This window comes from Pseudomonas sp. ACN8, from assembly GCF_002303925.1.
Taxonomy (GTDB): Bacteria; Pseudomonadota; Gammaproteobacteria; order Pseudomonadales; family Pseudomonadaceae; genus Aquipseudomonas.
In genome coordinates, this window is record NZ_MRCS01000025.1 from 1 (window position 1) to 55,458 (window position 55,458).

Consider the following 55,458-nt stretch of genomic DNA (forward strand, 5'->3'; position numbering starts at 1 on the left):
CCATCGCGAGCAAGCTCGCTCCTACAAGGGGTTAGGTGATCGTACAACCGCGTTGCGCTATGATGCGCTTTCAGCCGCCGACTTTTTCGAGACAGATGTTCACCATGGAAAACCTGAACGACACACCACGCCTCCCACGCAAGCGCCGCAGCCTCGCTCAGGAACTGGTGACGGTGCTGTCCGAGCAGATCCGTGATGGCCATCTCAAGCGTGGCGACAAGTTGCCCACCGAGTCGGCCATCATGGATGCCCATGGCGTCAGCCGCACGGTGGTGCGCGAGGCGATATCCCGTTTGCAGGCGGCAGGGCAGGTGGAAACCCGCCACGGTATCGGCACTTTCGTGCTCGACACGCCGAGCCCGAGCGGTTTCCGTATCGACCCGGCGACCGTGGTGACCTTGCGCGATGTGCTGGCGATCCTGGAACTGCGCATCAGCCTGGAAGTGGAGTCTGCCGGGCTGGCGGCGCAACGTCGCAGTCCGGAACAGTTGGCCAACATGCGCGCTGCCCTCGATGCGTTGAATGAAAGCGCCGCTCACGCCAGTGACGCCGTGGCTTCGGACTTCGCCTTCCACCTCGAAATCGCGCTGTCCACCGGCAACCGTTATTTCACCGACATCATGACCCACCTGGGCACCAGCATCATTCCGCGCACAAGGCTGAATTCCGCGCGCCTGGCCCATGACGACCAGCAGCACTACATGGGTCGCCTGAGCCGTGAGCACGAAGAAATCTACGACGCGATTGCCCGCCAGGATTCCGATGCGGCGCGTGCCGCCATGCGTTTGCACCTGACCAACAGCCGTGAGCGGTTGCGTCATGCCCATGAAGAGGCTGAGGCGCAGCGGGGGTAAGTTTTATCTTCGAGCGACTCCTTGTCTGACAGACCGCTATCGCGAGCAGGCTCGCTCCCACATTTGAATTCGGCTGTTCACGAGATTTGTGTCCACAGGCGATCCAGTGTAGGAGCGAGCCTGCTCGCGATAGGGCCATCAGCCATTTCACAAATCCTCCCGTCTGTCTGCTCAGATTGGTCAATCTTCCGACAACGTATCTCTAATGAGCCCGTTGGCCGCCACATTCCTGTCCCGCTTTCCCTACGCCAGCGGCCGCTGAAAACCTGAGCTGGCGCGACTCCTTGTCCAACAATTTTCACCCTTCGCGATGAAATGCAGTTGACGGTTGTATTTTAAGTTGTACGATGACTTACAACTTCAGCGCAGGCTGAACGGTTTTCTCACACAACGTCGCTATCCAGGGTGTTCGAATAATGAATCCACAAGAACTGAAGTCCATCCTCTCTGCCGGTCTGCTGTCTTTCCCGGTCACCGATTTCAATGCTCAGGGCGACTTCAATCGCGCGGGTTACATCAAGCGTCTCGAATGGCTGGCCCCATACGGCGCCTCGGCGTTGTTCGCCGCGGGCGGCACCGGTGAGTTCTTCTCTCTGGCGGCCAGCGAATATTCGGAAATCATCAAGACTGCGGTCGACACCTGCGCCACCAGCGTGCCAATCCTGGCCGGTGTGGGCGGTTCGACCCGCCAGGCCATCGAATACGCAAAGGAAGCCGAGCGTCTGGGCGCCAAAGGCCTGTTGCTGCTGCCGCATTACCTGACCGAAGCCAGCCAGGACGGCGTTGCCGCCCACGTTGAGGCCGTGTGCAAATCGGTCAACATCGGCGTGGTGGTCTACAACCGTAACGTCTGCCGCCTGACCGCGCCGCTGCTGGAACGTCTGGCCGAGCGCTGCCCGAACCTGATCGGTTACAAGGATGGCCTGGGTGATATCGAGTTGATGGTGTCGATCCGTCGCCGCCTCGGTGATCGCTTCAGCTACCTGGGTGGCTTGCCGACCGCCGAAGTCTACGCCGCGGCCTACAAGGCGCTGGGCGTGCCGGTCTACTCCTCGGCGGTGTTCAACTTCATCCCGAAAACCGCGATGGACTTCTACCACGCCATCGCTCGTGATGATCACGCTACCGTCGGCAAGATCATCGACGACTTCTTCCTGCCGTACCTGGACATCCGTAACCGCAAGGCCGGTTATGCCGTGAGCATCGTCAAGGCCGGGGCAAAAATTGCCGGCTACGACGCAGGCCCGGTGCGTGCACCGCTGACCGATCTGACCGGCGAAGAGTACGAAATGCTCGCCGCGCTGATCGACAAGCAGGGCGCCCAGTAACACCCGATAAACCAGGGCCGCTGAGCAATCAGCGGCTTTTTGCGTGAGGAGATCTCAAAGTGGCAGATGCAACGCGTTTCGATAACTACATCAACGGCGAATGGGTTGCCGGTGGCGACTATTCGACCAACATCAACCCGTCCGAACTGAGCGACGCCATCGGCGACTACGCCAAGGCTGACCTGGCTCAGGTCCACGCCGCCATCGACGCCGCCCGTGCTGCGTTCCCGGCCTGGTCCACTTCCGGCATTCAGGCGCGTCACGATTCCCTGGACAAAGTCGGTACTGAAATACTCGCCCGTCGCGAAGAACTCGGCACCCTGCTGGCCCGGGAAGAGGGCAAGACCCTGCCTGAAGCCATCGGCGAAGTGACCCGCGCCGGTAATATCTTCAAGTTCTTTGCTGGCGAGTGCCTGCGCCTGTCCGGCGACTACCTGCCGTCGGTGCGTCCGGGCGTCAATGTTGAAGTCACTCGCGAAGCCTTGGGCGTGGTCGGTCTGATCACCCCGTGGAACTTCCCGATCGCCATTCCGGCGTGGAAAATCGCCCCGGCCCTGGCCTACGGCAACTGCGTCGTGCTGAAACCCGCAGACCTGGTTCCAGGTTGCGCCTGGGCACTGGCAGAAATCATCTCCCGCGCAGGCTTCCCTGCCGGTGTGTTCAACCTGGTGATGGGCAGCGGTCGCGTGGTGGGCGATGCACTGGTCCACAGCCCGAAAGTCGACGGCATCAGCTTCACCGGTTCCGTGGGCGTCGGTCGTCAGATCGCTGTCAGCTGCGTATCGCGCCAGGCCAAAGTCCAGCTGGAAATGGGCGGCAAGAACCCGCAGATCATTCTCGACGACGCCGACCTCAAGCAAGCGGTCGAATTGTCGGTGCAGAGCGCGTTCTACTCCACTGGCCAGCGTTGCACTGCTTCCAGCCGCTTCATCGTCACCGCTGGCATCCACGACCAGTTCGTTGAAGCCATGGCCGAACGCATGAAGTCGATCAAGGTCGGCCATGCATTGAAGGCCGGCACCGATATAGGTCCGGTGGTGTCCCAAGCCCAGCTTGAACAGGACATGAAGTACATCGACATCGGCCAGTCCGAAGGTGCGCGTCTGGTCAGCGGCGGTGGTCTGGTGACCTGCGACACCGAGGGCTACTTCCTCGCGCCAACGCTGTTTGCCGACAGCGAAGCTTCGATGCGCATCAGCCAGGAAGAGATCTTCGGCCCGGTGGCCAACATCGTCCGCGTTGCCGATTACGAAGCCGCGCTGGCCATGGCCAACGACACCGAGTTCGGTCTGTCGGCGGGCATCGCTACCACGTCGTTGAAGTACGCCAACCACTTCAAGCGCCACTCCCAGGCCGGGATGGTGATGGTCAACCTGCCGACCGCCGGTGTGGATTACCACGTTCCGTTCGGTGGGCGTAAAGGTTCATCCTATGGATCACGTGAGCAAGGTCGCTATGCGCAAGAGTTCTACACGGTCGTGAAGACCAGCTACATCGGTTCGTAAACGCAACACCCCTGTAGGAGCGAGCCTGCTCGCGATGGTCTCGAGGTCGTGGCGATAAACCTGATGCCCCGCGTCATCGTTGACCACCATCGCGAGCAGGCTCGCTCCTACAACCCGCGCATAAAAATAATTTGTGGGAGTACATCTACATGCAATCGACCCAAAAGCCGACTCACGTCCGCTATTTGATCCTGCTCATGCTGTTTCTGGTGACCACGATCAACTACGCCGACCGGGCTACCATCGCAATCGCCGGCTCCAGCCTGCAAAAAGACCTCGGCATCGACGCCGTTACCCTCGGCTACATCTTCTCCGCTTTCGGTTGGGCCTACGTGGCCGGGCAAATTCCCGGTGGCTGGCTGCTGGACCGTTTCGGCTCGAAAAAAATCTACGCACTGAGCATCTTCACCTGGTCGCTGTTCACCGTGCTGCAGGGTTATGTCGGCGAGTTCGGCATGTCCACCGCCGTGGTCGCGCTGTTCATGCTGCGCTTTTTGGTGGGCCTGGCTGAGGCGCCATCTTTCCCGGGTAACGCACGTATCGTGGCGGCCTGGTTCCCGACCGCTGAACGCGGCACTGCCTCGGCGATCTTCAACTCGGCGCAATACTTTGCCACCGTGTTGTTCGCACCGCTGATGGGCTGGATCGTCTACAGCTTCGGCTGGCAGCACGTGTTCATCGTCATGGGCGTGATCGGCATCGTCTTCTCGGGCATCTGGCTGAAAGTGATCTACAGCCCGCGCCAGCACCCGATGATCAACGACGCCGAGTTCAAGCACATCGCCGACAACGGCGGCATGGTCGACATGGACCAGGACAAGGGCAAAGGCAAGAAGACCGACGGTCCGAAGTGGGACTACATCCGTCAATTGCTGACCAACCGCATGATGCTCGGCGTGTACCTGGGCCAGTACTGCATCAACGGCATCACCTACTTCTTCCTGACCTGGTTCCCGGTGTATCTGGTGCAGGAACGCGGCATGACCATCCTCAAGGCCGGTTTCATCGCGTCCTTGCCGGCGATCTGCGGCTTTATTGGTGGCGTGCTCGGCGGGGTGATTTCCGATTACCTGCTGCGCAAAGGCCACTCCCTGACCTTTGCCCGCAAGGCACCGATCATCGCCGGCCTGCTGGTTTCCAGCAGCATCGTGGCCTGCAACTATGTGGACGTTGAATGGATGGTCGTCGGCTTCATGGCCCTGGCGTTCTTCGGCAAAGGCGTGGGCGCACTGGGCTGGGCGGTGGTGTCCGACACCTCGCCGAAACAGATCGCCGGCCTGAGCGGTGGCCTGTTCAACACCTTCGGTAACCTCGCGTCCATCACCACCCCGATCGTCATCGGCTACATCATCAGTTCCACTGGTTCGTTCAAGTGGGCACTGGTGTTTGTCGGTTGCAACGCCTTGGTCGCAGTGTTCAGTTATCTGGTCATCGTCGGCCCGATCAAGCGTGTGGTGCTCAAAGAGCCACCCGCGAACGGTACTGAAGCCCCTGGTAAATTGTCTCAAGCGCATTCCTGAGGAGCGGCGTCATGCAGTTGATTGAACATTCTGACTCGCCGCGCTACATCCGCCTGCACGAGCGGGATAACGTAGTGATCGTGGTCAATGATCAGGGTGTACCGGCCGGCACCGAGTTTGCGGACGGCCTGGTTACCGTGGACTTCGTGCCACAGAGCCACAAGGTCACCCTGGAGGATATTCCCGAAGGTGGCGAGGTGATTCGTTACGGTCAGGTCATTGGCTATGCCTTGCAGCCGATTCCCCGCGGCAGCTGGGTCAAGGAAGATCAACTGCGCATGCCGACCGCGCCACCGCTGGACAGCCTGCCGCTGTCCACCGATGTACCGGCCGCACAAGCACCGCTGGAAGGCTTCACCTTCGAGGGTTATCGCAATGCCGACGGCACCGTCGGCACGCGTAACATTCTTGGCATCACTACCACCGTGCAGTGCGTGACCGGGGTACTGGATCATGCGGTCAAGCGCATCAAGGATGAGTTGCTGCCCAAGTACCCGCACGTCGATGACGTGGTGGCGCTGACCCACAGCTACGGCTGCGGCGTGGCCATCACCGCCACCGACGCCTACATCCCGATCCGCACCGTGCGCAATCTGGCCCGCAACCCGAACCTGGGTGGCGAAGCCTTGGTGATCAGCCTGGGCTGCGAGAAATTGCAGGCCGGGCAGGTGATGCACGACAACGACAGCTCGGTGGATCTCAGCGAGCCTTGGTTGTACCGCTTGCAGGACTCCAGTCACGGCTTCACCGAAATGATCGAGCAGATCATGGAACTGGCCGAGACGCGCTTGAAGAAGCTCGATCAGCGTCGCCGGGAAACCGTGCCGGCGTCCGAGCTGATTCTGGGCATGCAATGCGGCGGCAGTGATGCGTTCTCCGGCATCACCGCCAACCCTGCGCTCGGTTATGCCTCGGACCTGCTGCTGCGGGCCGGTGCGACGGTGATGTTTTCCGAAGTCACCGAAGTGCGCGATGCCATTTACCTGCTGACCTCCCGCGCGGAAAACCAGGACGTCGCTCAGGAACTGGTGCGGGAAATGGACTGGTACGACCGTTACCTGGCCAAGGGCGAGGCGGATCGCAGTGCCAACACCACGCCGGGCAACAAGAAGGGCGGGTTGTCGAACATTGTCGAGAAATCCCTGGGATCGATCGTCAAGTCCGGCAGCAGCGCGATCAACGGCGTGCTTGGCCCTGGCGAGCGTTTCAAACGCAAAGGCCTGATCTTCTGCGCGACCCCGGCCAGCGACTTTGTCTGCGGGACCTTGCAGTTGGCGGCGGGGATGAATCTGCATGTGTTCACCACTGGTCGTGGCACGCCTTACGGGCTGGCAATGGCACCGGTGGTGAAGGTCTCGACCCGGACCGAACTGGCGCAACGCTGGCCGGACCTGATCGATATCGACGCCGGACGCATTGCCACCGGTCGCGCATCGATCGAGGAGCTGGGCTGGGAGCTGTTCCACTACTACCTGGACGTGGCCAGTGGCAAGAAACAGACCTGGGCCGAGCAGCACAAGCTGCATAACGACATTACCCTGTTCAACCCGGCGCCGATCACCTGAAACCGCGTTATCGTTCATCGCCAGCAGGCTGGCTCCCACAGGGATCTTCGGTGTTCACACAGTTTGTGCAACAAGGAAGATCCCCTGTGGGAGCCAGCCTGCTGGCGATGTCGATCTACCAGACGCCAACGTCCTCGGTGGCTTATCATTAGCTACCTAACGACGCACACCAAGGTTACCCCCGGCATGCTGGCAATTTTCCTCGAAACCCTGAACATCACCGCGCCGGTGTTTGCCATGCTGTTTCTGGGGGTGCTGCTCAAGCGCATCGACTGGATCAACGACAACTTCATCCACACCGCGTCGGCCCTGGTGTTCAACGTCACCATGCCGGCGTTGCTGTTTCTGGGCATCCTGCATGCCGACCTGCACGCGGCACTGCAACCAGCGCTGCTGATCTACTTCTCCCTCGCGACCCTGGCGTGTTTTGCCATCGCATGGGGCTGGGCGATATGGAAGTGCCCGCGGGAAGATCGGGGGATCTACACCCAGGGTGCATTTCGCGGCAACAACGGGGTCATCGGCCTGGCGCTGGCCGCAAGCATGTACGGCGACTACGGGATTTCCCTCGGGGCGATCCTCGCGGCGCTGGTGATCCTGTTCTACAACACGCTGTCGACCATCGTGCTGGCGGTGTACAGCCCGGTGATCAAGTCCGATCCGTGGAGCATCTGCAAAAGCGTGTTCAGCAATCCGCTGATCATCAGCGTGATCGCGGCTGCACCCTTCGCCTATTTCAAGATCGGCCTGCCGGGCTGGCTGGAAACCTCCGGCCAGTACTTGGCGCAAACCACGCTGCCGCTGGCGCTGATCTGCATCGGCGGCACGCTGTCGCTGGCCGCGCTGCGTAAAAGCGGCAACATGGCGCTGAGCTCAAGCCTGGTGAAGATGATCGGCTTGCCGGTGCTGGCGACGCTGGGGGCGTGGTTGTGGGGCTTTCGCGGGGCGGAACTGGGGATTCTGTTCCTGTACTTCGGCAGCCCGACCGCCGCTGCCAGTTTTGTCATGGCCCGGGCGGCGGATGGCAATCACGAACTGGCGGCGGCGATTATCGTGATCACTACGCTGATGGCGGCGATCACCACCAATGTCGGGATCTTCTTTTTGCAGTGGGGTGGGTGGATCTGACCTCTGGAGTTGCGGTGTTCCTGAGGGCCTCATCGCGAGCAAGCTCGCTCCCACAGTGTCCTTCAGTGTCAATGCCATTTATGCAACAAGGCAGATCCCTGTGGGAGCGAGCTTGCTCGCGATGGCGCCGGATCAGGCAGCCTTAATTTCAATGACTCACTCAGGCTTCTGGTAGCTATCAATCACTTCCTGCGCCGCCCGAAACGCATCGATCGCCGCCGGCACACCGGCATACACCGCGCAATGCAGCAGCGCCTCGCGAATCTCATCCACAGTGCAGCCATTGTTCAGCGCACCGCGCACATGACCTTTCAACTCCTGCGGGCACTTGAGTGCAGTCAGAGCGGCAAGGGTGATCAGGCTGCGGGTTTTCAGCGGCAGGCCTTCGCGATTCCACACGCCGCCCCAGGCGTGTTCATTGACGAAATCCTGAAGCGGCCGGGTGAACTCGGTGGCGTTGCCCAGTGCGCGGTCGACGAAGGCGTCGCCCATCACTTGGCGGCGGACTTCAACGCCGGGTTTTTTATTCTCGGTCATGGGACTTCCTTCTTATGGTGTTGGCGATGCCAGGCGCGTAGCGACGTGAACAGCAAGAACGCCACCAGCGTCGGCAGGACGAAAAACAGCATCAAGTGTTCCAGCTTGCCGGCCAGGGGCATGCCGGTGGTGAACGACACCACGTGCAGCCCATACGCCAGGTACAAACCCAAAAACAGCAGGCCTTCGGCGCGGGTTACGCGGTAGCCGGTGTAGAACAGCGGCAGGCACAGTACCGCGACGCCGAGCATCACCGGCAGGTCGAATTCCAGGGCGTTGGGCGATACCGATAGCGGCGACGGTGCCACCAGGGCGGTAAAACCGAGCACACCCAGGAGGTTGAACAGGTTGCTGCCAATCACGTTGCCCACGGCAATGTCGCGCTCGCCGCGCATAGCCGCGATCAACGAAGTGGCCAGTTCCGGCAGTGAGGTGCTGACGGCGACGATGGTCAGGCCGATGATCCGCTCCGACAACCCAAGATCGGTAGCGACCGCAACTGCCGCGCCCAGCAGCAAGTGCCCGGCGTACACCAGCATCGCCAGCCCGGCGACGATCATCAGCAGACTGCTGAGCCAAGGCGCTTGCGCATGATGGTCATGACTGGATACCGGCCGTCCCGAATGCCGTGACTGGCGCAGCAACAAGCCCAGGTAAATCGCCAGTGCTGTCAGCAACATCACGCCGTCGGTACGGGTCAGTTCTTCATTCCAGGCGAGTACGAACACCAGCAGGCTGGCGCCGATCATCAACGGAATATCCAGGCGCACCAGTTGCCGGGAAACCCGCAAAGGAATAATGAGTGCGGACAACCCGAGGGTGACGAGGATGTTGAAAATGCTGCTGCCGATCACACTGCCGACGGCGATGTCGGCATTGTGCGCCAGGGTCGCTTGCAGGCTGACCGCCATCTGCGGCGCGCTGCTGCCGAGGGCGACGATGGTCAGGCCGATGATCAGCGGTCGTACGTGCAATCGCGCGGCGATGCGTACGGCGGCGCGCACCATCAATTCGGCGCCGACAATCAGCAGGAACAATCCGCTGAACAATTCGATCACGCTGATCAGGGGTAAGTCGGCTAGTCCGAAAATGGTCGGGGCTCCATCGGTCAGTCGTCGAGGGCTTGCACGCGAACCCGCGCGGTGCCGCTGCGCAGCATGCCCAGGCGCTCGGCGGCTTCCTTGGACAGGTCGATCAGGCGGCCACGGGTGTGCGGCCCGCGATCATTGATGCGTACCACGCAGGATTTGTCGTTATTCAGATTGGTGACCTTCACCCGTGTACCGAAGGGTAGCTGGCGATGGGCGGCGGTCATGGAATTCATGTTGAAACGCTCGCCGTTGGCGGTGCGTTTGCCTTGGTGTTTGGCGCCGTAGTACGAAGCCACGCCGGTTTTGTCGTAGCCATGCGGATCGACGGTGTCGGTGCTGGCGCAACCGGCCAGGAGGGAGAGCAGGGCGCAGGCGCCGAATAGACGTTTCATTCAAGGTTTTCCCGAAACAATTGTGGGAGCGAGCCTGCTCGCGATAGCGTTCTGACAGTCAACTCATCGTTGAGTGCCGGACCGCTATCGCGAGCAGGCTCGCTCCCACAGGGAATGGAGCCAGATTTTAGAGCTGGCTCCATCCTCATCAGCCTTCGAGCTTGCTTTTGAGCAGTTCGTTGACCTGTTGCGGGTTGGCCTTGCCTTTGGAGGCTTTCATGGCCTGGCCGACGAAGAAGCCGAACATTTTACCGCGCTTGGCTTCGTCTGCCGCGCGGTATTGTTCGACCTGCTCGGCGTTGGCCGCGAGCATTTCGTCCAGTACCGCCGAGATGGCGCCGGTGTCGGTCACTTGCTTGAGACCACGCTTGTCGATGATCTCGTCCGCATTGCCTTCGCCGTTGGCCATCGCTTCAAACACCACCTTGGCGATCTTGCCGGAGATGGTGTTGTCTTTGATGCGCAGCAGCATGCCGCCCAGAAGCTCGGCGGAAACCGGCGACTCTTCGATGTCCAGGCCTTGTTTGTTGAGCAGGCTGCCCAACTCGACCATCACCCAGTTCGCCGCCAGTTTGGCGTCGCCGCCGATGCTCGCGACTTTCTCGAAGTAATCGGCTTGTTCGCGGCTGGTGGCCAGGACGCTGGCGTCGTAGACCGACAGACCGAATTGCTCCTGGAAACGCTCGCGCTTCTGCGGTGGCAATTCCGGCAGGGTGGCGCGCACTTCATCGAGGAACGAGTTCTCGATGACCACCGGCAGCAGGTCCGGATCGGGGAAGTAACGGTAGTCGTTGGCTTCCTCTTTACTGCGCATCGGACGGGTTTCGTCCTTGTTCGGGTCGTACAGGCGGGTCTGCTGGATCACTTTTCCGCCGTCTTCGATCAATTCGATCTGACGCTGGATTTCGCTGTTGATTGCCTTCTCGATGAAGCGGAACGAGTTGACGTTCTTGATCTCGCAGCGGGTGCCGAATTCGACCTGGCCTTTGGGACGGATCGACACGTTGCAGTCGCAACGCAGCGAACCTTCGGCCATGTTGCCGTCGCAGATCCCTAAGTAACGCACCAGCGCGTGGATCGCCTTGACGTAAGCCACGGCTTCCTTGGCGCTGCGCATGTCCGGTTCGGAGACGATTTCCAGCAGTGGCGTGCCGGCACGGTTCAGGTCGATGCCGCTGGCGCCGCTGAACTCTTCGTGCAGGCTCTTGCCGGCGTCTTCTTCCAGGTGCGCGCGGGTGATGCCGACACGTTTGACCGTGCCGTCTTCGAGGGCGATGTCCAGGTGGCCCTTGCCGACGATCGGCAACTCCATCTGGCTGATCTGGTAGCCCTTTGGCAGGTCCGGATAGAAGTAGTTTTTACGGGCGAACACATTGTGCTGGCCGATCTCGGCGTCAATCGCCAGACCGAACATCACCGCCATGCGCACCGCTTCCTGGTTCAGCACTGGCAGCACGCCGGGCATGCCCAGGTCTACGAGGCTGGCCTGGGTGTTCGGCTCGGAACCGAACGTGGTGGAACTACCGGAAAAGATTTTCGACCGGGTGGTGAGCTGGGTGTGAATCTCCAGCCCGATCACGACTTCCCATTGCATGTGTGTCTCCTCAGAAGCCGGTTGGGGTGCGGGTGTGCCAGTCAGTGTTCAACTGGTACTGGTGCGCAACGTTGAGCAAGCGGCCTTCCTGGAAATACGGAGCGAGCAGTTGCACGCCGACCGGCAGACCCTCGACAAAACCGGCCGGCATGGACAAGCCCGGCAGACCCGCGAGGTTGGCGGTGATGGTGTAGACGTCTTCCAGGTACGCAGCGACCGGGTCGCTGTTCTTGGCGCCAAGCTTCCAGGCCGGGTTCGGCGTGGTTGGGCCGAGGATGATGTCGACCTCATTGAAGGCCGCCATGAAGTCGTTCTTGATCAAGCGACGAATCTTCTGCGCCTTCAGGTAATAGGCGTCGTAGTAACCGGCCGACAGCGCATAGGCACCGACCATGATCCGGCGCTGCACTTCCGGTCCGAAACCTTCGCCACGGGAACGCTTGTACAGGTCTTCCAGGTTTTTCGGGTCTTCGCAGCGATAGCCGAAACGCACGCCGTCGAAACGCGACAGGTTGGACGAGGCTTCCGCCGGGGCGATCACGTAGTACGCCGGAATCGCGTGCTGCATGTTCGGCAGGCTGATTTCCTTGACCACGGCGCCGAGCTTTTTCAGCTCTTCAACGCTGGCCATGACCAGGTCGGCGATGCGCGGGTCGAGACCGGCGCTGAAATACTCTTTCGGCACGCCGATGCGCAGGCCTTGCAGCGAACCGCTGAGGCTGGCGCTGTAGTCCGGCACGGGTTCATCGATGCTGGTGGAGTCATTCGGATCGAAGCCGGCCATACCTTGCAACAAAATCGCGCAGTCTTCGGCGGTGCGTGCCAATGGACCGCCCTGATCGAGGCTGGACGCGTAGGCAATCATGCCCCAGCGCGAAACGCGACCGTAGGTCGGTTTCAGGCCGGTGAGGTTGGTCAGGGCCGCAGGCTGACGAATGGAGCCGCCAGTGTCGGTGCCGGTGGCCGCTGGCAGCAGACGAGCGGCAACCGCCGCTGCCGAACCGCCAGACGAACCGCCGGGCACGTAGTCCAGGTTCCAAGGGTTTTTCACCGCGCCGTAGTAGCTCGACTCGTTGGCCGAACCCATGGCGAATTCGTCCATGTTGGTCTTGCCCAGGGTCACGGCCCCGGCAGCGGCCAGCTTGGCGACGACGGTGGCGTCGTACGGCGCTTTAAAGTTGTCGAGCATCTTCGAGCCGCAGCTGGTCCGAATGCCCTGGGTGCAGAACAGGTCCTTGTGGGCGATCGGCGCGCCGAGCAGGGCGCCGCTCTCACCATTGGCCCGGCGGGCGTCAGCGGCTTTCGCCTGCGTCAGCGCCAGGTCTTCGGTGAGGCTGATGAAACTGTTGAGCTGCGGATCGAGCTGGGCGATGCGCGCCAGCAGGACCTTGGTCAGCTCTTCGGAGGAAAACTTTTTATCGGCGAGTCCGCGGGCGATCTCGGCCAGAGTCAATTGATGCATTGCAGGCTCTTTCCCTATTAGTCGATGACTTTCGGAACCAGGTACAGGCCGTTTTCGACCGCTGGTGCGATGGACTGGTAGGCCTCGCGGTGATTGGTCTCGGTCACGACGTCTGCGCGCAGGCGCTGGCTGGCTTCCAGTGGGTGGGCCAGCGGTTCGATACCGTCGGTATTGACCGCCTGCATTTCGTCGACCAGCCCGAGAATGCTGTTGAGGGCCGAAGTGATGTGTGGAAGATCGGCATCATTGAGGCCAAGGCAGGCCAGATGAGCGATTTTTTCCACGTCGGAGCGTTCAAGCGCCATTGGGATTCTCCAGTGGAAAACAAAACGGACGGCGTCCGTGTGTTAGATTGTCGGAACACTACCGCACTTCTACGGTCATAAGGCCGCGATTGTGGGGCTTGGTGCACAGAAAAGCGGCCAATTTAACATATTGGCGCCTTGCCCAAAATCCCTGTCGTTGTTAGAGTTTGCCGCACTTTTTTACCCACGCGTTGCCTAGGGTCCCTTTCCCATGTTCAAGAAACTGCGTGGCATGTTTTCCAGCGATCTTTCCATTGACCTGGGCACTGCCAACACCCTTATTTACGTGCGCGAGCGCGGTATCGTCCTGAATGAGCCATCGGTTGTGGCCATTCGGACACACGGTAACCAGAAAAGTGTCGTTGCTGTCGGCACCGAAGCCAAGCGCATGCTGGGCCGTACGCCGGGCAACATTGCTGCCATTCGTCCGATGAAGGACGGCGTGATCGCCGACTTCAGCGTTTGCGAAAAAATGCTGCAGTACTTCATCAACAAGGTTCACGAAAACAGCTTCCTGCAGCCTAGCCCTCGCGTGTTGATCTGCGTTCCATGCAAATCCACCCAGGTTGAGCGTCGTGCCATCCGTGAATCGGCCCTCGGTGCCGGTGCCCGTGAAGTGTTCCTGATCGAAGAGCCAATGGCCGCTGCGATCGGTGCCGGCCTGCCGGTAGAAGAAGCCCGCGGTTCGATGGTCGTGGATATCGGTGGCGGTACCACTGAAATCGCGCTGATCTCCCTCAATGGTGTGGTTTACGCCGAGTCCGTACGTGTGGGCGGCGACCGTTTCGACGAAGCGATCATCACCTACGTGCGCCGCAACTACGGCAGCCTGATCGGTGAATCCACCGCCGAGCGCATCAAGCAGGAAATCGGTACCGCCTACCCGGGCGGCGAAGTTCGCGAAGTCGACGTTCGCGGTCGCAACCTGGCCGAAGGCGTTCCACGGGCATTCACCCTGAACTCCAACGAAGTGCTGGAAGCTCTGCAAGAGTCCCTGGCAACCATCGTTCAGGCCGTGAAAAGCGCCCTGGAGCAATCGCCGCCGGAACTGGCTTCCGACATCGCCGAGCGTGGCCTGGTACTGACCGGTGGTGGCGCCTTGCTGCGTGACCTGGACAAATTGCTGGCCCAGGAGACCGGTCTGCCGGTGATCGTTGCCGAAGACCCGCTGACCTGCGTTGCTCGCGGCGGTGGCCGTGCATTGGAAATGATGGATAAACACACCATGGACCTGCTTTCCAGCGAATAAGTCGCCGGATTGCCTCTATGCTGTTGAGCGCGCAGGCGGCACTTTGCAGTGCTGCCTGTTCGCGTTTATCTTCTGTCAGTCTGCATCCAGGCCGGATTGCCGCCGTATGAATAAACAGAACATTTGCCTGGGAGGAGCGGCTTATTAAACCGCTTTTCACCAAGGGCCCTTCACTGGGCGTGCGCCTGTTGGTGCTGGTCGTGCTATCGGTCGCACTGATGGTGGTCGATGCCCGTTTCAGTCTGCTCAAGCCTGCACGCAGCCAGATGTCGCTGGTGCTGATGGACGCCTACTGGATCACCGACCTGCCCGGACGACTGTGGGAAGGCGTTGCCAGTCAGTTTGGCAGCCGGACCGAACTCGTCGCCGAAAACGAAAAACTCAAGACCGAGAACCTGCTGTTGCAGGGGCGCATGCAGAAGCTGGCCGCCCTGACCGAGCAGAACGTTCGGCTGCGCGAGTTGCTCAACTCTTCGGCACTGGTCAATGAGAAGGTCGAAGTGGCCGAGTTGATCGGCATGGACCCCAACCCCTTCACCCATCGCATCATCATCAATAAAGGTGAGCGCGACGGCGTGGTCCTCGGTCAGCCGGTACTCGATGCCCGTGGCCTGATGGGCCAGGTGGTCGAGTTGATGCCCTACACCTCCCGCGTCTTGCTGCTGACCGATACCACCCATAGCATTCCGGTGCAGGTGAACCGTAACGGTTTGCGGGCGATCGCCAGCGGCACCGGCAACCCGGAGCGTCTCGAGTTGCGGCATGTGGCCGATACCGCCGACATCAAGGAAGGCGACTTGCTGGTCAGCTCCGGCCTCGGTCAGCGTTTCCCGGCCGGTTATCCGGTGGCGACGGTCAAGGAAGTGATTCACGATTCCGGCCAGCCGTTTGCCATTGTCCGCGCCGTTCCAACTGCCGCCTTGAACCGTAGCCGTTACCTGCTGCTGGTGTTCAGCGACAACCGGACCGCCGAAGAGCGCGTCAACGCTGCCGCCCAGGCCCAGGAAAACCTGGATGCACAGGGCGGTGGGCCGACCATTCCGGCGACGGTTCCGAAACTGGTCAGCCCCGCGGCTCCCGCTGCACCGGCTGCGGCACCGGCGATTCCTGCCACGGCGGCGCCTGCGGCCACCGCACCCGCCAAGCCTGCCACCACGACAGCCAAGCCTGCGGCCTCGCATCCTGCGGCGGCTAAACCGCCGACGGCGCAACCCGCTGCCGCGAAGCCTGCCGCCAAACCGCCAGTCTCCGCGCCGGCCACTCCAGTGGGGAGAGAATAATGGGCGGTGTAAAAGCATCCCGAAACGGCTGGATAGTCTGGCTGACGTTTGCCGTCGGCCTGCTGCTGAGTGTTTCGCCTTTGCCGCAATTCATGGAGATCCTGCGCCCGCTGTGGTTGGCCTTGTTGCTGGCATTCTGGGCGTTGAACCTGCCGCAGACCGTCGGGATGGTGACGGCGTTTTGCCTGGGGCTGGCTGAAGACGTGCTCTACGGCACGCTCCTGGGGCAGAACGCCTTGATCCTGACGCTCATCACCTATCTGGTGCTGGCGCTGCAGCAACGCCTGCGGATGTTCCCGATGTGGCAGCAGAGCCTGGTGATCCTGGTGATCTTCGGCCTCGCCCAGCTTGTACAGCTGTGGCTCAGCGCCTTGACCGGCAATCGTCAGCCGACGCTCGCGCTGGTGCTGCCGGCACTGGTCAGTGCATTGCTCTGGCCCTGGATCAGCTTCGGTTTGCGCGGACTGCGTCGACGCTACAAAATCAATTAATTCGCTCAGGCATTGGACAGGGAGAGGTCTTGATGAAACGGTTGTACCTCGCCTCTGGTTCGCCGCGTCGACGTGAGCTGCTCACGCAGATCGGCGTACCGTTCCGCGCCATCAGTGCGGATATCGATGAAACTCCTTTAGCTCAAGAATCCCCGTCGGCCTACGTCGAGCGCTTGGCGCGCGGCAAGGCCGAAGCCGGGCGCGGCAGCGTCGTGTCCGACGAACCGTTCTGCGTGCTCGGCGCCGATACCGCCGTGGTGCTCGATGGAAAAATTCTCGGCAAACCGGTTGATCAAGCGGATGCGTGCGCCATGCTGATGATGCTGTCAGGGTGTGAGCATGAAGTCCTGACCGCGATTGCCGTGCTCGATGGCGAACGTTGCGAATCCCGGGTTGTCACCAGTCGCGTGCGTTTTCGGGATATCAGTCGTGAAGAAGCCGTGGCTTACTGGGCCAGTGGCGAACCACAGGACAAGGCGGGCGGTTATGGCATTCAAGGACTGGGTGCGGTGTTTGTCGCCGGGCTCGATGGAAGTTATTCAGCGGTGGTCGGACTGCCGCTTTGCGAAACCGCGGAACTGCTCGGCCATTTCGGCATACCCTGTTGGCAACCCCGGAACGCACACCAAGCAACGTTCTGAACAGATGCGGCCATTATCGTGAACATGCCTGAACGAGACCCTGCCATGAGTGAAGAGATTCTGATCAACATCACGCCGATGGAATCGCGCGTGGCGGTGGTCGAAAACGGTGTCCTGCAAGAGGTCCACGTCGAGCGTACGCAAAAGCGCGGGATCGTCGGCAACATCTATAAAGGCAAAGTCGTGCGGGTATTGCCGGGAATGCAGGCGGCATTCGTCGATATCGGCCTGGACCGTGCCGCGTTCATTCATGCGTCGGAAATTTCCCTGCGCGAAGGCCCGGCGGTCGAGAGTATCAGTGCGCTGGTGCACGAGGGCCAGAGCCTGGTGGTGCAAGTGACCAAGGACCCGATCGGTTCCAAAGGCGCGCGCCTGACGACTCAACTGTCGATCCCTTCGCGTTACCTGGTGTACATGCCGCGCACCGCTCACGTCGGCATTTCCTTGAAGATTGAAGACGAAGCCGAGCGCGAACGCCTCAAGCAAGTGGTCACCGACTGCGTGGCCAAGGAAGGGATCAAGGAGGCCGGCGGTTTCATCCTGCGCACGGCAGCCGAAGGTGCCGGCGCCGATGAAATCCTCATGGACATCCGTTACCTGCGCCGTCTCTGGGATCAGATCAACGCCCAGATCAAAACCATCAGTGCGCCCAGCGTGATCTACGAAGACCTCGGTCTGGCGCTGCGCACCCTGCGTGACCTGGTGAGCCCGAAAATCGAGAAGATCCGCATCGACTCTCGGGAAACCTTCCAGAAAACCACGCAATTTGTCGCCGAGCTGATGCCCGAGATTGCCGACCGCCTGGAACATTACCCGGGCGAACGGCCGATTTTCGACCTGTATGGCGTCGAAGACGAAATCCAGAAGGCACTTGAGCGCAAGGTCCCGCTCAAGTCCGGCGGTTATCTGGTGGTCGATCCGGCGGAAGCCATGAGCACCATCGACGTCAACACCGGGGCGTTCGTCGGCCATCGCAATCTCGAAGAGACCATCTTCAAGACCAACCTCGAAGCCGCGACGGCCATCGCCCGTCAATTGCGCCTGCGTAACCTGGGCGGAATCATCATCATCGACTTCATCGACATGGAAGATGAAGAACACCAGCGCCAGGTGTTGCGTACGCTCGAAAAGCAACTGGAGCGCGATCACGCCAAGACCAACATCATCGGTATCACCGAGTTGGGCCTGGTGCAGATGACCCGCAAGCGCACCCGCGAAAGTCTTGAACAAGTGCTGTGCGAGCCGTGCAATGCCTGTCAGGGACGGGGCAAGCTCAAGACCCCGGAAACCGTTTGCTACGAAATCTTCCGTGAAATCCTGCGCGAGGCTCGCGCCTATCAGGCGGAAGGCTATCGTGTATTGGCAAACCAGAAAGTGGTGGACCGCCTGCTTGACGAAGAGTCGGGCAACGTTGCCGAACTGGAAGGGTTTATCGGGCGAACCATCCGCTTTCAGGTCGAAACCATGTATTCCCAGGAACAATACGACGTGGTGCTGCTCTGAAGCGTTTCGTATTGATTGTTCGAGAAGGGCTGGCCTCAGCTTTTTGCAAAACTTTTGCCATGGGAGCCACCTGACATGGATCGTCTGACACGCATTTTGGCCGCACTGACCCGCTGGGGTCTGGGCCTGTGCGCGTTGGTTTTGGTGTTGATGGCGCTCTACGTCAGCCTTGGCCGGGAGCTGACGCCGTTAGTCGCCGAGTACCGTGCCGACATCGAAACCAAAGCCAGCGATGCCTTGGGCATGCCGTTGCAGATCGGCGAGCTCGAAGGCAACTGGAGTGGATTCGCCCCTATATTGATGGCCCGCGACGTGACTGTCGGCGAGGGCGCCAATGCCTTGCGCCTGGATCAGGTGCGCGCAGTGCCGGACCTTTGGGCCAGCCTGCTGGCACGTCAGGTACGCATCGCTCATCTGGAATTCAGTGGCCTGAAGATCAACCTCAAGCAGGCTGAGGACGGTCAATGGGCACTGGAAGGTTTGCCGGTGCAGCAAGACCAGCCGACCGATCCGGAACAACTGCTCAATCGCATGCAGATGATCCAGCAACTGTCGGTGCTCGACAGTCAGGTGACCTTGCAGCCGTTTGGCCAGTCGCCGCTGACCCTGACTTATGTCGGCCTGAATCTGAAAATCGGGGCGTCGCGGCAGCGGCTCGACGCACGGCTGACCCTGCCTGACGGGCAACCGGTGGCCATGAGTCTGCGTACCCGTATTCGAGCCAGCGAATGGAAGGACGCTGAAGCCGAGGTCTATCTGAGCCTGCCGCAAAGCGACTGGTCGAAGTGGTTGCCCGAGCGAGTGACCCAGGAGTGGACTTTTTCCGAGATCAAGGCTGGTGGCGAGCTGTGGGCGACCTGGGGCAAAGGCACCTTGCAAAGCGCTGCGGTGCGCTTGAACGCGCCACAACTCAAGGGTGCCTACGCCGAGCGCAAGCCGATCCAGATCAATAACCTGGCGCTCAACGGATACTTCCAGCGCGGCGCCAAAGGCGCGTCAGTGACTCTGGACTCCCTGGCGATGAACCTCGGCGAGACCCGCTGGGAAACGCATTTGCAGCTCACGCAAAGCGCCGCCACTGATAAAACCGAAGAGCTCTGGCACCTGCAAGCCGACCGGGTTGATCTCACTCCGCTGACCCCACTGCTAAACGCCCTGGCGCCGTTGCCAGAAGGTTTTGCCACGGTTGTCGAGCGGCTCAAGGTCACGGGTGGCCTGCGTAACGTGCTGGTCGACTTCCGCCCCAATGCCATCGACGACAGCAAGTTCGGGTTTGCCGCCAACCTCGACCAGGTAGGCTTCGACGCCTATCACGGCGCGCCGGCGGCGCGTAATGTCAGCGGCAGCATCAGCGGTGACCTGGGGCAAGGTGAGCTGCGCATGGACAGCAAGGATTTCATGCTGCACCTGGACCCGATTTTCGCCAAGCCATGGCAGTATATTCAGGCCAATGCGCGGCTGACCTGGAAACTCGACAAAGAAGGTTTCACTCTGATCGCGCCGTATCTGAAAGTGCTGGGCGAGGAAGGCAAGATCGCCGGCGACTTCCTGATTCGCCTGCACTTTGATAGCACTCAGGAAGACTACATGGACCTGCGGGTCGGCATGGTGGACGGTGACGGTCGCTACACCGCCAAGTACCTGCCGGCAGTCCTCAGCCCGGCGCTGGATGAATGGCTGCGCACGGCGATTCTCAAGGGCGCGGTGGATCAAGGCTTCTTCCAGTATCAAGGGTCGCTCAGCCATGGTGCCGCGGACGTCGATCGCAGCATCAGTCTGTTCTTCAAGGTCCACGATGCCGAACTGGCCTTCCAGCCGGGCTGGCCCCATGTCAGCAAGGTCAGCGGTGATGTGTTTGTCGAGGACAGCGGCGTGCGGATTCTGGCCAGCAAGGGCCAGTTGCTCGACACCCAGGTCAACGATATCTACGTCAACATTCCCCATGTGCCGGCCGGGCAGAACGTTCATTTGTTCCTCGATGGCGGATTTGCCGGCGGTTTGGGCGATGGCCTGAAAATCCTCCAGGAAGCACCGATCGGCACCGGGGCAACCTTTGCCGGCTGGGAAGGCGAGGGGGACCTGCAAGGCAAGTTGAAGCTGGATATTCCCCTGGCAAAAGGCGAGGAACCGAAGATCCTCGTCGACTTCAAGACCGCCAAGGCACGCTTGAAACTGGCCGAACCTGTGCTGGAACTGACCCAATTAAAAGGTGATTTCCGTTTCGACAGCGACAAAGGCCTGAGCGGGCACAACATCAGCGCCCGGGCGTTCGACAAACCGGTCACCGCACAGATTTTCGCCGATGGCAGCCCGGGCAGGCTCAATACCCGGGTGGCTGCGTCAGGGCAGGTCGAGGTCAAGAAACTGACCGACTGGCTGAAGGTGACCCAGCCTCTGCCGGTGAGCGGCGTGATCCCGTATCAACTGCAACTGACCCTGGACGGCGCCGACAGCCAGTTGATGGTCAATTCCAGCCTCAGGGGCGTGGCTGTCGATTTGCCAGCACCGTTCGGCATGACTTCCGAGGCCGGGCGCGACACGACGTTCCGCATGACTTTGCAGGGCGACGAGCGGCGTTATTGGGCCAACTACGGGGACCTGGCGAGTTTCACGTTCGCGGCCCCGGCCAGCAATTTCGCCGATGGTCGCGGGGACTTGTTTCTCGGTGGCGGCGAGGCTGTGTTGCCGGGCACCAAAGGCCTGCGGATACGGGGCGTGCTGTCGGAGCTGGACGTTGGCCCGTGGAAGGACCTGGTGGACAGATACGCCGGACAGGACCCAGGCGGCAGCGCCAGGCAACTGCTCAGCGGCGCGGATTTCCAGGTCGGCAAGCTCAGCGGTATCGGTACCACCCTCGATCAGGCCTCGATCCAGCTGGCGCGCAAGCCTTCCGCCTGGGCGCTGCAACTGGACAGCCAGCAGATCAAGGGCAGTGCCAATCTTCCCGATTTGAAGGCCACGCCAATCACGATCAATCTGCAAACCGTGCGCCTGCCCGCACCGGACCCGACCGTGCTGGCCGATGAAAACTCGCCGGATCCGCTGGTGTCGGTGGACCCGACGAAAATCCCCGCGATGGATATCACCATCAATCAGCTATTCCAGGGCCAGGATCTGGTGGGGGGCTGGTCGCTGAAGATTCGGCCAACGCCCAAGGGCATCGTGTTCAACTCCCTGGACCTGGGCCTCAAGGGCATGCTGTTGGTCGGTAGTGGTGGCTGGGAAGGCATGCCCGGCGCCAGCAACAGCTGGTACAAGGGACGCATCAGCGGCAAGAACCTGGCCGATGTGCTCAAGGGCTGGGGGTTTGCGCCGAGCGTCACCAGCCAGGACTTCTATATGGACGTTGATGGCAACTGGCCCGGCTCGCCGGCCTGGGTGGCGACCAAGCGTTTCTCCGGCACGCTCGATGCGACGCTCAATCAGGGCCAGTTCGTCGAAGTTGAGGGCAGTGCCCAGGCGCTGCGGGTATTTGGCTTGCTCAACTTCAACTCCATCGGCCGGCGCCTGCGCCTGGACTTCTCCGACCTGTTCGGCAAAGGCCTGAGTTATGACCGGGTCAAGGGACTGCTGGTCGGGACCAATGGTGTGTATGTCACCCGTAAGCCGATCCAGCTGACGGGGCCGTCGAGCACCATTGAACTCGACGGCACCCTGAACATGGTGGCCGATCAGATCGATGCGAAACTGATGGTGACCTTGCCGGTGACCAACAACTTGCCGATTGCCGCACTGATCGTCGGCGCACCCGCGGTCGGCGGGGCGCTGTTCCTGATCGACAAGCTGATCGGTGACCGGGTCGCCCGTTTCGCCAGTGTGAAGTACAGCGTCAAAGGGCCGTGGAAAGAACCGAAGATTACCTTCGACAAGGCTTTTTGAGATCCTTTTGAAAAGGCGCTCGGCAAGCCTATGGAGTAGCATGGCCGCATACGACTCCAGGAGTGCGCCATGTCTGTAGCGGTGATTCAAATGGTCAGCCAGAGCGATGTGCCGGCCAATCTGGTCCGGGCCCGTCGGCTGCTCGAGCAAGCGGCCGCCGGTGGCGCGAAACTGGCGGTATTGCCGGAAAACTTCGCCGCCATGGGCCGGCGCGACATTGCCGACATCGGGCGCGCCGAAGCACTGGGCGAAGGCCCTATCCTGCCGTGGTTGAAACAGACCGCACGCGACCTCAAGTTATGGATAGTGGCCGGCACGTTGCCGTTGCCGCCGGTGGATCAGCCGACGGCGAAAGTGCATGCCTGTTCATTGCTGGTCGATGACCAGGGCGAAACGGTGGCGCGCTACGACAAGCTGCACCTGTTCGACGTCGACGTGGCGGACAATCGTGGCCGTTATCGTGAATCCGATGACTATGCTTATGGCAACGGGGTGGTCGTGGCGGACACGCCTGTCGGCCGGGTTGGCCTGACGGTTTGCTATGACCTGCGCTTTCCGGAGCTGTACAGCGAATTGCGTGCCGCCGGCGCGGAGCTGATTACCGCCCCTTCGGCCTTCACGGCGGTGACCGGCGCGGCGCATTGGGATGTGCTGATTCGTGCGCGAGCCATAGAGACGCAATGTTACGTGCTCGCGGCTGCCCAGGGTGGGACGCATCCGGGGCCGCGGGAAACCTTTGGCCATGCGGCCATCGTCGACCCGTGGGGGCGTGTGCTGGCACAACAGGATCAAGGCGAGGCCGTGCTGCTGGCCGAACGCGACAGCAGCGAACAGGCGTCCATCCGGGCGCGGATGCCGGTGTCCAGTCACCGGCGCTTTTTCTCGCAGGGCGCCCAGCGACCTGCATCAGAACGACGAATTTAAGGCGTAAAGCATATGAGCGAGTTGTTGTCCTCAGTCAGTGAACACCTGCTGGCGCCCGGTGGCGTCACGATCGAGAGCCTGCAAGGCGTACTCGGCGACCTGGCCGGGCCGGGCATCGATGCGGCCGACCTGTATTTCCAGGGGCAGATCTCCGAGTCCTGGGCGCTGGAAGACGGCATCGTCAAGGAAGGCAGTTTCAACCTTGACCAAGGTGTGGGCGTGCGCGCGCAATCGGGTGAAAAGACCGGCTTTGCCTACAGCAATGCCATCACCCTGGAAGCCCTGGGCGCGGCGGCGCGGGCCGCCCGTTCCATCTCCCGCGCTGGCCAGAATGGCACCGTACAGGCATTCACCAGTCAGGATGTCGCGCAGCTGTATGCGCCGGACAATCCCCTGGAAGTGCTGACCCGTGCCGAGAAAGTCGATTTGCTCAAGCGCATCGATGCCGCGACCCGCGCCCTCGACCCACGCATCCAGCAAGTCACCGTGAGCATGGCCGGTGTCTGGGAGCGGATTCTGGTGGCTTCCACCGACGGCGGCCTGGCGGCGGATGTGCGGCCGCTGGTGCGTTTCAACGTCAGCGTGATCGTCGAGCAGAACGGTCGCCGCGAGCGCGGCGGCCATGGTGGTGGCGGTCGCACCGATTACCGTTATTTCCTTGGCGAAGACCGCGCCATGGGCTATGCCCGTGAAGCGTTGCGCCAGGCGCTGGTCAACCTCGAAGCCATTCCGGCACCGGCCGGTACTTTGCCGGTGGTGCTCGGTTCCGGCTGGTCGGGCGTGTTGTTGCACGAAGCGGTCGGTCATGGTCTGGAAGGCGATTTCAACCGCAAGGGCAGTTCGGCTTATAGCGGGCGCATGGGCGAGATGGTTGCGTCGAAGCTGTGCACCATTGTCGATGACGGCACCCTGGCCGGTCGTCGTGGCTCATTGAGCGTCGATGACGAAGGCACGCCGACCGAGTGCACCACGCTGATCGAAAACGGCGTACTCAAGGGCTACATGCAGGACAAGCTCAACGCCCGCCTGATGGGCGTGGCGCGCACCGGTAACGGTCGTCGCGAATCCTACGCGCACCTGCCGATGCCGCGCATGACCAACACCTACATGCTCGCCGGCGAAAGCGACCCGGCGGAAATCATCGCCTCGGTGAAGCGCGGCATCTACTGCGCCAACCTCGGCGGCGGTCAGGTGGACATTACCAGTGGCAAGTTCGTGTTCTCCACCAGCGAGGCGTACTTGATCGAGGACGGCAAGATCACCGCTCCGGTCAAGGGCGCGACCCTGATCGGCAACGGGCCGGAAGCCATGAGCAGGGTGTCGATGGTCGGTAATGACCTGTCGCTGGACAGCGGCGTGGGCACGTGTGGCAAGGATGGGCAGTCGGTGCCGGTGGGTGTCGGCCAGCCAACGCTGAAGATTGATGCGATCACCGTGGGTGGCACGGGTTCGTAAGCAGTGAGGCTGCGGGTGAGCTGCGAGGCAGCTCACCCGATTCGAGAATTAACGCAGACCGCGTTGAGTCTCGTCCAGCTCACGGATGTACTTGAAGATTTTACGGCTGGAAGCAGGAGGCTTGTTTTGCGCAACCTCATGCTGGGCCTGACGGATCAGGGAACGCAATTGCTGGCGGTCCGCGTCCGGGTAGTCGACGACGAATTTTTCCAGAACGGCATCATCGCCGGCGATCAGACGATCGCGCCAGCGTTCCAGGTTATGGAAGCGTTCGTTGTATTGACGGGTGGAGGCATCGAGTTGATCGAGCAGAACCAGAATGGCGGCAGTGTCCTGATCGCGCATCAGTTTGCCGATGAACTGAAGGTGCCGTTTACGCGCGATGTTCGCGGTGTGCTTGGGCGCATCGGCCAGAGCCCGACGCATTCCGTCGGTCAAGGGCAGTTTTGCCAGCAAGTCAGGCTTGAGTGTTGTAAGGCGCTCGCCAAGGTCAACCAGAGCATGCAGCTCGCGTTTGACCTGGGATTTGCTTTTTTCTCCCGTATCGAGGGAGTCGTCGTAAGAATCAACCATGGTGGCCGTCCGCAAAGAAACGCCGCCATGATAACCAGTCGGGGGCCGCTTGTCCGGCCCGGTCGCTCGATGACCGTCACCGAAAGCAGAATTTGAGTGGAGAACAGCATGAGTGCAGTTGAAAGCGTCGGCCCACAAGCGTTGCCGGCACTGCAGGAACAAGTCGAGCAGATCATCGCTGAAGCCAAGCGCCAGGGCGCCAGTGCCTGTGAAGTGGCAGTGTCCCTGGAGCAGGGCTTGTCGACCACGGTGCGTCAGCGTGAAGTCGAAACCGTTGAATTCAACCGTGATCAGGGCTTCGGCATCACCTTGTACGTCGGCCAGCGCAAAGGCTCCGCCAGCACTTCGGCCAGCGGTCCTGATGCGATCCGCGAGACAGTCGCCGCAGCACTGGCCATCGCCAAGCACACCTCTGAAGACGAAGCCTCGGGCCTGGCGGATGCCGCACTGATGGCGCGGGAAATCCAGGATTTCGACCTGTTCCACCAATGGGACATCACTCCGGAACAAGCCATCGAACAGGCCCTGGCTTGCGAAGCCGCGGCGTTTGCTGCCGACAGCCGGATCAAGAACGCCGACGGCACCACCCTCAGTACCCATCAGGGCTGCCGCGTTTATGGCAATAGCCACGGGTTTATCGGCGGTTACGCCTCGACTCGTCACAGCCTGAGCTGCGTGATGATCGCCGAGGCCGATGGTCAGATGCAGCGCGATTACTGGTACGACGTGAACCGCCAGGGCAATCTGCTCGCCGACCCGGTGAGCATCGGCCAGCGCGCCGCGCAACGGGCGGCGAGCCGTCTGGGCGCGCGTCCGGTGCCGACTTGCGAGGTGCCGGTGCTGTTTTCCGCAGAGTTGGCCGGGGGGCTGTTCGGCAGTTTCCTGTCGGCGATTTCCGGCGGCAGCCTGTATCGCAAGTCTTCGTTCCTTGAGGGGACCCTCGGGCAGAAGCTGTTTCCTGAGTGGCTGACCATCGACGAGCGTCCGCATCTGATGCGTGCCATGGGCAGCGCCGCGTTCGACGGTGATGGTCTGGCAACCTACGCCAAACCGTTCGTCGAAAAGGGCGAGTTGGTGTCGTACATCCTCGGCACCTATTCCGGCCGCAAGCTCGGCATGCCGAGCACGGCAAACGCCGGCGGCGTGCACAACCTGTTCGTCACCCATGGCGACGAAGATCAGGCCGCCTTGCTGCGGCGCATGGGGCGTGGCTTGCTGGTGACTGAATTGATGGGGCAGGGCCTCAATATGGTGACCGGCGATTACTCCCGTGGTGCGGCGGGTTACTGGGTCGAGAATGGCGAAATCCAGTTCGCGGTGCAGGAAGTGACCATCGCCGGGAACATGCGCGACATGTTCAAACAGATCGTTGCCGTGGGTAACGATCTTGAGTTGCGCAGCAACATTCGCACCGGTTCGGTGCTGATCGAGCGGATGACGGTGGCGGGCAGCTAAGCCTCGGCCGCTTCACCAAAAGGCGCGCCACCCATTGGGTGGCGCGTCTTTTTTATTGGCTACAACACAGTTCCCCTGTAGGAGCGAGCCTGCTCGCGATAGCGGTGCGTCAGACGAAATCAATGTTGAAAGTGATGACGCCATCGCGAGCAAGCTCGCTCCCACAATGACCCTGTTGTATTTTTTCGGTATTGTTTTGTTTCTCATTATCATTTAATAATAAATCTCATTATCGAATGAGCCCCGGATCATGAGTTCTGCCTTGCACGAGCAGCCTTACCTCGAAAGCTGGCGCTGGATGAGTCGCCAGATCCGTTGCGCGATGAACCCCGATGAGCCTCGCCTGATCGATCACTACCTGGCCGAAGGCCGGTATCTGGCGTGTTGCACGGCCACCTCACCCTGGACCGTCGCCGAAACTTCTTTCCGTTTGTTGCTCGATACCGCTGCCGATGTCGCGCTGCCGTGGTACTGGCGCACCTACTGTCTCGACCAGGCCTGGCGCCCGCTGCGCGAACTGGAACGCCTTTCGTTGTGCAAATGCCGCCTCAAGCGTTGGCAAAGCTACACCTGGCAACTTGCTACCTGCGAGTTGCAGCCCTCGATTCCTCTTACTGAACTGGTGCAAGGATTTTCTGATGAACAAGACACGTATTGAGCGCGACAGCATGGGCGAGCTTCAGGTCCCGGAAGACGCCCTCTACGGCGCACAGACCCAGCGTGCAGTGGATAACTTCCCGATCAGCGGCAAACCGATGCCGGTTCAGTTCATCCGCGCGTTGATCCTTGCCAAGGCAGCGGCCGCCCGCGCCAACGTCGAGCTCAAGCAGGTCAGCGAAGCCCAGGGCAAAGCCATCGTCGATGCGGCCCAAGGCTTGCTCGAAGGCGATTTCATGCAGCACTTCCCGGTGGATGTCTTCCAGACCGGTTCCGGCACCAGTTCGAACATGAACGCCAATGAAGTGATCGCCACGCTGGCCAGCCGCTTGCTTGGCGAGGCGGTGAACCCCAACGATCACGTCAACTGCGGGCAGAGCAGCAACGACATCATCCCGACCACCATTCATGTCAGCGCAGCACTGGCGCTCCATGAACAACTGCTGCCGGCGCTGACGCATCTGGTGCAGGTCATCGAGCGCAAGGCCGGGCAGGTTCATCGCCACGTCAAGACCGGGCGCACACACCTGATGGACGCCATGCCGGTGCGCATGAGCCAAGTGCTCAATGGTTGGGCGCAGCAGCTCAGGGCCAACATCAGCCATCTGCAGGACTTGCTGCCAAGCCTGCAATCCCTGGCCCAGGGCGGTACGGCGGTGGGCACGGGTGTCAACGCCCACCCCGAGTTCGCGGCGCGTTTCAGCCGGCAGCTAAGCAAATTGACCCATGTTGAGTTCCAGCCAGGCAAGGACCTGTTCGCACTGATCGGCTCCCAGGACACTGCCGTTGCCGTTTCCGGGCAGCTAAAAGCCACCGCCGTATCGCTGATGAAAATCGCCAACGACCTGCGCTGGATGAACTCCGGACCGTTGGCCGGCCTTGGCGAGATCGAGCTGGAAGCCTTGCAGCCGGGGTCTTCGATCATGCCGGGCAAGGTCAACCCGGTCATTCCCGAGGCCACCGCGATGGTCGCGGCTCAGGTCATCGGCAACGACAGCGTGATCACCATCGCCGGTCAGTCGGGCAATTTCGAACTGAACGTGATGCTGCCGATCATCGCCCAGAACTTGTTGAGCAGTATCGAGTTGCTGGCCAATTCCAGCCGTCTGCTGGCAGACAAGGCCATCGCCAGCTTCAAGGTCAACGAAGGCCGGATCAAGGAAGCGCTGTCACGCAACCCGATTCTGGTGACCGCGCTCAACCCGGTCATCGGTTACCAGAAGGCTGCCGAGATTGCCAAGAAGGCCTATCAGCAAGGCCGGCCGGTGATTGACGTCGCGCTGGAACACACCGATCTGTCGCGCAGCCAGCTGGAAGAGTTGCTCAACCCGGAAAAACTCACCGCGGGCGGCGTGTAAGCCCCGTTACCGCTTTGGAGGCGCACCATGGAGCACTGGAAACGCACGATCGAAAGAGCCAACCGTTTTTTCATGCTGGGTGAACTGGTCGATGCCCGCGAGGCGTATCTGCAGGCGTTGGCCCTGGCCCAGGTGCTGTTCGAGCGCTGGGCGGATGCCGACGAAGCGGTGGCGGCCTGCGTGATTTCCCATCACAACCTGGCGGACCTGCACTTGTGTCTGAACCAGCCGGAGGAGAGCGCCGAATACTTGTGTGCCATCCATCAACGGCTGTTGCAGACCCTGCAGGACCCGCGTCTGCCGCAGGCATTGCGAGAAGCCGCGTTGCGCCAGAGCAGCAAGACCTACGTCGAGCTGCTGAATTTCATCAGTGAACATGGCGAATATCCGCGTACCCATCGACTGCTGCACATCGATGTCGCTTTGTCTGCGCCTCATCATCATGGAGTCCATTGAACATGGCTTTTACCCTGCCTGCCTTGCCGTACGCCTACGACGCCCTGGAACCGCATATCGATGCGCAGACCATGGAGATTCACTACACCAAGCATCACCAGACTTACATCAACAACCTCAACGCGGCCGTCGAGGGCACCGAGTATGCCGATTGGTCCGTGGAGAAGCTGGTGTCTGCCGTTCAGCAGTTGCCGGAAAAACTTCGCGCCGCGGTGATCAATCAGGGCGGCGGCCACGCCAACCATTCGCTGTTCTGGGAAGTCATGACGCCCGGCGGCGGTGGCGAGCCCGAAGGTGCGCTGGCCAAGGCCATCGATGAACAACTGGGCGGCCTCGACAGATTCAAGGAAGCCTTTACCAAGGCTGCATTGACCCGCTTCGGCAGTGGCTGGGCCTGGCTGAGCGTGACCCCGCAACAGACCCTGGTGGTGGAAAGCAGCGGTAACCAGGACAGTCCGCTAATGAACGGCAATACCCCGATTCTGGGCCTCGACGTCTGGGAGCACGCCTATTACCTGCGTTATCAGAACCGTCGTCCGGAATACATCAGCGCGTTCTACAACGTGATCAATTGGCCGCAAGTCGCAGCGCGCTATCAGGCCGCACTGGTTTAAGTCTTCTAAAAAACAAATCCAAGGCTGGGCTATGGGCACTGAAACACTGGCGATCGGAAGTGGACGGATGTTTCGTTACGCGTTTGGATCGCTGTTACTGCTGGCAGGTATGAGCCTATTGGTTGCCCACGGGCTGGCATGGCTTGATCTTGAGCCGAAGCTGCTACGTGCACTGCAAGGCGGTGCGATCTGCGCCTTGGGTACCGCGCTGGGCGCGGTGCCGGTGTTGGTGATTAGCCGGATGCCGCAGGTGCTCAGCGACACACTGCTTGGCTTTGGTGCTGGCGTGATGCTCGCGGCGACGGCATTTTCGCTGATCGTTCCGGGCATCTCTGCCGCCGAAGGGCTTGGCCTGTCACCCTGGGCGTCCAGTGGGCTGATCAGCTTCGGCATTATGCTCGGTGCGTTCGGGTTGTTCCTGGTGGATCGGAAGGTCTCCGGGGCCAGCCCGGACATACTGGTCGGCACACTGGAGCGACCGGTCATTGCTCCGCGCATCTGGTTGTTCGTGTTTGCGATCATTGCCCACAACATTCCCGAAGGCATGGCGGTCGGTGTTTCGGCCGGTGGCGCAATGCCTGACGCCGATAGCCTGGCCATGGGCATTGCCTTGCAGGATGTGCCGGAAGGGTTGGTCATCGCTTTGGTACTGGCCGGGGCAGGGATGTCCAGGATCAAGGCGTTCCTGATCGGTGCCGCATCAGGGTTGGTCGAGCCGGTGTTTGCACTGCTATGCGCCTGGCTGGTAAGCCTGGCCGAGCTGCTGTTGCCCTTGGGATTGGCGCTGGCGGCGGGGGCGATGTTGCTGGTGGTGACCCATGAAATCATTCCCGAGTCGCGCCGCAATGGTCATGACAAGCTTGCCAGCCTCGGGCTGCTGATGGGGTTCTGTTTGATGATGGTGATGGATACAGCCCTCGCTTGATTTGTGGCGAGGGGCTTTTGTGGTTGTATTACTCGCCTTCGTCGAAGTAGTTGTTGATCAGCGCCACCAGCGCTTCCAGCGCTTCCTGTTCCTGCTCGCCTTCTGTGCTCAAGTGGATCGTGGTGCCTTTGCCGGCGGCCAGCATCATCATCGCCATGATGCTTTTGCCATCGACCATGGACTCTGGTGTACGACCGGCCCGGATCTGGCACGGGAACTGACCTGCCACCCCAACGAATTTTGCAGAAGCGCGAGCGTGCAGGCCCAATTTATTGATGATTTCGATTTCCAGAGCAGGCATCGCGATGTGAATCCTTTAGCTGAGGTCGCGGTGGCGGACCTGGACGTTCTTCAGGGATTGTTGCAGCGTCTGCCCCAGACGCTCGGTCAGGTAGACGGAACGGTGATGTCCGCCAGTGCAGCCAATGGCAATGGTGACGTAGGCGCGGTTGCTGGCGGCAAAACGAGGCAGCCACTTTAGCAGGTATGTGGAAATGTCCTGGAACATCTCTTCGACATCCGGTTGTGCCGCCAGGTATTCGGCAACCGGTTGATCGAGCCCGGACTGCTCGCGCAACTCCGGTTTCCAGTAAGGGTTGGGCAGGCAGCGCACATCGAACACCAGGTCGGCGTCCACCGGCATGCCGCGCTTGAAGCCGAAGGACTCCACCAGGAACGCAGTCCCAGGTTCCGGCTGATTCAACAGGCGCAGTTTGATGGCATCGCGCAGTTGATACAGGTTCAGGCTGGTGGTGTTGATCTTGAGATCGGCAAGGTCGGCAATCGGCCCGAGCAGGACGCTCTCGACGTTGATGGCTTCGGCCAGCGAGCGGTTGGCGTTGCTCAGGGGGTGACGTCGGCGGGTTTCGGAGAAACGCTTGAGCAGGGTTTCTTCGTCGGCGTCCAGGTACAGCACATCGCACTTGATGTGGCGGGCACGGACTTCCTCGAGCAGGTCGGGGAAACGTGACAGGTGGCTGGGCAGGTTGCGCGCGTCAATGGAAACGGCGACCAGCGGCTGCAACATCTCGGTATGAACCAGGGCGCGTTCGGCCAGCTCCGGCAGCAGACCGGCGGGCAGGTTGTCGATGCAGTAGTAGCCGTTGTCCTCAAGAACGTTGAGGGCGGTACTTTTACCTGAGCCGGAACGGCCACTGACGATGATCAAGCGCATGATTACTGACCGTTTTGCTCGTCCAGGACAACCTGATACAGGGCTTCGTTGCTTGCAGCACTTCGCAGCTTTTCGCGCACTTCCTTGCGGTCGAGCATGCTGGCGATCTGGCGCAGCAGCTCAAGGTGCGCATCGGTGGCGGCTTCCGGGACCAGCAGCACGAACAGCAGGTCAACCGGCGCGCCATCGATGGCGTCGAAATCGATAGGGGCGTCCAGGTGCATCAATGCACTGATGGGCGAAACACAGCCCTTGAGACGGCAATGTGGAATGGCGATGCCATTGCCAAACCCGGTGGAGCCGAGTTTTTCACGGGCGATCAGTGCCTCGAAGACATCTTGCATCTCCAGGGCCGGCACTTCGCGGGCGATCAGATTGGCAATTTGTTCGAGGGCTTTCTTTTTACTGCCTCCCGGCACGTTCACCAGGGAACGGCCGGGGGTCAGGATACTTTCAAGTCGGATCATGGGTAGGGAGTGTTAACGACCGGTTGCGCCCTGGAGGAGGCTCTGGGTCTTTTCCTTATGCTTTTTGAGTTGTTTATCCAGCTTGTCGGTGAGTGCGTCGATCGCGGCGTACATATCGGTATGTTCCGCGTTGGCGACCACTTCATTCCCGGGAATATGCAGCGTGGCTTCGATTTTCTGCTTCAGTTTTTCGACGGTCATCGTGACCTGCACATTAGTGATCTTGTCGAAATGTCGCTCCAATCGTTCGAGTTTTTCGCCGATGTAGGTGCGAAGAGGTTCGGTCACTTCCAGTTGGTGTCCACTGATGTTGACTTGCATACAGCTTCTCCTTCGTTGCCAGTGCATAAAGCGGTAGACCAGATGATCTACCACTGGAACGCTGTGGCGTGGCTCTACATCAACCGCTTGCGTTCGCTCGAAGGCGCGATCCCGAGGGATTCGCGGTACTTGGCGACGGTGCGGCGAGCCACCTGAATGCCTTGTGCCTCCAGTAAACCAGCGATCTTGCTGTCACTCAACGGCTTTTTCTGATTTTCCGCTGCAACCAGTTTTTTGATGATCGCCCGGATCGCCGTGGACGAGCATTCGCCGCCTTCGGAGGTGCTTACGTGACTGGAGAAAAAGTACTTCAGTTCATAAATGCCCCGGGGGGTGTGCATGAACTTCTGGGTGGTCACCCGTGAAATCGTCGATTCATGCATGCCGACCGCTTCGGCGATGTCATGCAGGACCAGCGGCTTCATGGCTTCGTCGCCATATTCGAGGAACCCGCGCTGATGCTCGACGATCTGGGTGGCAACCTTCATCAGGGTTTCATTGCGGCTTTGCAGGCTCTTGATGAACCAGCGGGCCTCCTGCAACTGATTGCGCATGAAGGTGTTGTCGGCACTGGTGTCGGCGCGGCGCACGAAACCGGCGTATTGGGCATTGACCCGCAGCCGTGGCACCGACTCCTGATTGAGCTCCACCAGCCAGCGCTCGTTGTCCTTGCGCACGATGACGTCAGGAACGACATACTCGGCTTCGGTGGACTCGATCTGCGAGCCCGGGCGCGGGTTGAGGCTCTGGACCAGTTCGATGACCTGGCGCAGTTCGTCTTCCTTGAGCTTCATGCGACGCATCAACTGGCTGTAGTCGCGGCTGCCAAGCAGGTCGATGTAATCGGTGACCAGGCGCTTGGCCTCGGCCAGCCAAGGGGTCTTGGCAGGCAGCTGGCGCAATTGCAGCAGCAGGCATTCGCCCAGGTTGCGGGCGCCGATGCCGGCAGGCTCGAATTGCTGGATGCGGTGCAGGACGGCTTCGATTTCGTCCAGTTCGATGTCCAGTTCCGGGTCGAAGGCTTCGAGGATCTCCTCGAGGGTTTCGTCCAGGTAACCTTGATTGTTGATGCAGTCGATCAGGGTCACGGCGATCAGGCGATCGGTGTCGGACATCGGGGCCAGGTTCAGTTGCCACAGCAAGTGGCTCTGCAGGCTTTCGCCGGCCGATGTGCGGGTGGTGAAGTCCCACTCGTCATCGTCGTTGCTGGGCAGGCTGCTGGCGCTGGTCTGGTAAACGTCTTCCCAGGCAGTATCGACGGGAAGTTCGTTGGGAATGCGTTCGTTCCAGTCGCCTTCCTCAAGGTTATCAACCGTAGGGGCGCTTTCCTGGTAGGAAGGTTCCTGAATATCCGTGTTGGGCTTTTGTTCGGCGTTGTCGGCCAAGGGGTCGGAGTTGTCGAAGTCGTCGCCTTCTTCCTGGCGTTCGAGCATCGGATTGGACTCCAGGGCCTCCTGGATTTCCTGTTGCAGGTCCAGGGTCGACAATTGGAGCAGGCGGATGGCCTGTTGCAGCTGCGGTGTCATCGTCAGCTGCTGGCCCATTCTCAAGACTAGCGATGGTTTCATGGCAGGGGCTTAACACCTTATTCGCCGGCGCACATGCGCCATCCACTACAGGGCGCCGGGGCGCCAAACTTAAGCAAATTATATGCCTGAAACTGAAGGATTTGCCTAGAGCGCTGTAACAATAAAAAACTATAAAGTTGTGTTGCTGCGCTGCCCTTGTCGGGGGCTGACGACGCTTGTCGGCACGAGGCGCTGGTGAGTGGGCCGGTCAGGTGCCCGGGCGACTGCCTGGGCACAGCTCAGCGCTTACAGGCGGAACTCATGGCCCAGATACACTTCCTTGACCAGATCGTTGGCCAGGATGGTCTCTGCGTCGCCTTCGGCGATCAGTTGGCCGTCATTGACGATATAGGCGGTTTCACAGATATCCAGGGTTTCACGAACGTTGTGGTCCGTGATCAGCACGCCAATGCCTTTGGCCTTGAGGTGGTGAATGATCTGCTTGATGTCGCCGACCGAAATCGGGTCCACGCCGGCGAAGGGTTCGTCGAGGAGGATGAATTTCGGGTTGGTGGCCAGGGCGCGGGCGATTTCCACGCGACGGCGCTCACCACCGGACAGGCTCATGCCCAGGTTGTCGCGGATGTGGCTGATGTGGAACTCCTGCAGCAGGCTTTCCAGCTCCTTGCGACGGCCGGCCTTGTCGAGTTCCTTGCGGGTCTCGAGGATGGCCATGATGTTGTCGGCCACCGACAGCTTGCGAAAGATCGATGCTTCCTGCGGCAGGTAGCCGATACCGGCTTTTGCACGGCCGTGCATCGGCTGGTGGCTGACGTCCAGGTCGTCGATCAGGACGCGTCCCTGGTCAGCCTGTACCAGGCCGACGATCATGTAGAAGCAGGTGGTCTTGCCGGCGCCGTTCGGGCCAAGCAGGCCGACGATCTGGCCGCTGTCGATGGACAGGCTGACGTCACGCACGACCTGGCGGCTCTTGTAGCTCTTGGCCAGATGCTGAGCTTTCAGAGTTGCCATTACTGGGCCTTTTTCTCGTCGGTTTTCTTCTTCGGCTGGATCACCATGTCGATGCGCGGGCGCGACTCTGTGATCTTGCTGCCCGTGGCGCGACCGGCGCTGGCGAGCTTCTTGTCGGTGTCGTAGACAATTTTTTCGCCTTGGGTGACGTTGTTGTCCTTGTCGACAACTTTGGCCTTGTCGATCAGCACGACGCGATTTTGCGAGGCGTGATACTGGATCGTCACGCCCCAGCCCTGAACAGGCTTGGTATCACCAGCCGTTTGCAATTGCTCGAAGTACGCCAGGTTGCCCACCGAGGTCACTACGTCAATGTCGCCAGTCGAGGTGCGGGTAATGGTAACGGTGTTGCCTGTCACCTTCATCGAGCCTTGGGTGATGATCACGTCACCCTTATAGGTCGCAATGCCTTGCTTGTCGTCCAGTTGGGCGTCGTCGGCCTGAATGCGGATAGGCTGCTGTTGATCTTCCGGCAGAGCCCAGGCGCTCACGCTTCCCAGTGCTGCGCCCAGACTGAGCAAAATCGGGAGGGTTTTAACGAGCCTCATACTGTCCTCTTACGTTCGATAGCAGGTGTATCCTGCTTTCTTTCAAATACGCTTTCATTCCCTTGCCAGTCGATACACCGCCAGCGCCGTCGATTCTAACGTCTTGCTCGGTCTGCGCATATTGCTGCTGCGGGAACACGGTCATGCGGGTGCTGGTGATCAGGGTTCTACGGTTTTTCTCGTCGAAGCGCGTGATGCGCACGTCATCGATCAGTTCGACCTGTGTGCCGTCAGGGTTGACCTCGCCGCGCAGGCTCTGGACGTGCCACGGGAATTCAGTGCCGCGGAACACATTCAGGTCGGGGTTGGTCAGCAATGTCACTTCGGTCGCTTTGAGGTGCTCGACCTTGTCGGACACCAGATCATATTGCAGCTTGCCGTCGGGCAGGTACTGCACGCTGTGGGCGTTGATGGCGTAATAGTCGATCGCGCTTTCATCGACCGGCGTTACCGGCTTGTCGAGGAAGCGTTCCGGGCTGATGTTCCAGTAGCCAACCGCGGCGAATATCGCCGCGATGCAACTGTACATCAGGGTGTTGCGAAACTTTTTGCTCAGCATAGTGGGCTCACAGGTACGCCGCATTGGCCGCATCGAGGCGGTCCTGGGCGCGCAGGATCAATTCGCAGAATTCGCGAGCGGCACCTTCGCCGCCACGGGCGAGGGTGATGCCGTGAGCGTGTTCACGCACGAAACTGGCGGCATTGGCCACCGCCATGCCCAGGCCGACGCGGCGAATCACCGGCAGGTCCGGCAGGTCGTCGCCGAGGTAGGCCACCTGTTCATGGCTCAGGTTGAGTTGGGCCAGTAGCTCATCGAGTACCACCAGTTTATCTTCGCGACCCTGATAGAGGTGCGGGATACCGAGGTTTTTGGCCCGCCGCTCGACTACCGGGGTCTTGCGGCCACTGATGATGGCGGTCTGCACGCCGGCGGCCATCAGCATCTTGATGCCCTGGCCGTCGAGGGTGTTGAACGTCTTGAATTCGCTGCCGTCTTCGAGGAAGTACAGGCGCCCGTCGGTCAGCACGCCATCGACATCGAACACCGCCAGCTTGATCTGTTTGCCGCGTTGCAGCAGGTCCGCACTCATTACATTACTCCCGCACGCAGCAAGTCGTGCATGTTCAAGGCGCCGACCGGGCGGTCTTCACGGTCGACCACGACCAGCGCGTTGATTTTATGGTCTTCCATGATTTTCAGCGCTTCGGCGGCGAGCATCTCGGCGCGGGCGGTCTTGCCGTGTGCAGTCATGACCTGGTCGATGGTAGCGCTATGGATGTCGATGCTACGGTCCAGCGTGCGACGCAAGTCACCGTCGGTAAAGATCCCGGCCAGCTTTCCATCGGCTTCCAGGATCACGGTCATGCCCAGGCCTTTGCGGGTCATTTCCATTAGCGCGTCCTTCAGCAGGGTGCCGCGCTGTACTTGCGGCAGCTCTTGCCCGGCGTGCATGACATTTTCCACTTTCAGCAGCAGGCGTCGGCCCAGGGCGCCACCAGGATGGGAAAAGGCGAAGTCTTCGGCGGTAAAGCCGCGGGCTTCCAGCAGCGCAACGGCCAGGGCGTCGCCCATGACCAGAGCGGCGGTGGTCGATGAAGTGGGTGCCAGGTTCAACGGGCAGGCTTCGTGTTCGACGTGAACATTCAGGTTGACCTCGGCGGCCTTGGCCAGCGGCGAGTCAGGGTTGCCGGTCACGCTGATCAACTGGATGCCCAGGCGCTTGATCAGTGGCAGCAGGGTCACGATTTCATTGGTGGAGCCGGAGTTCGAGAGCGCCAGAATGATGTCGTCGCGGGTAATCATGCCCATGTCACCGTGGCTGGCTTCAGCCGGGTGCACAAAAAACGCCGTGGTGCCGGTGCTGGCCAGGGTTGCGGCAATCTTGTTGCCGATGTGCCCCGACTTACCCATGCCGACCACGACCACGCGGCCTTTGCTGGCCAGAATCATCTCGCAAGCGCGTACGAAATCTGCGTCGATATGGGGTAGCAGGCCTTGCACGGCTTCTACCTCGAGGCGGATGGTGCGTTGTGCCGATTGAATCAGGTCGCTGGATTGGCTCATGTCAGAAATCGTATAGCCTGATGAAAAGGCGGCGATTATAGCGGTTATGATCGAATCCCTCACGCTAGTTCGTCGCGCATTGTCATCCTTGTTGCCGGAAACCTTCTAAACGGGGCTTTCAAGCTGTCATGCAGTTGAACATGTCCTGGCTTTGGCCTTGGGCGCGCAGCCTTTGCAGTGATATAGTTCGCCGCCAGTTCGGCCTGCCCGGGAGGTATGTGCTTTCGTCAGAAAGCCAGGCGTCCAAGTGAGAGGCTGCATCGCAAGGAGTTTAGATGAGTGCCGATAACGCCTACGCGGTCGAGCTGAAGGGACTGTCCTTCAAGCGCGGTGCGCGCAGCATTTTCAATAATGTCGATATCCGTATCCCGCGCGGCAAGGTCACCGGCATCATGGGGCCTTCCGGGTGTGGCAAGACCACGCTCCTGCGTCTGATGGGCGCCCAGCTGCGGCCCACCAAGGGTGAAGTCTGGGTCAACGGTCAGAACCTGCCGAAACTGTCGCGCAGCGACCTGTTCGATGCGCGCAAGCACATGGGCGTGTTGTTTCAGAGCGGCGCACTGTTTACTGACCTCGATGTCTTCGAGAACGTCGCTTTTCCGTTGCGGGTTCACACGCAACTGCCGGAAGAAATGATCCGTGACATCGTCCTGCTCAAGCTGCAGGCCGTGGGCTTGCGCGGTGCCATCGAACTGATGCCTGACGAGCTTTCCGGCGGCATGAAGCGCCGTGTTGCGCTGGCCCGGGCGATCGCTCTCGATCCACAGATCCTCATGTACGACGAGCCGTTTGTCGGCCAGGACCCCATCGCAATGGGCGTTCTGGTGCGCCTGATTCGTTTGCTCAACGATGCGCTGGGCATCACCAGCATCGTGGTATCCCACGATCTGGCCGAGACCGCGAGCATTGCCGATTACATTTATGTGGTGGGCGATGGTCAGGTGTTGGGGCAGGGTACGCCGGACGAGTTGATGAACTCGGATGAACCGCGCATTCGCCAGTTCATGACCGGCGAACCCGATGGCCCGGTGCCGTACCACTTTCCAGCGACGGATTACCGCGCAGATCTTCTGGGGAAGCGCTGATGCGCAGAATTTCATTGATAGAACGCGTTCGCCGCTTCGGCCAGGCCGGCATCGATGTGCTGGCGGTGTTCGGGCGTTCGAGCCTGTTCCTGTTCCATGCCTTGCTCGGCCGGGGCGGTATCGGTGGCGGCTTCGGGCTGCTGGTCAAGCAGTTGCATTCGGTGGGCGTGATGTCCCTGGTGATCATCGTGGTCTCCGGGGTGTTCATCGGTATGGTGCTGGCGCTGCAGGGCTTCAACATTCTTTCCAGCTATGGTTCAGAGCAGGCCGTCGGGCAGATGGTGGCGCTGACGCTGCTGCGTGAGCTGGGGCCGGTGGTGACCGCCTTGCTGTTCGCCGGGCGCGCAGGTTCGGCGTTGACCGCCGAAATCGGCAACATGAAGTCCACCGAGCAGTTGTCCAGCCTGGAAATGATCGGGGTCGACCCGCTCAAGTACATCATCGCGCCACGCTTGTGGGCCGGTTTCATTTCCCTGCCGGTGCTGGCGATGATTTTCAGCGTGGTGGGTATCTGGGGCGGCTCGTGGGTGGCGGTCGACTGGCTGGGAGTCTATGAAGGTTCCTATTGGTCGAACATGCAGAACAGCGTGACGTTCACCGAAGACGTACTCAACGGGATCGTCAAAAGCGTCGTCTTTGCCTTTGTCGTGACCTGGATCGCCGTATTCCAAGGCTATGACTGCGAACCCACTTCCGAGGGGATCAGTCGTGCCACTACCAAGACCGTTGTGTATGCCTCGTTGGCAGTACTCGGCCTGGACTTTATTCTGACCGCCTTGATGTTTGGAGATTTCTGATGCAAAACCGCACCCTGGAAATCGGTGTCGGCCTTTTCTTGCTGGCTGGCATCCTGGCTTTGCTCTTGTTGGCGTTGCGGGTCAGTGGTCTGTCCCCGACTTCGAGCACCGACACGTATAAACTTTACGCCTACTTCGACAATATCGCCGGTTTGACGGTCAGAGCAAAGGTGACCATGGCCGGTGTGACCATCGGCAAGGTCACGGCCATCGATCTGGATCGCGACAGTTTCACCGGTCGGGTGACCATGCAGCTGGAAAAACGCATCGATAATCTGCCGGCGGACTCCACTGCATCTATCCTGACCGCTGGCCTGTTGGGCGAGAAGTACATCGGCATCAGCGTGGGCGGGGAAGACACCCTGCTCAAGGATGGTGGAACCATCCATGACACGCAGTCATCGCTGGTGCTCGAAGACCTGATCGGTAAATTCCTGCTCAATACCGTTAGCAAAGAAGCTAAATGAGGAACAGTTAAATGATCTCTACCTTGCGACGTGGCCTGTTGGTAATGCTCGCGGTGTTTCCGTTGGTGTCCCATGCCGTGGCGGCGCCTTCGGCGCACGATCTGGTGCAGGACACAACCAACCGTATGCTCGCGGACCTGGCTGCAAACAAAGAGAAGTACAAGCAGGACCCGCAGGACTTCTATACGGCGCTGAACAACATCGTCGGGCCGGTTGTGGATGCCGAGGGCATTTCCAAGAGCATCATGACGGTCAAATACTCTAAGAAAGCTACGCCTGCGCAAATGAAGACCTTCGAAGAAAACTTCAAGAAGGGTCTGTTCCAGTTCTACGGCAATGCCCTGCTGGAGTACAACAACCAGGGCATCACCGTTGAACCGGCCAAAGACGAGTCGGGCGACCGTACCAGCGTTGGCATGACCGTCAAGGGCAGCAGCGGCGCGATCTATCCAGTGTCCTACACGCTGGAAAAGATCAACGGCGAGTGGAAGCTGCGTAACGTCATCATCAACGGCATCAACATCGGCAAGCTGTTCCGCGATCAGTTCGCCGATGCGATGCAGCGTAATGGCAACGACCTGGACAAGACCATCAACGGTTGGGCCGGGGAAGTCGCCAAGGCCAAGGAAGCCACCGACAAGAAGCCGGAGCAGTCAGCCCAATGAGTGAGTCGGCAGTCCAGATGGACGAAGCGGGCGAGCTGCTCCTTAGTGGCGTGCTGGATTACCGCAGCGGCCCTGGCCTGCGCGAGCAGGGCAAGGCGCTGATCAAGGCCAGCAAGGCTGCGGCGCTGGTGGTCGATTGCTCGGCGGTGACCAAGTCCAGCAGTGTCGGTTTGTCGTTGCTGCTGTGCTTTATCCGAGATGCGCAGGCAGCCGGCAAGACCCTGAGCATCCACGGGATGCCCGAAGACATGCGTGAAATCGCTCAGGTCAGCGAGCTGACCGAGCTGTTGGCGCATCCCTAACCCGCATCTATGAACAAGCCCCCCGTCCGAGTCCTGCTTGGCGGGGTTCGCAGGCGCGGGGCTTTTTTGTATGATGTCCGACCCGCGCGCACAGGGCGCCGATTGAGGTTGAGCATGCAGGCCAACGAAGTTAAGAGCTTTCTTGAAGGAAAGCTGCCCGGAACGAAAGTGGAAGTCGAGGGCGAAGGCTGCAATTTCCAGCTGAACGTGATTAGCGATGAACTGGCGGCGTTGAGCCCGGTGAAGCGTCAGCAGCAGGTCTATGCCCATTTGAACCCATGGATCACCGATGGCAGCATCCATGCGGTCACTATGAAATTTTTCAGCAGCGCGGCCTGGGCCGAGCGCACCTGAGCCCAAGGGCGTCGAGATTCTTATGGATAAATTGATTATTACTGGCGGTGCTCGTCTTGACGGCGAAATCCGCATCTCCGGGGCAAAGAACTCTGCCTTGCCGATCCTGGCTGCCACTTTGCTGTGCGATGGCCCGGTGACCGTGGCCAACCTGCCGCACCTGCACGACATCACCACCATGATCGAGCTGTTCGGGCGCATGGGTATTGAACCTGTGATCGACGAGAAACTCGCCGTCGAAATCGACCCGCGCACCATCAAGACGCTGATCGCACCGTACGAACTGGTTAAGACCATGCGTGCGTCGATCCTGGTGCTGGGCCCGATGGTTGCCCGTTTCGGTGAAGCCGAAGTCGCCTTGCCTGGCGGTTGCGCCATCGGTTCGCGTCCGGTTGACCTGCACATCCGTGGCCTGGAAGCCATGGGTGCGGTCATCGACGTCGAAGGCGGCTACATCAAGGCCAAGGCGCCTGAAGGCGGCCTGCGCGGTGCGCACTTCTTCTTCGATACCGTCAGTGTGACCGGTACCGAAAACATCATGATGGCTGCCGCCCTGGCCAAGGGCCGTAGCGTGCTGGCCAACGCGGCGCGCGAGCCGGAAGTGGTCGACCTGGCGAACTTCCTGAACGCCATGGGCGCCAAGGTTTCCGGCGCCGGCACCGACACCATCACCATCGATGGCGTCGAGCGTCTGCACACCACCACTTATAAAGTAATGCCCGACCGTATCGAAACCGGCACCTACCTGGTGGCGGCGGCGGTGACCGGTGGTCGTGTGAAGGTCAAGGATACGGATCCGACTATCCTCGAAGCCGTTCTGGAAAAACTCCGTGAGTCCGGTGCCGAAATCACCTGCGGCGAAGACTGGATCGAGCTGAACATGCACGGCAAGCGTCCGAAAGCCGTCAACGTGCGGACCGCTCCGTACCCGGCGTTCCCGACCGACATGCAGGCGCAGTTCATCTCCCTCAACGCCATTGCCGAAGGCACTGGTGCCGTGATCGAGACGATCTTCGAAAACCGCTTCATGCACGTTTACGAACTGCACCGCATGGGCGCTCACATCCAGGTCGAAGGCAACACCGCGATCGTTACCGGGATCGAAAAGCTCAAGGGCGCGCCAGTCATGGCCACCGACCTGCGTGCTTCGGCCAGCCTGGTGATCTCGGCGCTGATCGCCGAAGGCGATACCCTGATCGATCGCATCTACCACATAGACCGTGGTTACGAGTGCATCGAAGAGAAACTGCAGATGCTCGGCGCCAAGATCCGCCGCGTACCGGGCTAGTTTCTGCTGCATGGGCATAAGGATGTGCCCGTTGAATTGTTGTAAAGTCGAGCCGGTTTCCGGCTCGATGTGTGTCCGGCGCCATTTGCGACCGGGCATGAGTACCTTGATAAGGACTGACGTTTCCCATGTTGACCATCGCACTGTCCAAGGGCCGCATCCTTGACGACACCCTGCCGCTTCTGGCTGAAGCGGGCATCGTGCCGACCGAGAATCCGGACAAGAGCCGCAAGCTGATCATTCCCACGACCCAGGAAGATGTACGCCTGCTGATCGTGCGCGCCACCGACGTGCCGACTTACGTCGAACATGGTGCCGCCGACCTCGGTGTCGCCGGTAAAGATGTGCTGATGGAATATGGTGGCCAGGGCCTGTACGAGCCTCTGGACCTGCAAATTGCCCAGTGCAAGTTGATGACGGCCGGCAAGGTCGGTGCAGTCGAGCCCAAGGGGCGTCTGCGCATCGCCACCAAGTTCGTCAACGTTGCCAAGCGTTATTACGCTGAACAGGGTCGTCAGGTCGACATCATCAAGCTGTACGGCTCGATGGAACTGGCACCGCTGATCGGCCTTGCCGACAAGATCATCGACGTGGTCGACACCGGCAACACGCTGAGGGCCAACGGCCTGGAACCACAGGATTTCATTGCGGCCATCAGCTCCCGGCTGATCGTCAACAAAGCATCGATGAAGATGCAGCACGCCCGTATCCAGGCGTTGATCGACACCCTGCGCAAGGCAGTGGAGTCTCGACACCGCGGCTGATTCACCTGCGCGACGTTAAGTCGCGCCCGTCTATCCGCCTCATAGCCAGAATTCTCAGGTGCCCAAGCGGATGGAGTGCTAGCTTCGGGCGCCTGAGTTTTTGCCATTCCTATGAGGCTCTCGCTATGACCGCACCGACTGCAATTCGCCGACTCAACGCTGCTGACCCGGATTTCGCGCATCATCTGGATCATCTGCTGAGCTGGGAAAGTGTGTCTGACGACTCGGTCAATCAGCGGGTGCTGGACATCATCAAGGCCGTGCGTGAGCGCGGTGACGCGGCACTGGTGGACTTTACCCGCCAGTTCGACGGCCTGGACGTGAAGTCCATGGCCGACCTGATTCTGCCGCGCGAGCGTCTGGAGCTGGCGCTGACCCGCATCTCCGTGCCTCAGCGCGAAGCCCTGGAAGTCGCCGCGGCTCGTGTGCGTAGCTACCACGAAAAACAGAAGCAGGACTCCTGGAGCTACACCGAGGCCGACGGCACCGTGCTGGGCCAGAAAGTCACGCCGCTGGACCGCGCCGGTCTGTACGTGCCAGGCGGCAAGGCGTCGTACCCGTCGTCGGTATTGATGAACGCGATTCCGGCCAAGGTCGCCGGCGTCACCGAAGTGGTCATGGTGGTACCGACCCCGCGCGGTGAAATCAATGAACTGGTGCTGGCCGCTGCCTGCATCGCCGGTGTCGACCGCGTGTTCACCATCGGTGGTGCTCAAGCCGTTGCCGCATTGGCTTACGGCACCGAAAGCGTGCCGAAGGTCGACAAGGTCGTTGGGCCGGGCAACATCTATGTTGCCACCGCCAAGCGCCACGTGTTTGGCCAGGTCGGTATCGACATGATCGCAGGTCCCTCCGAGATCCTCGTGGTGTGCGACGGCCAGACCGATCCGGACTGGATCGCCATGGACCTGTTCTCCCAGGCCGAGCACGACGAAGACGCCCAGGCAATCCTGGTCAGCCCCGACGCCGAGTTCCTCGACAAAGTCGCCGCCAGCATCGCCAAACTGATGCCAACCATGGAACGCGCCGCGATCATCGAAACCTCGATCAATGGCCGTGGTGCGCTGATCAAGGTTCGCGACATGGAGCAAGCCATCGAAGTGGCCAACCGCATCGCGCCGGAGCACCTCGAATTGTCCGTTGCCGATCCACAAGCCTGGCTGCCGCAGATCCGCCACGCCGGTGCGATCTTCATGGGGCGTCACACCTCCGAGGCCCTGGGCGACTACTGCGCAGGTCCCAACCACGTGTTGCCGACCTCCGGCACTGCGCGCTTTTCTTCGCCGCTGGGCGTGTATGACTTCCAGAAACGTTCGTCGATCATCTTCTGCTCCGAGCAGGGCGCGTCCGTACTGGGCAAGACCGCTTCCGTGCTGGCCCGTGGCGAGTCGCTGACCGCTCACGCTCGCAGCGCCGAATACCGCATCGTTGACGAGCTCTTTAATGAAGAGCAGGGGGAGTGAACATGAGTAAATTCTGGAGCCCGTTCGTCAAGAATCTGGTGCCTTACGTGCCGGGCGAACAGCCAAAACTGGCAAAGCTGGTGAAACTCAACACCAACGAAAACCCGTACGGTCCATCGCCGAAAGCCTTGGCTGCGATGCAAACCGAACTCAATGACAACCTGCGCCTGTACCCGGACCCCAATAGCGATCTGCTGAAGAACGCGGTCGCCAAATACTATGGCGTGCGGAGCAACCAGGTGTTCCTCGGCAACGGTTCCGATGAAGTGCTGGCGCACATCTTCCACGGTTTGCTGCAGCACGATCAGCCGCTGCTGTTCCCGGACATCAGCTACAGCTTCTACCCGGTCTACTGCGGGTTGTACGGCATCAAGTTCGACGCGGTGCCGCTGGACGAGCAGTTCCAGATCAACCCGACGGACTACGCCAGGCCGAACGGCGGGATCATCTTCCCCAATCCGAACGCACCGACCGGCTGCCTGTTGGCGCTGGAGGCGGTGGAGCAGATTCTCAAGGCCAGCCCGGATTCCGTGGTGGTGGTGGATGAGGCCTACATCGACTTCGGCGGTGAGACGGCAATCTCCCTGGTGGACCGTTATCCGAACCTGCTGGTGACCCAGACCCTGTCCAAGTCCCGCTCCCTGGCGGGTCTACGGGTTGGTTTGGCGGTCGGCCATCCGGACCTGATCGAAGCGCTGGAGCGGATCAAGAACAGCTTCAACTCCTATCCGCTGGACCGCATGGCGAATGTCGGCGCTGCCGCGGCGTTCGAGGATCGCGAGTATTTCGACAAGACCTGCCGGTTGGTGATCGAGAATCGCGAGAAGGTCGTTGCACAGTTGGAGGAGAAGGGTTTTGAAGTGCTGCCATCGGCGGCGAACTTCATTTTTGCCCGTCATCCCCGGTACGATGCGGCGGGGCTTGCGGCGAAGTTGCGTGAGCAAGGCGTGATCGTCCGGCACTTCAAGCAGGAGCGGATTGCCCAGTTCCTGCGGATCTCCATCGGCACGCCTGAGCAGAATCAGGCGCTGATCGACGGCCTTGGCGATCTCTAAAACGCCACTTCCCCCTGTAGGAGCGAGCAGGCTCGCTCCTACAAAGGGCGGTGTGAGCTGCTTACTCTTCTTCTTTATCTTTGACCGGAGCCGGTGGCGGACGCAGGCCGACTTCCGCCATCAGCTTGAGTTCCTTGCCGTTGCGCATTACCTCGATCGCGACCTTGTCGGTCGGCTTGATCCGCGCCACCTGATTCATCGAGCGACGGCCATCACCGGCCGGTTCACCATCGATGGCAAGAATCACATCACCCAGTTGCAGGCCGGCCTTCTGTGCCGGACCATCGCGGAAAATCCCCGCCACGACAATGCCCGGGCGCCCGGACAAGCCGAACGACTCGGCCAGTTCCTGAGTCAGCGGCTGCACTTCGATACCCAGCCAGCCACGAATCACCTGGCCGTGCTCGATGATTGACTTCATCACTTCCATCGCCAGCTTCACCGGGATCGCGAAACCAATGCCCTGGGAGCCCCCGGACTTGGAGAAAATCGCCGTGTTGATGCCGGTCAGGTTGCCAATGGCATCCACCAGCGCACCGCCTGAGTTGCCTGGGTTGATCGCCGCATCGGTCTGGATGAAGTCTTCGTAGTTGTTCAGGCCCAGCTGGTTGCGCCCGGTGGCGCTGATGATGCCCATGGTCACGGTCTGGCCGACGCCGAACGGGTTGCCGATGGCCAGCGCGACGTCGCCGATGCGGATGTTGTCGGAACGCCCCACGGTAATCGCCGGCAGGTTCTTCAGGTCTATTTTCAGAACTGCGAGGTCAGTCTCCGGGTCGCTGCCGATCACCCGCGCCAGGGTTTCCCGGCCGTCCTTGAGCGCCACCACGATCTGGTCGGCGCCGCTGGTCACGTGGTTGTTGGTCAGGATGTAGCCTTCCGGGCTCATGATCACGCCGGAACCGAGGCTTGACTCCATGCGTTTCTGCTTGGGCGAGTTATCGCCGAAGAAGCGCCGGAACTGCGGATCTTCGAACAACGGATGATTGGGTTTGTTGATGACTTTGGTGGTGTACAGGTTCACCACCGATGGCGCCGCGGTGGACACCGCTTCGGCATAAGACACCGGGCCCAGCTGCATGCTGGTGGTTTGCGGCGCTTGTTGCAGATTGACGTCGAGGCTCGGGAGCCCGACCCACTGCGGGTAACGCTGGATTATCAAAAGAGCGACAAGCACGCCGGCCAACAGCGGCCAGCCGGAAAAACGCAGCGCCTTGAGCATTAAGCAGTTCCTGAGAGAGTTGCAGGCGGTATGAGACCGCTCATAATGACGCGCATTATACGAGGCCGCACGCGCCTCTGAACGGGATATTTAGGAGTCTTTTATGGCCGTCGCCCTGAGCACCCTGGTTGAAGAAGCCGACCGCTACCTCAACAGCGCCAGAATCGCCGATTATTGCCCCAACGGCTTGCAAGTCGAAGGCCGTCCGCAAGTGATGCGCATTGTCAGTGGCGTCACCGCCAGCCAGGCCTTGCTCGATGCGGCCGTGGAAGCCAATGCCGATCTGGTGCTGGTGCATCACGGCTACTTCTGGAAAGGCGAGAACCCGTGCATCACCGGCATGAAACAGCGCCGCTTGAAGACCCTGCTCAAGCACGACATCAGCCTGTTGTCCTATCACCTGCCGCTGGACCTGCACCCGGACGTGGGCAATAACGTGCAGCTCGCGCGGCAGCTCGACATCACCGTCGAAGGTCCGCTGGACCCCGACAACCTGAAGATTGTCGGCCTGGTCGGCTCACTCAGCGAGCCGATGATGCCCCAGGATTTCGCTCGCCGCGTCCAGGAGGTGATGGGGCGTGAGCCGCTGTTGATCGAAGGCGGCGCCATGATCCGCCGCGTCGGCTGGTGCACTGGTGGTGGCCAGGGTTACATCGATCAGGCCATTCTGGCCGGTGTCGATCTGTACCTCAGTGGCGAGGCTTCCGAGCAAACTTTCCACAGCGCCCGGGAAAACGACATCAGCTTCATCGCCGCCGGTCACCATGCGACCGAGCGCTACGGCGTTCAGGCGCTGGGGGATTATCTGGCTCGCCGGTTTGCGCTGGAGCACATCTTCATCGATTGCCCGAATCCGATCTGACGAAACGCCATCCCTGTAGGAGCGAGCTCGCTCGCGATGAACCTGAGAACACCGCAGGGTGTCAGGCTCCCAGCGTTATCGTTGACGACCATCGCGAGCAGGCTCGCTCCTACAGGGGGTGCGTTTGGCCCAAACGCCGGGGCATATTCATATGCTCTTTCGATCTAGTTGGCGTCCTGATTAGAAGTGGTCGCTGTGCTAGCATCCCCGCTCGAACACGGCCCGCTGGCCGTTCATAAGAAAGTTTTCGTGAGTAGCCATGGTCGACAAACTGACGCATCTGAAACAGCTGGAGGCGGAAAGCATCCACATCATCCGCGAGGTGGCCGCCGAGTTCGATAACCCGGTGATGCTGTACTCCATCGGTAAAGACTCCGCCGTGATGCTGCATCTGGCACGCAAGGCGTTCTTCCCGGGCAAGCTGCCGTTTCCGGTGATGCACGTCGACACTCGCTGGAAATTCAAGGAGATGTACAGCTTCCGCGACAAGATGGTCGCCGAGCTGGGCCTTGACCTGATCACCCACGTCAACCCGGACGGCGTGGCGCAGGACATCAACCCGTTCACCCACGGCAGCGCCAAGCACACCGATATCATGAAGACCGAGGGCCTGAAGCAGGCACTCGACAAGTATGGTTTCGACGCAGCATTCGGCGGCGCCCGTCGCGATGAAGAGAAATCCCGCGCCAAAGAGCGCGTGTACTCGTTCCGCGACAGCAAGCACCGCTGGGATCCGAAAAACCAGCGTCCCGAGCTGTGGAACGTCTACAACGGCAAGGTCAACAAGGGCGAGTCGATCCGCGTCTTCCCGCTGTCGAACTGGACCGAGCTGGACATCTGGCAGTACATCTACCTTGAAGGCATCCCGATCGTTCCGTTGTACTTCGCCGCCGAGCGTGAAGTCATCGAGAAGAACGGCACGCTGATCATGATCGACGACGAGCGCATCCTCGAGCACCTGAGCGATGAAGACAAAGCGCGCATCGTCAAAAAGAAAGTGCGTTTCCGTACCCTTGGTTGCTACCCGTTGACGGGCGCGGTGGAGTCCGAGGCCGAAAGCCTCACGGACATCATTCAGGAAATGCTCCTGACGCGAACTTCCGAGCGCCAGGGCCGTGTCATCGACCACGATGGCGCCGGCTCCATGGAAGACAAAAAACGTCAGGGTTATTTCTAAGGGGTTGTCATGTCGCACGTATCTGATTTGATCAGCGAGGACATCCTCGCCTACCTGGGCCAGCACGAACGTAAAGAGCTGCTGCGCTTTCTGACCTGCGGTAACGTCGACGACGGCAAGAGCACCCTGATCGGGCGCCTGCTGCACGACTCCAAGATGATCTACGAAGATCACCTGGAAGCCATTACCCGCGACTCGAAAAAAGTCGGCACCACCGGTGAAGACATCGACCTGGCGCTGCTGGTCGACGGCCTGCAGGCCGAGCGCGAACAAGGCATCACCATCGATGTCGCGTACCGCTATTTCTCCACCGCCAAGCGCAAATTCATCATCGCCGACACCCCGGGCCATGAGCAGTACACCCGCAACATGGCCACTGGTGCCTCCACCTGTGACCTGGCGATCATCCTGGTCGACGCCCGTTACGGCGTGCAGACCCAGACCCGTCGCCACAGCTTCATTGCCTCGTTGCTGGGCATCAAGCACATAGTCGTGGCCATCAACAAGATGGACCTCAAGGACTTCGACCAGGGTGTGTTCGAGTCGATCAAGGCCGATTACCTGCAGTTCGCCGAAGGTTTGAAGATGAAGCCCACCACGATGCACTTCGTGCCGATGTCGGCTTTGAAGGGCGACAACGTGGTGAACAAGTCCGAGCGCTCGCCGTGGTACACCGGCCAGTCGCTGATGGAAATTCTCGAGACCGTGGAAGTGGCGGGCGATCGCAACTTCACCGACCTGCGTTTCCCGGTGCAGTACGTCAACCGTCCGAACCTGAACTTCCGTGGCTTCGCCGGTACGCTGGCCAGCGGCATCGTCAAGAAAGGCGACGAAGTCGTGGTGCTGCCGTCGGGCAAGAGCAGCCGCGTGAAGTCCATCGTCACCTTCGAAGGTGAGCTGGAGCATGCAGGTCCAGGTCAGGCTGTCACGCTGACCATGGAAGACGAAATCGATATCTCCCGTGGCGACCTGTTGGTTCACGCCGACAACGTGCCGCCGGTGACCGACAGCTTCGAAGCCATGCTGGTGTGGATGGCTGAAGAGCCGATGCTGCCGGGCAAGAAATACGACATCAAGCGCGCCACCAGTTACGTGCCAGGCTCCATCGCCAGCATCGTCAACAAGGTCGACGTGAACACCCTGGAAGAAGGTCCGGCCAGCGCGTTGCAGCTGAACGAAATCGGCAAGGTCAAGATCGCGCTCGATGCGCCGATTGCCCTCGACGGTTACGACAGCAACCGCACCACCGGCGCGTTCATCATCATCGACCGCTTGACCAACGGCACCGTTGGCGCGGGCATGATCGTCGCCCAGCCTTTGGCCCATGGCACCAGCACGCACCACGGCAAACTGGCCCACGTCGCCACCGAAGAACGCGCACAGCGCTTCGGCCAGCAACCGGCCACCGTGTTGTTCAGCGGCTTGTCGGGCGCGGGCAAAAGCACCCTGGCGTATGCCGTTGAACGCAAGCTGTTCGACCTGGGGCGTGCGGTGTTCGTACTCGATGGCCAGAACCTGCGTCACGACCTGAACAAAGGTCTGCCACAGGATCGCGCCGGGCGTACCGAGAACTGGCGTCGTGCCGCCCACGTTGCGCGTCAGTTCAACGAAGCCGGTCTGTTGACCCTCGCGGCGTTCGTTGCCCCGAGTGCCGAAGGGCGTGAACAGGCACGGGAACTGATCGGCAAGGAACGTCTGCTGACGGTCTACGTCCAGGCTTCGCCGACGGTCTGCGCCGAGCGCGATCCGCAAGGTTTGTACGCGGCGGCCGGGGATAACATCCCGGGCGACTCCTTCCCGTACGACGTGCCGCTGGATGCCGATCTGGTGATCGACACCCAGTCCGTTTCGCTGGAAGAAGGCGTGAAGCAAGTGCTGGGTCTGCTGCGTGAGCGTGGTGCGATCTAAGCCTTAGCCGGAAAATGAAAAACCCGCCGATGAGTAATCACCGGCGGGTTTTTTTATTTCAGATCGACTCGGTCAACTGTGGGAGTGAGCCTGCTCGCGATAGCGGTGGATCAGTCGACATAAATTCTGAATGTACGACCGCTATCGCGAGCAGGCTCGCTCCTACAGGGGATTAGTGTTTGCCTGGATACTCGCGATGCATCTGCGCAAGCAACGCATCCTTGTCCTGCCACAACTGATTGATCCAGCCCTGAAACTGCAAGCGGTATTCGCCGTCCTGGTCATAGTTCTTGCCAATGAACTGCGGCGGAATTTTCAGCTCTTCAAAGTGCACCACCACGTCCGCCACATTCCCGCACAGCAAATCCCAGAAACCCGGACGCCCGGCGGGGTAGTGGATGGTCACGTTGACCAGGGATTCAAGCTGCTCGCCCATCGCATCCAGCACAAAGGCAATGCCGCCAGCCTTGGCCTTGAGCAGGTACTTGAAGGGCGACTGCTGTTGCTTGTGCTTGCCCTCGGTGAAGCGCGTGCCTTCGACGAAATTGAAAATGCCCACCGGGTTGTCGCGGAATTTCGCACAGGTCTTGCGGGTGGTTTCCAGGTCCTTGCCTTTCTTCTCCGGGTGCTTCTCCAGATAGGCCTTGGAGTAGCGTTTCATGAACGGAAAGCCCAGCGCCCACCACGCCAGACCGATAACCGGCACCCAGATCAGCTCCTGCTTGAGAAAGAACTTCAACGGTTGAATGCGCCGGTTGAGCACGTATTGCAGCACCAGGATGTCGACCCAGCTTTGGTGGTTGCTGGTGATCAGGTACGAGTGCTGATAGTCCAGGCCTTGCAAGCCGCTGATGTGCCAGCGTGTGCGGCGCACCAGGTTCATCCAGCCTTTGTTGAGGCTGATCCAGGCTTCGTGGGTATGGCTCATCAGCCAGCCCGCGAGGCGCTGGGTGAGGGCGAACGGCAATACCTTGACGAGCGCCACGCAGAACAGGAACGAGCAGAGCAGAATCGTGTTCAGTGCCAACAGCAGCGAGGCGATCACGCCCCGTAGCGGAGCAGGTAGGAAGTCCAGCATTTACACATCCATAGGTCGGTTGGCAGCTTGAATCGCGGTCAATGCGATGGTGTAGACGATGTCATCGACCTGCGCGCCGCGCGGCAAATCGTTCACCGGTTTGCGCAGGCCTTGCAGCATCGGCCCAAGGCTCACGCAGTCGGCGCTACGTTGTACGGCCTTGTGCGTGGTGTTGCCGGTGTTGAGGTCGGGGAACACGTACACCGTGGCACGACCGGCCACCTGACTGTTCGGCGCCAGTTGCCGGGCCACGCTTTCGTTGGCGGCGGTGTCGTACTGCAAGGGGCCGTCGATCAGCAGTGAGTGCTGTTGTTCGTGGGCGAGCAGGGTCGCCTCGCGGACCTTCTCGACCTCTTCGCCGCTGTCCGACTCGCCGCTGGAGTAGCTGATCATCGCCACCCGTGGCGTGATGCCGAATGCGGCGGCCGAGTCAGCGCTTTGCAGGGCGATCTCGGCCAGTTCGCTGGCGCTCGGGTGCGGGTTCATCACGCAGTCGCCGTACACCAGTACCTCTTCCGGGAACAGCATGAAGAACACCGACGACACCAGGGTGCAGCCCGGCGCGGTTTTGATCAGTTGCAGGGCCGGGCGGATGGTGTTGGCGGTGGTGTTGATTACGCCCGACACGAGGCCGTCGACTTCATCCAGGGCCAGCATCATGGTGCCGATCACCACGGTGTCTTCCAGTTGTTGCTCGGCCATCGGCGCGTTGAGGCTTTTGCTTTTGCGCAGCGCGACCATGGGCTCGACATAGCGCTCGCGGATCGAGTCCGGATCGATGATTTCCAGTCCCGGCGGCAACTCGATGCCTTGGGCGCGGGCGACGGCCTGCACGTCCTCGGGCTTGGCCAGCAACACACAGCGAGCGATGCCACGGGCCTGGCAGATCGCGGCGGCCTGCACGGTCAGCGGCTCGCTGCCTTCGGGCAGCACGATGCGCTTGTTGGCCGCCTGGGCGCGCTGGATCAATTGATAGCGGAAAACCGCTGGCGACAGGCGCATCTCCCGTGGCGTACCGCAGCGCTGGTGCAGCCAGTTGGCATCGAGATGGCCGGCGATGAAATCGGTGATGATTTCGGCGCGCTCGCGGTCGTCGATGGGGATCTCCTTGTTCAGGCCATTGAGCAGGTTGGCGGTGTCATAGGAACCGGTACTCACCGACAGCACCGGCAACCCGGCCTGCAGGGCGCCGCGACACAGGTCCATGATGCGCGGGTCGGGCAGGGTGTCGCTGGTCAGCAGCAGGCCGGCGAGCGGCACGCCGTTCAAGGCCGCGAGGCTGACGGCGAGGATGATGTCGTCGCGGTCGCCGGGGGTCACCACCAGCACGCCGGGCTTGAGCAACTCCACGGTGTTGCGCATGGTGCGGGCGCAAATGATGATCTTGGTCATGCGCCGGGTTTCGTAATCACCGGCGTTGAGCACTTGCGCGCCCATCAGGTCGGCGACGTCGCGGGTGCGCGGGGCGTTCAGTTCCGGCTGGAACGGAATGCAGCCGAGCAAGCGGAAATCACCACTGCGCAGCAACGGCGAATGTTCCTTCAGGCGCGAGGCGAAGGCCTCCATGCTTTCTTCGGTCTTGACCTTGTTGAGGATCACGCCGAGGACTTTCGGGTCTTTCGGACCACCGAACAATTGCGCCTGCAACTCGACGCGGCCGGACAGTTCGGTCAGCACTTCGTTTTCCGGTGCCGAGACCAGGATCACTTCGGCGTCGAGGCTCTTGGCCAGGTGCAGGTTGACCCGCGCGGCGTAACTGGCGCTGCGGGTCGGCACCATGCCTTCGACGATCAGCACGTCCTTGCCGATGGCCGCCTGCTGATAAAGGGCGATGATTTCTTCGAGCAGTTCATCGAGCTGACCGTCGCCGAGCATGCGCTCGACATGGGCCAGGCCCAGGGGCTGTGGCGGTTTCAAGCCGTGGGTACGGGCCACCAGTTCGGTGGAACGTTCCGGGCCCGTGTCGCCTGGATGCGGCTGGGCAATCGGCTTGAAGAAACCGACCTTGAGCCCGGCGCGCTCAAGGGTGCGCACCAGCCCGAGGCTGATGGAGGTCAGACCCACACCAAAATCGGTGGGCGCGATAAAAAAAGTTTGCATGCGGATTCTCTAAAGGTGCACTGCAAAGGCGATGACCTATAACTGGTCGTCTACCGAAATTCAGTCGCCAAGGTTATCGCTAACCGAGCCTTGTGCGCACCAACCACAATCAAAGGCTTGGCCTGTTTTTTCCTGGCGCTGCGCAGGATCCATGACCCAGGCGCGCGATTGCCATGGCGGCTGGTGCCGCAGGTGTTGGGTGTGGCCGCAGGAAAGCTCGGCCACCCAGTGGCCGTCCTCGTCCTGATGGAAGCCTGTGATCGTCGAAACCCGTTTGTCCGGGTTGTGTTCGCTTTCGGACGATTGCTTCGCTAAACTTGGCCTTTCTATATTCTTATGCAAAAGGTCTCGCCCCATGCTGATCGCCGCCAATAAGGCTGTCTCCATCGACTATACCCTGACCAACGACGCTGGTGAGGTCATCGACAGCTCCGCCGGCGGCGCGCCGCTGGTCTACCTGCAAGGCGCAGGCAACATCATCCCGGGCCTGGAAAAGGCTCTGGAAGGCAAGGCTGTCGGCGACGAGCTGACCGTAGCCGTTGAGCCGGAAGACGCTTACGGCGAATACGCTGCCGAACTGGTCAGCACCCTGAGCCGCAGCATGTTCGAAGGCGTCGACGAGCTGGAAGTGGGCATGCAGTTCCACGCTTCCGCTCCGGACGGCCAGATGCAGATCGTGACCATCCGTGATCTGGACGGCGACGACGTCACCGTTGACGGCAACCACCCGTTGGCCGGTCAGCGCCTGAATTTCCAGGTCAAGATCATCGACATCCGTGACGCCAGCCAGGAAGAAATCGCTCATGGCCACGTCCATGGCGAAGGTGGCCATCACCACTGATTTCTGCGCTAAGCTCAGATAACTGGAGAGGCGCCCTGTGGGCGCCTTTTTAGTCTGCGGTCGTCCCTGACGACACCGCCAAGTGGCTGTTTCGAGAAGAACACGGGAATCTGGAGTACGCCATGAGTGCTTTTCACGACCTTAAATTGACAGCCCTGGATGGACAGGAGCTAC

56 protein-coding genes (1 of these 56 only partly in view) are annotated in these 55,458 nt (G+C 60.6%); 35 read left to right on the top strand and 21 right to left on the bottom strand.

What is annotated here, in order from left to right:
- Positions 1-104: 104 nt before the first annotated feature.
- From BSF44_RS15470 to BSF44_RS15495, 6 genes are all read left to right on the top strand, one after another.
- Positions 105-854 (top strand): FadR/GntR family transcriptional regulator, encoded by a 750-nt coding sequence (locus BSF44_RS15470; RefSeq protein ID WP_178081855.1) that lies wholly within the window; start codon positions 105-107, stop codon positions 852-854.
- A 416-nt stretch (positions 855-1,270) separates the two neighbouring features.
- The gene (kdgD, locus tag BSF44_RS15475) at positions 1,271-2,182 is read left to right on the top strand and encodes a 5-dehydro-4-deoxyglucarate dehydratase (RefSeq protein WP_095944243.1); all 912 of its coding nucleotides are present in this window, start codon (positions 1,271-1,273) and stop codon (positions 2,180-2,182) included.
- A 59-nt stretch (positions 2,183-2,241) separates the two neighbouring features.
- A complete protein-coding gene (locus BSF44_RS15480; RefSeq protein ID WP_095944244.1) occupies positions 2,242-3,687 on the top strand; it encodes an aldehyde dehydrogenase family protein in 1,446 nt (481 codons plus the stop codon).
- Positions 3,688-3,836: 149 nt separating this feature from the next.
- The gene (locus tag BSF44_RS15485; protein ID WP_095944245.1) at positions 3,837-5,207 is read left to right on the top strand and encodes an MFS transporter; all 1,371 of its coding nucleotides are present in this window, start codon (positions 3,837-3,839) and stop codon (positions 5,205-5,207) included.
- A gap of 11 nt (positions 5,208-5,218) precedes the next feature.
- Positions 5,219-6,772, top strand: coding sequence for a galactarate dehydratase (garD, locus tag BSF44_RS15490; protein ID WP_095944246.1), 1,554 nt, complete (start codon positions 5,219-5,221; stop codon positions 6,770-6,772).
- A gap of 186 nt (positions 6,773-6,958) precedes the next feature.
- On the top strand, positions 6,959-7,900 hold the full coding sequence (locus BSF44_RS15495; RefSeq protein WP_095944247.1) for an AEC family transporter: 942 nt from the start codon (positions 6,959-6,961) through the stop codon (positions 7,898-7,900).
- 156 nt (positions 7,901-8,056) lie between these two features.
- Here the strand turns inward: BSF44_RS15495 and BSF44_RS15500 are convergent, their stop codons facing one another.
- From BSF44_RS15500 to gatC, 6 genes are all read right to left on the bottom strand, one after another.
- Positions 8,057-8,437: a carboxymuconolactone decarboxylase family protein gene (locus BSF44_RS15500; RefSeq protein WP_095944248.1), complete on the bottom strand. Its 381-nt coding sequence runs from the start codon at positions 8,435-8,437 to the stop codon at positions 8,057-8,059.
- On the bottom strand, positions 8,434-9,495 hold the full coding sequence (locus BSF44_RS15505; RefSeq protein ID WP_095944249.1) for a calcium/sodium antiporter: 1,062 nt from the start codon (positions 9,493-9,495) through the stop codon (positions 8,434-8,436). Before BSF44_RS15505 ends, BSF44_RS15500 begins: the two co-directional genes overlap by 4 nt.
- Before the next feature lie 50 nt (positions 9,496-9,545).
- Complete coding sequence (locus tag BSF44_RS15510; RefSeq protein WP_095944250.1) at positions 9,546-9,920, bottom strand: septal ring lytic transglycosylase RlpA family protein; 375 nt, start codon at positions 9,918-9,920, stop codon at positions 9,546-9,548.
- 148 nt (positions 9,921-10,068) lie between these two features.
- Positions 10,069-11,514: an Asp-tRNA(Asn)/Glu-tRNA(Gln) amidotransferase subunit GatB gene (gatB, locus tag BSF44_RS15515; protein ID WP_095944251.1), complete on the bottom strand. Its 1,446-nt coding sequence runs from the start codon at positions 11,512-11,514 to the stop codon at positions 10,069-10,071.
- A gap of 10 nt (positions 11,515-11,524) precedes the next feature.
- A complete protein-coding gene (gene gatA / locus BSF44_RS15520; RefSeq protein ID WP_095944252.1) occupies positions 11,525-12,976 on the bottom strand; it encodes an Asp-tRNA(Asn)/Glu-tRNA(Gln) amidotransferase subunit GatA in 1,452 nt (483 codons plus the stop codon).
- Between the two features lie 17 nt (positions 12,977-12,993).
- Positions 12,994-13,281 (bottom strand): Asp-tRNA(Asn)/Glu-tRNA(Gln) amidotransferase subunit GatC, encoded by a 288-nt coding sequence (gene gatC / locus BSF44_RS15525; protein ID WP_007901429.1) that lies wholly within the window; start codon positions 13,279-13,281, stop codon positions 12,994-12,996.
- Positions 13,282-13,492: 211 nt separating this feature from the next.
- On the opposite strand from gatC, the gene mreB reads away from it, so the two are divergent.
- The 8 genes from mreB to tldD all read left to right on the top strand — a co-directional run bounded on the left by mreB (position 13,493) and on the right by tldD (position 24,703).
- A complete protein-coding gene (gene mreB / locus BSF44_RS15530) occupies positions 13,493-14,530 on the top strand; it encodes a rod shape-determining protein MreB (protein ID WP_002555108.1) in 1,038 nt (345 codons plus the stop codon).
- Positions 14,531-14,673: 143 nt separating this feature from the next.
- Positions 14,674-15,810 carry a rod shape-determining protein MreC gene (gene mreC / locus BSF44_RS15535; protein WP_095944253.1) on the top strand — a complete coding sequence of 379 codons (1,137 nt, stop codon included), beginning with the start codon at positions 14,674-14,676 and terminating at the stop codon, positions 15,808-15,810.
- Positions 15,810-16,301, top strand: coding sequence for a rod shape-determining protein MreD (gene mreD / locus BSF44_RS15540; RefSeq protein WP_007970244.1), 492 nt, complete (start codon positions 15,810-15,812; stop codon positions 16,299-16,301). The genes mreC and mreD overlap by 1 nt, the downstream gene beginning before the upstream one ends.
- A 32-nt stretch (positions 16,302-16,333) precedes the next feature.
- Complete coding sequence (locus tag BSF44_RS15545; RefSeq protein WP_095944254.1) at positions 16,334-16,942, top strand: nucleoside triphosphate pyrophosphatase; 609 nt, start codon at positions 16,334-16,336, stop codon at positions 16,940-16,942.
- 45 nt (positions 16,943-16,987) lie between these two features.
- Complete coding sequence (gene rng / locus BSF44_RS15550; protein WP_008018726.1) at positions 16,988-18,445, top strand: ribonuclease G; 1,458 nt, start codon at positions 16,988-16,990, stop codon at positions 18,443-18,445.
- Between the two features lie 75 nt (positions 18,446-18,520).
- Complete coding sequence (locus tag BSF44_RS15555; RefSeq protein ID WP_095944255.1) at positions 18,521-22,324, top strand: YhdP family protein; 3,804 nt, start codon at positions 18,521-18,523, stop codon at positions 22,322-22,324.
- Between the two features lie 69 nt (positions 22,325-22,393).
- Positions 22,394-23,248 (top strand): carbon-nitrogen hydrolase family protein, encoded by an 855-nt coding sequence (locus BSF44_RS15560; protein ID WP_095944256.1) that lies wholly within the window; start codon positions 22,394-22,396, stop codon positions 23,246-23,248.
- 12 nt (positions 23,249-23,260) lie between these two features.
- Positions 23,261-24,703: a metalloprotease TldD gene (tldD, locus tag BSF44_RS15565; protein ID WP_095944257.1), complete on the top strand. Its 1,443-nt coding sequence runs from the start codon at positions 23,261-23,263 to the stop codon at positions 24,701-24,703.
- Between the two features lie 48 nt (positions 24,704-24,751).
- Here tldD and yjgA read toward each other — a convergent pair whose 3' ends face one another.
- On the bottom strand, positions 24,752-25,276 hold the full coding sequence (gene yjgA, locus BSF44_RS15570) for a ribosome biogenesis factor YjgA (RefSeq protein ID WP_056728351.1): 525 nt from the start codon (positions 25,274-25,276) through the stop codon (positions 24,752-24,754).
- A gap of 108 nt (positions 25,277-25,384) precedes the next feature.
- Between yjgA and pmbA the strand changes: the two genes are divergently transcribed.
- From pmbA to BSF44_RS15605, 6 genes are all read left to right on the top strand, one after another.
- Complete coding sequence (pmbA, locus tag BSF44_RS15575) at positions 25,385-26,731, top strand: metalloprotease PmbA (protein WP_095944258.1); 1,347 nt, start codon at positions 25,385-25,387, stop codon at positions 26,729-26,731.
- 250 nt (positions 26,732-26,981) lie between these two features.
- Positions 26,982-27,389 carry a FagA protein gene (locus BSF44_RS15585; RefSeq protein ID WP_095944260.1) on the top strand — a complete coding sequence of 136 codons (408 nt, stop codon included), beginning with the start codon at positions 26,982-26,984 and terminating at the stop codon, positions 27,387-27,389.
- Complete coding sequence (locus BSF44_RS15590; RefSeq protein ID WP_095944261.1) at positions 27,370-28,746, top strand: aspartate ammonia-lyase; 1,377 nt, start codon at positions 27,370-27,372, stop codon at positions 28,744-28,746. The genes BSF44_RS15585 and BSF44_RS15590 overlap by 20 nt, the downstream gene beginning before the upstream one ends.
- A gap of 27 nt (positions 28,747-28,773) precedes the next feature.
- Positions 28,774-29,202: a hypothetical protein gene (locus tag BSF44_RS15595; protein WP_095944262.1), complete on the top strand. Its 429-nt coding sequence runs from the start codon at positions 28,774-28,776 to the stop codon at positions 29,200-29,202.
- 2 nt (positions 29,203-29,204) lie between these two features.
- Positions 29,205-29,816 (top strand): superoxide dismutase, encoded by a 612-nt coding sequence (locus tag BSF44_RS15600; RefSeq protein WP_095944263.1) that lies wholly within the window; start codon positions 29,205-29,207, stop codon positions 29,814-29,816.
- A 31-nt stretch (positions 29,817-29,847) separates the two neighbouring features.
- Positions 29,848-30,741, top strand: a complete 894-nt coding sequence (locus BSF44_RS15605) for a ZIP family metal transporter (RefSeq protein ID WP_095944264.1) — start codon at positions 29,848-29,850, stop codon at positions 30,739-30,741.
- Between the two features lie 28 nt (positions 30,742-30,769).
- Here BSF44_RS15605 and BSF44_RS15610 read toward each other — a convergent pair whose 3' ends face one another.
- The 10 genes from BSF44_RS15610 to BSF44_RS15655 form a co-directional block, all read right to left on the bottom strand.
- A complete protein-coding gene (locus tag BSF44_RS15610) occupies positions 30,770-31,042 on the bottom strand; it encodes an HPr family phosphocarrier protein (RefSeq protein ID WP_095944265.1) in 273 nt (90 codons plus the stop codon).
- 15 nt (positions 31,043-31,057) lie between these two features.
- Positions 31,058-31,915: an RNase adapter RapZ gene (gene rapZ / locus BSF44_RS15615; protein ID WP_095944266.1), complete on the bottom strand. Its 858-nt coding sequence runs from the start codon at positions 31,913-31,915 to the stop codon at positions 31,058-31,060.
- A 2-nt stretch (positions 31,916-31,917) separates the two neighbouring features.
- Positions 31,918-32,382, bottom strand: coding sequence for a PTS IIA-like nitrogen regulatory protein PtsN (gene ptsN, locus BSF44_RS15620; protein WP_008046148.1), 465 nt, complete (start codon positions 32,380-32,382; stop codon positions 31,918-31,920).
- A gap of 12 nt (positions 32,383-32,394) precedes the next feature.
- Positions 32,395-32,703: a ribosome hibernation-promoting factor, HPF/YfiA family gene (gene hpf / locus BSF44_RS15625; protein WP_007941242.1), complete on the bottom strand. Its 309-nt coding sequence runs from the start codon at positions 32,701-32,703 to the stop codon at positions 32,395-32,397.
- 74 nt (positions 32,704-32,777) lie between these two features.
- A complete protein-coding gene (locus tag BSF44_RS15630) occupies positions 32,778-34,271 on the bottom strand; it encodes an RNA polymerase factor sigma-54 (protein WP_095944267.1) in 1,494 nt (497 codons plus the stop codon).
- A gap of 246 nt (positions 34,272-34,517) precedes the next feature.
- A complete protein-coding gene (gene lptB / locus BSF44_RS15635; RefSeq protein WP_008054366.1) occupies positions 34,518-35,243 on the bottom strand; it encodes an LPS export ABC transporter ATP-binding protein in 726 nt (241 codons plus the stop codon).
- Positions 35,243-35,791, bottom strand: coding sequence for a lipopolysaccharide transport periplasmic protein LptA (lptA, locus tag BSF44_RS15640; RefSeq protein WP_095944268.1), 549 nt, complete (start codon positions 35,789-35,791; stop codon positions 35,243-35,245). Before lptA ends, lptB begins: the two co-directional genes overlap by 1 nt.
- Positions 35,778-36,350 (bottom strand): LPS export ABC transporter periplasmic protein LptC, encoded by a 573-nt coding sequence (gene lptC / locus BSF44_RS15645; protein ID WP_095944269.1) that lies wholly within the window; start codon positions 36,348-36,350, stop codon positions 35,778-35,780. Before lptC ends, lptA begins: the two co-directional genes overlap by 14 nt.
- Positions 36,351-36,357: 7 nt before the next feature.
- A complete protein-coding gene (locus BSF44_RS15650; RefSeq protein ID WP_095944270.1) occupies positions 36,358-36,882 on the bottom strand; it encodes an HAD family hydrolase in 525 nt (174 codons plus the stop codon).
- The gene (locus tag BSF44_RS15655; protein WP_008046161.1) at positions 36,882-37,856 is read right to left on the bottom strand and encodes a KpsF/GutQ family sugar-phosphate isomerase; all 975 of its coding nucleotides are present in this window, start codon (positions 37,854-37,856) and stop codon (positions 36,882-36,884) included. Before BSF44_RS15655 ends, BSF44_RS15650 begins: the two co-directional genes overlap by 1 nt.
- A 275-nt stretch (positions 37,857-38,131) precedes the next feature.
- Between BSF44_RS15655 and BSF44_RS15660 the strand changes: the two genes are divergently transcribed.
- The 10 genes from BSF44_RS15660 (at position 38,132) to hisC (ending at position 46,096) form a co-directional block, all read left to right on the top strand.
- The gene (locus tag BSF44_RS15660; protein ID WP_008001295.1) at positions 38,132-38,941 is read left to right on the top strand and encodes an ATP-binding cassette domain-containing protein; all 810 of its coding nucleotides are present in this window, start codon (positions 38,132-38,134) and stop codon (positions 38,939-38,941) included.
- Complete coding sequence (gene mlaE / locus BSF44_RS15665; protein WP_095944271.1) at positions 38,941-39,738, top strand: lipid asymmetry maintenance ABC transporter permease subunit MlaE; 798 nt, start codon at positions 38,941-38,943, stop codon at positions 39,736-39,738. Before BSF44_RS15660 ends, mlaE begins: the two co-directional genes overlap by 1 nt.
- On the top strand, positions 39,738-40,205 hold the full coding sequence (mlaD, locus tag BSF44_RS15670) for an outer membrane lipid asymmetry maintenance protein MlaD (RefSeq protein WP_095944272.1): 468 nt from the start codon (positions 39,738-39,740) through the stop codon (positions 40,203-40,205). The genes mlaE and mlaD overlap by 1 nt, the downstream gene beginning before the upstream one ends.
- Positions 40,206-40,216: 11 nt before the next feature.
- The gene (locus BSF44_RS15675) at positions 40,217-40,870 is read left to right on the top strand and encodes a phospholipid-binding protein MlaC (RefSeq protein ID WP_095944273.1); all 654 of its coding nucleotides are present in this window, start codon (positions 40,217-40,219) and stop codon (positions 40,868-40,870) included.
- Positions 40,867-41,172: a lipid asymmetry maintenance protein MlaB gene (locus BSF44_RS15680; RefSeq protein ID WP_095944274.1), complete on the top strand. Its 306-nt coding sequence runs from the start codon at positions 40,867-40,869 to the stop codon at positions 41,170-41,172. The genes BSF44_RS15675 and BSF44_RS15680 overlap by 4 nt, the downstream gene beginning before the upstream one ends.
- Positions 41,173-41,286: 114 nt before the next feature.
- Complete coding sequence (locus BSF44_RS15685) at positions 41,287-41,526, top strand: BolA family protein (protein WP_020796650.1); 240 nt, start codon at positions 41,287-41,289, stop codon at positions 41,524-41,526.
- Between the two features lie 22 nt (positions 41,527-41,548).
- The gene (gene murA, locus BSF44_RS15690; protein WP_095944275.1) at positions 41,549-42,814 is read left to right on the top strand and encodes a UDP-N-acetylglucosamine 1-carboxyvinyltransferase; all 1,266 of its coding nucleotides are present in this window, start codon (positions 41,549-41,551) and stop codon (positions 42,812-42,814) included.
- Positions 42,815-42,942: 128 nt separating this feature from the next.
- A complete protein-coding gene (hisG, locus tag BSF44_RS15695; protein WP_008018703.1) occupies positions 42,943-43,578 on the top strand; it encodes an ATP phosphoribosyltransferase in 636 nt (211 codons plus the stop codon).
- Positions 43,579-43,703: 125 nt separating this feature from the next.
- On the top strand, positions 43,704-45,041 hold the full coding sequence (hisD, locus tag BSF44_RS15700) for a histidinol dehydrogenase (RefSeq protein WP_095944276.1): 1,338 nt from the start codon (positions 43,704-43,706) through the stop codon (positions 45,039-45,041).
- 2 nt (positions 45,042-45,043) lie between these two features.
- The gene (gene hisC, locus BSF44_RS15705) at positions 45,044-46,096 is read left to right on the top strand and encodes a histidinol-phosphate transaminase (protein WP_095944277.1); all 1,053 of its coding nucleotides are present in this window, start codon (positions 45,044-45,046) and stop codon (positions 46,094-46,096) included.
- Positions 46,097-46,157: 61 nt separating this feature from the next.
- Here hisC and algW read toward each other — a convergent pair whose 3' ends face one another.
- Positions 46,158-47,318: a Do family serine endopeptidase AlgW gene (gene algW, locus BSF44_RS15710; RefSeq protein ID WP_095944278.1), complete on the bottom strand. Its 1,161-nt coding sequence runs from the start codon at positions 47,316-47,318 to the stop codon at positions 46,158-46,160.
- A gap of 103 nt (positions 47,319-47,421) precedes the next feature.
- Between algW and BSF44_RS15715 the strand changes: the two genes are divergently transcribed.
- From BSF44_RS15715 to cysN, 3 genes are all read left to right on the top strand, one after another.
- Positions 47,422-48,180: a Nif3-like dinuclear metal center hexameric protein gene (locus tag BSF44_RS15715; RefSeq protein ID WP_095944279.1), complete on the top strand. Its 759-nt coding sequence runs from the start codon at positions 47,422-47,424 to the stop codon at positions 48,178-48,180.
- A 259-nt stretch (positions 48,181-48,439) separates the two neighbouring features.
- Positions 48,440-49,357 carry a sulfate adenylyltransferase subunit CysD gene (gene cysD, locus BSF44_RS15720; RefSeq protein ID WP_008046199.1) on the top strand — a complete coding sequence of 306 codons (918 nt, stop codon included), beginning with the start codon at positions 48,440-48,442 and terminating at the stop codon, positions 49,355-49,357.
- A gap of 9 nt (positions 49,358-49,366) precedes the next feature.
- A complete protein-coding gene (gene cysN, locus BSF44_RS15725) occupies positions 49,367-51,265 on the top strand; it encodes a sulfate adenylyltransferase subunit CysN (protein ID WP_095944280.1) in 1,899 nt (632 codons plus the stop codon).
- A gap of 172 nt (positions 51,266-51,437) precedes the next feature.
- On the opposite strand, the gene BSF44_RS15730 is transcribed toward cysN, so the two are convergent.
- From BSF44_RS15730 to BSF44_RS15740, 3 genes are read right to left on the bottom strand one after another with little or no spacing between them, the layout of a single operon-like run.
- A complete protein-coding gene (locus BSF44_RS15730; RefSeq protein WP_095944281.1) occupies positions 51,438-52,343 on the bottom strand; it encodes an acyltransferase in 906 nt (301 codons plus the stop codon).
- Positions 52,344-54,443 carry a phosphate acetyltransferase gene (gene pta, locus BSF44_RS15735; protein ID WP_095944282.1) on the bottom strand — a complete coding sequence of 700 codons (2,100 nt, stop codon included), beginning with the start codon at positions 54,441-54,443 and terminating at the stop codon, positions 52,344-52,346.
- A 60-nt stretch (positions 54,444-54,503) separates the two neighbouring features.
- Entirely contained in the window at positions 54,504-54,830 is a 327-nt protein-coding gene (locus tag BSF44_RS15740) for a DUF3565 domain-containing protein (RefSeq protein WP_095944283.1), read from the bottom strand.
- Here BSF44_RS15740 and BSF44_RS15745 point away from each other — a divergent pair.
- Together BSF44_RS15745 and BSF44_RS15750 are read left to right on the top strand one after the other, a co-directional pair.
- Positions 54,799-55,284: a peptidylprolyl isomerase gene (locus BSF44_RS15745; RefSeq protein ID WP_007901600.1), complete on the top strand. Its 486-nt coding sequence runs from the start codon at positions 54,799-54,801 to the stop codon at positions 55,282-55,284. The genes BSF44_RS15740 and BSF44_RS15745 overlap by 32 nt on opposite strands.
- A 122-nt stretch (positions 55,285-55,406) precedes the next feature.
- On the top strand, positions 55,407-55,458 hold the start of the coding sequence (locus tag BSF44_RS15750) for a glutathione peroxidase (protein ID WP_095944284.1). Its footprint extends 431 nt past the window's final position; 52 of the gene's 483 nt are visible here — the first part of the coding sequence; its start codon is at positions 55,407-55,409; its stop codon lies off the right edge, out of view.

Excerpts from the sequence above, each read along its gene's own strand:
- BSF44_RS15470 (WP_178081855.1), top strand. The coding sequence starts at position 105 with ATGGAAAACCTGAACGACACACCACGCCTCCCACGCAAGCGCCGCAGC.
- kdgD (WP_095944243.1), top strand. The coding sequence starts at position 1,271 with ATGAATCCACAAGAACTGAAGTCCATCCTCTCTGCCGGTCTGCTGTCT.
- BSF44_RS15485 (WP_095944245.1), top strand. The coding sequence starts at position 3,837 with ATGCAATCGACCCAAAAGCCGACTCACGTCCGCTATTTGATCCTGCTC.
- garD (WP_095944246.1), top strand. The coding sequence starts at position 5,219 with ATGCAGTTGATTGAACATTCTGACTCGCCGCGCTACATCCGCCTGCAC.
- BSF44_RS15495 (WP_095944247.1), top strand. The coding sequence starts at position 6,959 with ATGCTGGCAATTTTCCTCGAAACCCTGAACATCACCGCGCCGGTGTTT.
- BSF44_RS15500 (WP_095944248.1), bottom strand. The coding sequence starts at position 8,437 with ATGACCGAGAATAAAAAACCCGGCGTTGAAGTCCGCCGCCAAGTGATG.
- BSF44_RS15510 (WP_095944250.1), bottom strand. The coding sequence starts at position 9,920 with ATGAAACGTCTATTCGGCGCCTGCGCCCTGCTCTCCCTCCTGGCCGGT.
- gatB (WP_095944251.1), bottom strand. The coding sequence starts at position 11,514 with ATGCAATGGGAAGTCGTGATCGGGCTGGAGATTCACACCCAGCTCACC.
- gatA (WP_095944252.1), bottom strand. The coding sequence starts at position 12,976 with ATGCATCAATTGACTCTGGCCGAGATCGCCCGCGGACTCGCCGATAAA.
- gatC (WP_007901429.1), bottom strand. The coding sequence starts at position 13,281 with ATGGCGCTTGAACGCTCCGACGTGGAAAAAATCGCTCATCTGGCCTGC.
- mreB (WP_002555108.1), top strand. The coding sequence starts at position 13,493 with ATGTTCAAGAAACTGCGTGGCATGTTTTCCAGCGATCTTTCCATTGAC.
- mreD (WP_007970244.1), top strand. The coding sequence starts at position 15,810 with ATGGGCGGTGTAAAAGCATCCCGAAACGGCTGGATAGTCTGGCTGACG.
- BSF44_RS15545 (WP_095944254.1), top strand. The coding sequence starts at position 16,334 with ATGAAACGGTTGTACCTCGCCTCTGGTTCGCCGCGTCGACGTGAGCTG.
- rng (WP_008018726.1), top strand. The coding sequence starts at position 16,988 with ATGAGTGAAGAGATTCTGATCAACATCACGCCGATGGAATCGCGCGTG.
- BSF44_RS15555 (WP_095944255.1), top strand. The coding sequence starts at position 18,521 with ATGGATCGTCTGACACGCATTTTGGCCGCACTGACCCGCTGGGGTCTG.
- BSF44_RS15560 (WP_095944256.1), top strand. The coding sequence starts at position 22,394 with ATGTCTGTAGCGGTGATTCAAATGGTCAGCCAGAGCGATGTGCCGGCC.
- tldD (WP_095944257.1), top strand. The coding sequence starts at position 23,261 with ATGAGCGAGTTGTTGTCCTCAGTCAGTGAACACCTGCTGGCGCCCGGT.
- yjgA (WP_056728351.1), bottom strand. The coding sequence starts at position 25,276 with ATGGTTGATTCTTACGACGACTCCCTCGATACGGGAGAAAAAAGCAAA.
- pmbA (WP_095944258.1), top strand. The coding sequence starts at position 25,385 with ATGAGTGCAGTTGAAAGCGTCGGCCCACAAGCGTTGCCGGCACTGCAG.
- BSF44_RS15585 (WP_095944260.1), top strand. The coding sequence starts at position 26,982 with ATGAGTTCTGCCTTGCACGAGCAGCCTTACCTCGAAAGCTGGCGCTGG.
- BSF44_RS15590 (WP_095944261.1), top strand. The coding sequence starts at position 27,370 with ATGAACAAGACACGTATTGAGCGCGACAGCATGGGCGAGCTTCAGGTC.
- BSF44_RS15595 (WP_095944262.1), top strand. The coding sequence starts at position 28,774 with ATGGAGCACTGGAAACGCACGATCGAAAGAGCCAACCGTTTTTTCATG.
- BSF44_RS15600 (WP_095944263.1), top strand. The coding sequence starts at position 29,205 with ATGGCTTTTACCCTGCCTGCCTTGCCGTACGCCTACGACGCCCTGGAA.
- BSF44_RS15605 (WP_095944264.1), top strand. The coding sequence starts at position 29,848 with ATGGGCACTGAAACACTGGCGATCGGAAGTGGACGGATGTTTCGTTAC.
- BSF44_RS15610 (WP_095944265.1), bottom strand. The coding sequence starts at position 31,042 with ATGCCTGCTCTGGAAATCGAAATCATCAATAAATTGGGCCTGCACGCT.
- rapZ (WP_095944266.1), bottom strand. The coding sequence starts at position 31,915 with ATGCGCTTGATCATCGTCAGTGGCCGTTCCGGCTCAGGTAAAAGTACC.
- ptsN (WP_008046148.1), bottom strand. The coding sequence starts at position 32,382 with ATGATCCGACTTGAAAGTATCCTGACCCCCGGCCGTTCCCTGGTGAAC.
- hpf (WP_007941242.1), bottom strand. The coding sequence starts at position 32,703 with ATGCAAGTCAACATCAGTGGACACCAACTGGAAGTGACCGAACCTCTT.
- BSF44_RS15630 (WP_095944267.1), bottom strand. The coding sequence starts at position 34,271 with ATGAAACCATCGCTAGTCTTGAGAATGGGCCAGCAGCTGACGATGACA.
- lptB (WP_008054366.1), bottom strand. The coding sequence starts at position 35,243 with ATGGCAACTCTGAAAGCTCAGCATCTGGCCAAGAGCTACAAGAGCCGC.
- lptA (WP_095944268.1), bottom strand. The coding sequence starts at position 35,791 with ATGAGGCTCGTTAAAACCCTCCCGATTTTGCTCAGTCTGGGCGCAGCA.
- lptC (WP_095944269.1), bottom strand. The coding sequence starts at position 36,350 with ATGCTGAGCAAAAAGTTTCGCAACACCCTGATGTACAGTTGCATCGCG.
- BSF44_RS15650 (WP_095944270.1), bottom strand. The coding sequence starts at position 36,882 with ATGAGTGCGGACCTGCTGCAACGCGGCAAACAGATCAAGCTGGCGGTG.
- BSF44_RS15655 (WP_008046161.1), bottom strand. The coding sequence starts at position 37,856 with ATGAGCCAATCCAGCGACCTGATTCAATCGGCACAACGCACCATCCGC.
- BSF44_RS15660 (WP_008001295.1), top strand. The coding sequence starts at position 38,132 with ATGAGTGCCGATAACGCCTACGCGGTCGAGCTGAAGGGACTGTCCTTC.
- mlaE (WP_095944271.1), top strand. The coding sequence starts at position 38,941 with ATGCGCAGAATTTCATTGATAGAACGCGTTCGCCGCTTCGGCCAGGCC.
- mlaD (WP_095944272.1), top strand. The coding sequence starts at position 39,738 with ATGCAAAACCGCACCCTGGAAATCGGTGTCGGCCTTTTCTTGCTGGCT.
- BSF44_RS15675 (WP_095944273.1), top strand. The coding sequence starts at position 40,217 with ATGATCTCTACCTTGCGACGTGGCCTGTTGGTAATGCTCGCGGTGTTT.
- BSF44_RS15680 (WP_095944274.1), top strand. The coding sequence starts at position 40,867 with ATGAGTGAGTCGGCAGTCCAGATGGACGAAGCGGGCGAGCTGCTCCTT.
- BSF44_RS15685 (WP_020796650.1), top strand. The coding sequence starts at position 41,287 with ATGCAGGCCAACGAAGTTAAGAGCTTTCTTGAAGGAAAGCTGCCCGGA.
- murA (WP_095944275.1), top strand. The coding sequence starts at position 41,549 with ATGGATAAATTGATTATTACTGGCGGTGCTCGTCTTGACGGCGAAATC.
- hisG (WP_008018703.1), top strand. The coding sequence starts at position 42,943 with ATGTTGACCATCGCACTGTCCAAGGGCCGCATCCTTGACGACACCCTG.
- hisD (WP_095944276.1), top strand. The coding sequence starts at position 43,704 with ATGACCGCACCGACTGCAATTCGCCGACTCAACGCTGCTGACCCGGAT.
- hisC (WP_095944277.1), top strand. The coding sequence starts at position 45,044 with ATGAGTAAATTCTGGAGCCCGTTCGTCAAGAATCTGGTGCCTTACGTG.
- algW (WP_095944278.1), bottom strand. The coding sequence starts at position 47,318 with ATGCTCAAGGCGCTGCGTTTTTCCGGCTGGCCGCTGTTGGCCGGCGTG.
- BSF44_RS15715 (WP_095944279.1), top strand. The coding sequence starts at position 47,422 with ATGGCCGTCGCCCTGAGCACCCTGGTTGAAGAAGCCGACCGCTACCTC.
- cysD (WP_008046199.1), top strand. The coding sequence starts at position 48,440 with ATGGTCGACAAACTGACGCATCTGAAACAGCTGGAGGCGGAAAGCATC.
- cysN (WP_095944280.1), top strand. The coding sequence starts at position 49,367 with ATGTCGCACGTATCTGATTTGATCAGCGAGGACATCCTCGCCTACCTG.
- BSF44_RS15730 (WP_095944281.1), bottom strand. The coding sequence starts at position 52,343 with ATGCTGGACTTCCTACCTGCTCCGCTACGGGGCGTGATCGCCTCGCTG.
- pta (WP_095944282.1), bottom strand. The coding sequence starts at position 54,443 with ATGCAAACTTTTTTTATCGCGCCCACCGATTTTGGTGTGGGTCTGACC.
- BSF44_RS15745 (WP_007901600.1), top strand. The coding sequence starts at position 54,799 with ATGCTGATCGCCGCCAATAAGGCTGTCTCCATCGACTATACCCTGACC.
- BSF44_RS15740 (WP_095944283.1), bottom strand. The coding sequence starts at position 54,830 with ATGGAGACAGCCTTATTGGCGGCGATCAGCATGGGGCGAGACCTTTTG.